The 57,671-nt window shown below is 42.4% G+C and carries 58 protein-coding genes (2 of these 58 running past the window's edge); 36 read left to right on the top strand and 22 right to left on the bottom strand.

Annotated elements, in window-relative coordinates:
* From H6G83_RS02105 to H6G83_RS02095, 3 genes are all read right to left on the bottom strand, one after another.
* On the bottom strand, positions 1 to 112 hold the 5' portion of the coding sequence (locus H6G83_RS02105; RefSeq protein WP_190466223.1) for a CO2 hydration protein. Its footprint begins 1,019 nt before the window's first position; 112 of the gene's 1,131 nt are visible here — the first part of the coding sequence; it begins with the start codon at positions 110 to 112; its stop codon lies beyond the left edge, outside the window.
* Positions 113 to 231: 119 nt separating this feature from the next.
* The gene (locus H6G83_RS02100) at positions 232 to 1,734 is read right to left on the bottom strand and encodes an NADH-quinone oxidoreductase subunit M (RefSeq protein WP_190466220.1); all 1,503 of its coding nucleotides are present in this window, start codon (positions 1,732 to 1,734) and stop codon (positions 232 to 234) included.
* A gap of 95 nt (positions 1,735 to 1,829) precedes the next feature.
* Positions 1,830 to 3,686, bottom strand: coding sequence for an NAD(P)H-quinone oxidoreductase subunit F (locus H6G83_RS02095; protein ID WP_190466216.1), 1,857 nt, complete (start codon positions 3,684 to 3,686; stop codon positions 1,830 to 1,832).
* A gap of 656 nt (positions 3,687 to 4,342) precedes the next feature.
* Between H6G83_RS02095 and H6G83_RS02090 the strand changes: the two genes are divergently transcribed.
* From H6G83_RS02090 to H6G83_RS02050, 9 genes are all read left to right on the top strand, one after another.
* Positions 4,343 to 4,651, top strand: a complete 309-nt coding sequence (locus tag H6G83_RS02090; RefSeq protein WP_010995042.1) for a carbon dioxide-concentrating mechanism protein CcmK — start codon at positions 4,343 to 4,345, stop codon at positions 4,649 to 4,651.
* Between the two features lie 173 nt (positions 4,652 to 4,824).
* Entirely contained in the window at positions 4,825 to 5,169 is a 345-nt protein-coding gene (locus H6G83_RS02085; protein ID WP_190466214.1) for a carbon dioxide-concentrating mechanism protein CcmK, read from the top strand.
* A gap of 6 nt (positions 5,170 to 5,175) precedes the next feature.
* The gene (locus H6G83_RS02080) at positions 5,176 to 5,481 is read left to right on the top strand and encodes a EutN/CcmL family microcompartment protein (protein WP_190466210.1); all 306 of its coding nucleotides are present in this window, start codon (positions 5,176 to 5,178) and stop codon (positions 5,479 to 5,481) included.
* 89 nt (positions 5,482 to 5,570) lie between these two features.
* On the top strand, positions 5,571 to 7,232 hold the full coding sequence (locus H6G83_RS02075) for a ribulose bisphosphate carboxylase small subunit (protein ID WP_190466208.1): 1,662 nt from the start codon (positions 5,571 to 5,573) through the stop codon (positions 7,230 to 7,232).
* Positions 7,233 to 7,378: 146 nt separating this feature from the next.
* On the top strand, positions 7,379 to 8,110 hold the full coding sequence (locus H6G83_RS02070; RefSeq protein ID WP_190466205.1) for a transferase: 732 nt from the start codon (positions 7,379 to 7,381) through the stop codon (positions 8,108 to 8,110).
* 33 nt (positions 8,111 to 8,143) lie between these two features.
* The gene (locus H6G83_RS02065) at positions 8,144 to 8,926 is read left to right on the top strand and encodes a carbon dioxide-concentrating mechanism protein CcmK (protein ID WP_190466202.1); all 783 of its coding nucleotides are present in this window, start codon (positions 8,144 to 8,146) and stop codon (positions 8,924 to 8,926) included.
* Positions 8,927 to 9,356: 430 nt separating this feature from the next.
* A complete protein-coding gene (locus tag H6G83_RS02060; RefSeq protein ID WP_190466199.1) occupies positions 9,357 to 10,307 on the top strand; it encodes a LysR family transcriptional regulator in 951 nt (316 codons plus the stop codon).
* Complete coding sequence (locus tag H6G83_RS02055; protein WP_190466194.1) at positions 10,300 to 10,485, top strand: hypothetical protein; 186 nt, start codon at positions 10,300 to 10,302, stop codon at positions 10,483 to 10,485. The genes H6G83_RS02060 and H6G83_RS02055 overlap by 8 nt, the downstream gene beginning before the upstream one ends.
* A complete protein-coding gene (locus H6G83_RS02050; RefSeq protein WP_190466191.1) occupies positions 10,478 to 12,109 on the top strand; it encodes a mucoidy inhibitor MuiA family protein in 1,632 nt (543 codons plus the stop codon). Before H6G83_RS02055 ends, H6G83_RS02050 begins: the two co-directional genes overlap by 8 nt.
* Before the next feature lie 552 nt (positions 12,110 to 12,661).
* Here the strand turns inward: H6G83_RS02050 and H6G83_RS02045 are convergent.
* The gene (locus H6G83_RS02045) at positions 12,662 to 13,801 is read right to left on the bottom strand and encodes a response regulator (protein ID WP_190466188.1); all 1,140 of its coding nucleotides are present in this window, start codon (positions 13,799 to 13,801) and stop codon (positions 12,662 to 12,664) included.
* A gap of 1,074 nt (positions 13,802 to 14,875) precedes the next feature.
* Here H6G83_RS02045 and H6G83_RS02040 point away from each other — a divergent pair.
* The 14 genes from H6G83_RS02040 (at position 14,876) to H6G83_RS01975 (ending at position 26,131) form a co-directional block, all read left to right on the top strand.
* Positions 14,876 to 15,613 (top strand): Uma2 family endonuclease, encoded by a 738-nt coding sequence (locus tag H6G83_RS02040; RefSeq protein ID WP_190466477.1) that lies wholly within the window; start codon positions 14,876 to 14,878, stop codon positions 15,611 to 15,613.
* A gap of 82 nt (positions 15,614 to 15,695) precedes the next feature.
* Positions 15,696 to 16,634, top strand: coding sequence for an RluA family pseudouridine synthase (locus H6G83_RS02035; RefSeq protein ID WP_190466185.1), 939 nt, complete (start codon positions 15,696 to 15,698; stop codon positions 16,632 to 16,634).
* Positions 16,635 to 17,220: 586 nt separating this feature from the next.
* Positions 17,221 to 17,742: a phycocyanin subunit beta gene (locus tag H6G83_RS02030; protein ID WP_190466182.1), complete on the top strand. Its 522-nt coding sequence runs from the start codon at positions 17,221 to 17,223 to the stop codon at positions 17,740 to 17,742.
* A gap of 81 nt (positions 17,743 to 17,823) precedes the next feature.
* A complete protein-coding gene (gene cpcA, locus H6G83_RS02025) occupies positions 17,824 to 18,315 on the top strand; it encodes a phycocyanin subunit alpha (RefSeq protein ID WP_190466180.1) in 492 nt (163 codons plus the stop codon).
* Between the two features lie 137 nt (positions 18,316 to 18,452).
* Entirely contained in the window at positions 18,453 to 19,313 is an 861-nt protein-coding gene (locus H6G83_RS02020; RefSeq protein ID WP_190466178.1) for a phycobilisome linker polypeptide, read from the top strand.
* An 83-nt stretch (positions 19,314 to 19,396) separates the two neighbouring features.
* A complete protein-coding gene (locus H6G83_RS02015; protein ID WP_190466175.1) occupies positions 19,397 to 19,642 on the top strand; it encodes a phycobilisome linker polypeptide in 246 nt (81 codons plus the stop codon).
* Between the two features lie 10 nt (positions 19,643 to 19,652).
* Positions 19,653 to 20,480: a HEAT repeat domain-containing protein gene (locus H6G83_RS02010; protein ID WP_190466172.1), complete on the top strand. Its 828-nt coding sequence runs from the start codon at positions 19,653 to 19,655 to the stop codon at positions 20,478 to 20,480.
* Positions 20,481 to 20,567: 87 nt separating this feature from the next.
* The gene (locus H6G83_RS02005; RefSeq protein WP_190466170.1) at positions 20,568 to 21,170 is read left to right on the top strand and encodes a HEAT repeat domain-containing protein; all 603 of its coding nucleotides are present in this window, start codon (positions 20,568 to 20,570) and stop codon (positions 21,168 to 21,170) included.
* Between the two features lie 37 nt (positions 21,171 to 21,207).
* Complete coding sequence (locus H6G83_RS02000; RefSeq protein WP_190466167.1) at positions 21,208 to 22,047, top strand: phycobilisome rod-core linker polypeptide; 840 nt, start codon at positions 21,208 to 21,210, stop codon at positions 22,045 to 22,047.
* 62 nt (positions 22,048 to 22,109) lie between these two features.
* Complete coding sequence (locus H6G83_RS01995) at positions 22,110 to 22,853, top strand: phycobilisome rod-core linker polypeptide (protein ID WP_190466164.1); 744 nt, start codon at positions 22,110 to 22,112, stop codon at positions 22,851 to 22,853.
* Positions 22,854 to 22,891: 38 nt separating this feature from the next.
* Positions 22,892 to 23,602 (top strand): phycobilisome rod-core linker polypeptide, encoded by a 711-nt coding sequence (locus H6G83_RS01990; protein ID WP_190466162.1) that lies wholly within the window; start codon positions 22,892 to 22,894, stop codon positions 23,600 to 23,602.
* A gap of 114 nt (positions 23,603 to 23,716) precedes the next feature.
* Positions 23,717 to 24,478 carry a phycobilisome rod-core linker polypeptide gene (locus H6G83_RS01985; protein WP_190466159.1) on the top strand — a complete coding sequence of 254 codons (762 nt, stop codon included), beginning with the start codon at positions 23,717 to 23,719 and terminating at the stop codon, positions 24,476 to 24,478.
* Positions 24,479 to 24,736: 258 nt separating this feature from the next.
* Complete coding sequence (locus tag H6G83_RS01980; RefSeq protein ID WP_190466156.1) at positions 24,737 to 24,889, top strand: hypothetical protein; 153 nt, start codon at positions 24,737 to 24,739, stop codon at positions 24,887 to 24,889.
* A gap of 393 nt (positions 24,890 to 25,282) precedes the next feature.
* Positions 25,283 to 26,131: a DUF4394 domain-containing protein gene (locus H6G83_RS01975; RefSeq protein ID WP_190466154.1), complete on the top strand. Its 849-nt coding sequence runs from the start codon at positions 25,283 to 25,285 to the stop codon at positions 26,129 to 26,131.
* A 179-nt stretch (positions 26,132 to 26,310) separates the two neighbouring features.
* On the opposite strand, the gene H6G83_RS01970 is transcribed toward H6G83_RS01975, so the two are convergent.
* The 3 genes from H6G83_RS01970 to H6G83_RS01960 all read right to left on the bottom strand — a co-directional run bounded on the left by H6G83_RS01970 (position 26,311) and on the right by H6G83_RS01960 (position 28,441).
* Positions 26,311 to 27,123, bottom strand: a complete 813-nt coding sequence (locus tag H6G83_RS01970) for a class I SAM-dependent methyltransferase (protein ID WP_190466151.1) — start codon at positions 27,121 to 27,123, stop codon at positions 26,311 to 26,313.
* A gap of 49 nt (positions 27,124 to 27,172) precedes the next feature.
* Entirely contained in the window at positions 27,173 to 27,700 is a 528-nt protein-coding gene (locus H6G83_RS01965) for a hypothetical protein (RefSeq protein WP_190466148.1), read from the bottom strand.
* Positions 27,701 to 27,787: 87 nt separating this feature from the next.
* Complete coding sequence (locus H6G83_RS01960) at positions 27,788 to 28,441, bottom strand: HD domain-containing protein (RefSeq protein ID WP_190466145.1); 654 nt, start codon at positions 28,439 to 28,441, stop codon at positions 27,788 to 27,790.
* A 147-nt stretch (positions 28,442 to 28,588) separates the two neighbouring features.
* Here H6G83_RS01960 and H6G83_RS01955 point away from each other — a divergent pair, with 147 nt between their 5' ends.
* The 5 genes from H6G83_RS01955 (at position 28,589) to H6G83_RS01935 (ending at position 34,667) form a co-directional block, all read left to right on the top strand.
* Positions 28,589 to 29,182 carry a Uma2 family endonuclease gene (locus H6G83_RS01955; RefSeq protein ID WP_190466142.1) on the top strand — a complete coding sequence of 198 codons (594 nt, stop codon included), beginning with the start codon at positions 28,589 to 28,591 and terminating at the stop codon, positions 29,180 to 29,182.
* 401 nt (positions 29,183 to 29,583) lie between these two features.
* A complete protein-coding gene (gene pruA, locus H6G83_RS01950; protein WP_190466140.1) occupies positions 29,584 to 32,568 on the top strand; it encodes an L-glutamate gamma-semialdehyde dehydrogenase in 2,985 nt (994 codons plus the stop codon).
* A gap of 57 nt (positions 32,569 to 32,625) precedes the next feature.
* Positions 32,626 to 33,060 (top strand): GNAT family N-acetyltransferase, encoded by a 435-nt coding sequence (locus tag H6G83_RS01945; protein ID WP_190466137.1) that lies wholly within the window; start codon positions 32,626 to 32,628, stop codon positions 33,058 to 33,060.
* A 307-nt stretch (positions 33,061 to 33,367) separates the two neighbouring features.
* Positions 33,368 to 34,060, top strand: a complete 693-nt coding sequence (locus H6G83_RS01940; protein WP_190466473.1) for a hypothetical protein — start codon at positions 33,368 to 33,370, stop codon at positions 34,058 to 34,060.
* 175 nt (positions 34,061 to 34,235) lie between these two features.
* Complete coding sequence (locus H6G83_RS01935; protein WP_190466136.1) at positions 34,236 to 34,667, top strand: hypothetical protein; 432 nt, start codon at positions 34,236 to 34,238, stop codon at positions 34,665 to 34,667.
* Between the two features lie 7 nt (positions 34,668 to 34,674).
* Here the strand turns inward: H6G83_RS01935 and H6G83_RS01930 are convergent, their stop codons facing one another.
* Positions 34,675 to 35,109 carry a hypothetical protein gene (locus H6G83_RS01930; protein ID WP_190466133.1) on the bottom strand — a complete coding sequence of 145 codons (435 nt, stop codon included), beginning with the start codon at positions 35,107 to 35,109 and terminating at the stop codon, positions 34,675 to 34,677.
* 217 nt (positions 35,110 to 35,326) lie between these two features.
* Between H6G83_RS01930 and H6G83_RS01925 the strand changes: the two genes are divergently transcribed.
* Positions 35,327 to 36,121: an FHA domain-containing protein gene (locus tag H6G83_RS01925; RefSeq protein ID WP_190466130.1), complete on the top strand. Its 795-nt coding sequence runs from the start codon at positions 35,327 to 35,329 to the stop codon at positions 36,119 to 36,121.
* A complete protein-coding gene (locus H6G83_RS01920; RefSeq protein ID WP_190466128.1) occupies positions 36,118 to 36,264 on the top strand; it encodes a hypothetical protein in 147 nt (48 codons plus the stop codon). Before H6G83_RS01925 ends, H6G83_RS01920 begins: the two co-directional genes overlap by 4 nt.
* Here the strand turns inward: H6G83_RS01920 and H6G83_RS01915 are convergent.
* The 6 genes from H6G83_RS01915 to rpmH all read right to left on the bottom strand — a co-directional run bounded on the left by H6G83_RS01915 (position 36,257) and on the right by rpmH (position 39,816).
* Positions 36,257 to 36,766, bottom strand: coding sequence for a YceD family protein (locus H6G83_RS01915; protein ID WP_190466125.1), 510 nt, complete (start codon positions 36,764 to 36,766; stop codon positions 36,257 to 36,259). The two genes, H6G83_RS01920 and H6G83_RS01915, sit on opposite strands and share 8 nt — an antisense overlap.
* A 145-nt stretch (positions 36,767 to 36,911) precedes the next feature.
* A complete protein-coding gene (locus H6G83_RS01910) occupies positions 36,912 to 37,430 on the bottom strand; it encodes a Jag family protein (protein WP_190466122.1) in 519 nt (172 codons plus the stop codon).
* Between the two features lie 3 nt (positions 37,431 to 37,433).
* On the bottom strand, positions 37,434 to 38,576 hold the full coding sequence (gene yidC / locus H6G83_RS01905) for a membrane protein insertase YidC (RefSeq protein WP_190466119.1): 1,143 nt from the start codon (positions 38,574 to 38,576) through the stop codon (positions 37,434 to 37,436).
* 311 nt (positions 38,577 to 38,887) lie between these two features.
* Positions 38,888 to 39,271, bottom strand: coding sequence for a PH domain-containing protein (locus H6G83_RS01900; RefSeq protein WP_190466116.1), 384 nt, complete (start codon positions 39,269 to 39,271; stop codon positions 38,888 to 38,890).
* Positions 39,258 to 39,656, bottom strand: a complete 399-nt coding sequence (rnpA, locus tag H6G83_RS01895; protein ID WP_190466112.1) for a ribonuclease P protein component — start codon at positions 39,654 to 39,656, stop codon at positions 39,258 to 39,260. Before rnpA ends, H6G83_RS01900 begins: the two co-directional genes overlap by 14 nt.
* Before the next feature lie 25 nt (positions 39,657 to 39,681).
* A complete protein-coding gene (gene rpmH, locus H6G83_RS01890; RefSeq protein ID WP_082727323.1) occupies positions 39,682 to 39,816 on the bottom strand; it encodes a 50S ribosomal protein L34 in 135 nt (44 codons plus the stop codon).
* 265 nt (positions 39,817 to 40,081) lie between these two features.
* Here rpmH and H6G83_RS01885 point away from each other — a divergent pair, with 265 nt between their 5' ends.
* Entirely contained in the window at positions 40,082 to 40,687 is a 606-nt protein-coding gene (locus H6G83_RS01885) for a hypothetical protein (protein WP_190466109.1), read from the top strand.
* A gap of 101 nt (positions 40,688 to 40,788) precedes the next feature.
* Here the strand turns inward: H6G83_RS01885 and H6G83_RS01880 are convergent, their stop codons facing one another.
* Positions 40,789 to 41,301 (bottom strand): DUF2808 domain-containing protein, encoded by a 513-nt coding sequence (locus tag H6G83_RS01880; protein WP_190466106.1) that lies wholly within the window; start codon positions 41,299 to 41,301, stop codon positions 40,789 to 40,791.
* Between the two features lie 738 nt (positions 41,302 to 42,039).
* Between H6G83_RS01880 and H6G83_RS01875 the strand changes: the two genes are divergently transcribed.
* From H6G83_RS01875 to H6G83_RS01855, 5 genes are all read left to right on the top strand, one after another.
* Entirely contained in the window at positions 42,040 to 43,197 is a 1,158-nt protein-coding gene (locus H6G83_RS01875; RefSeq protein WP_190466103.1) for a Re/Si-specific NAD(P)(+) transhydrogenase subunit alpha, read from the top strand.
* A 208-nt stretch (positions 43,198 to 43,405) separates the two neighbouring features.
* Positions 43,406 to 43,699: an NAD(P) transhydrogenase subunit alpha gene (locus tag H6G83_RS01870; protein ID WP_067776201.1), complete on the top strand. Its 294-nt coding sequence runs from the start codon at positions 43,406 to 43,408 to the stop codon at positions 43,697 to 43,699.
* Positions 43,696 to 45,099 carry an NAD(P)(+) transhydrogenase (Re/Si-specific) subunit beta gene (locus H6G83_RS01865; RefSeq protein ID WP_190466098.1) on the top strand — a complete coding sequence of 468 codons (1,404 nt, stop codon included), beginning with the start codon at positions 43,696 to 43,698 and terminating at the stop codon, positions 45,097 to 45,099. Before H6G83_RS01870 ends, H6G83_RS01865 begins: the two co-directional genes overlap by 4 nt.
* A gap of 309 nt (positions 45,100 to 45,408) precedes the next feature.
* Positions 45,409 to 45,885 carry a hypothetical protein gene (locus H6G83_RS01860; RefSeq protein ID WP_190466470.1) on the top strand — a complete coding sequence of 159 codons (477 nt, stop codon included), beginning with the start codon at positions 45,409 to 45,411 and terminating at the stop codon, positions 45,883 to 45,885.
* A gap of 572 nt (positions 45,886 to 46,457) precedes the next feature.
* Positions 46,458 to 49,772, top strand: coding sequence for a HEAT repeat domain-containing protein (locus H6G83_RS01855; RefSeq protein ID WP_190466096.1), 3,315 nt, complete (start codon positions 46,458 to 46,460; stop codon positions 49,770 to 49,772).
* 410 nt (positions 49,773 to 50,182) lie between these two features.
* Here H6G83_RS01855 and H6G83_RS01850 read toward each other — a convergent pair whose 3' ends face one another.
* The 7 genes from H6G83_RS01850 to H6G83_RS01820 all read right to left on the bottom strand — a co-directional run.
* Positions 50,183 to 51,469, bottom strand: coding sequence for a glutamyl-tRNA reductase (locus H6G83_RS01850; protein ID WP_190466093.1), 1,287 nt, complete (start codon positions 51,467 to 51,469; stop codon positions 50,183 to 50,185).
* 226 nt (positions 51,470 to 51,695) lie between these two features.
* Positions 51,696 to 52,733, bottom strand: a complete 1,038-nt coding sequence (gene glpX / locus H6G83_RS01845; protein ID WP_190466090.1) for a class II fructose-bisphosphatase — start codon at positions 52,731 to 52,733, stop codon at positions 51,696 to 51,698.
* Positions 52,734 to 52,914: 181 nt separating this feature from the next.
* Positions 52,915 to 53,352 (bottom strand): secondary thiamine-phosphate synthase enzyme YjbQ, encoded by a 438-nt coding sequence (locus tag H6G83_RS01840; RefSeq protein WP_190466088.1) that lies wholly within the window; start codon positions 53,350 to 53,352, stop codon positions 52,915 to 52,917.
* Positions 53,353 to 53,500: 148 nt separating this feature from the next.
* On the bottom strand, positions 53,501 to 54,658 hold the full coding sequence (locus tag H6G83_RS01835) for a pyridoxal phosphate-dependent aminotransferase (RefSeq protein ID WP_190466086.1): 1,158 nt from the start codon (positions 54,656 to 54,658) through the stop codon (positions 53,501 to 53,503).
* A gap of 144 nt (positions 54,659 to 54,802) precedes the next feature.
* Complete coding sequence (locus H6G83_RS01830; RefSeq protein WP_190466082.1) at positions 54,803 to 55,141, bottom strand: carbon dioxide-concentrating mechanism protein CcmK; 339 nt, start codon at positions 55,139 to 55,141, stop codon at positions 54,803 to 54,805.
* 234 nt (positions 55,142 to 55,375) lie between these two features.
* Positions 55,376 to 56,791: a cytochrome P450 gene (locus H6G83_RS01825; RefSeq protein ID WP_390821111.1), complete on the bottom strand. Its 1,416-nt coding sequence runs from the start codon at positions 56,789 to 56,791 to the stop codon at positions 55,376 to 55,378.
* Positions 56,792 to 57,353: 562 nt separating this feature from the next.
* A protein-coding gene (locus tag H6G83_RS01820) for a 3'-5' exonuclease (protein ID WP_190466081.1) crosses the window boundary here: on the bottom strand, positions 57,354 to 57,671 show its 3' portion. 264 nt of this gene lie beyond the right edge of the window; the window shows 318 of its 582 coding nt (coding positions 265-582); its start codon lies off the right edge, out of view; its stop codon occupies positions 57,354 to 57,356.

Genomic DNA, 57,671 nt, shown 5'->3' with positions numbered 1-57,671 from the left:
CTACTTCTAAAACATTTTGGGGAGTATCTACAAGTAATGCTTGTCCTTGTAGTAGGCGTTCAATATACTCACCTAATGGTTGATTTGTGGGTTTATTCTTCAGATTTACCATGCTAGTTTCTTCCTAAGAAAATATCATTTTTGTTTAAGGCTATATATTATTTTGTGAGTTTGGTAATAGGTAATTTTCAATCAAATGTAATTACCTATTATCACTCAAGCCAGTAACTATTAACTTTTGCCTTTGACTTTATCTAGAGAGACTGTAGCCACTGTATTTTCGACAGTAAACATTGCTGTAATAGTGGGTTCAGTCCAACGGGCTAGCCAAGAGGGTTGAATACCAAAAATGACAATTAAGGCTGCTAAGATGAAGGCGGGGGCGCGATCGCTCCAATAAATCCTGGGTAAATTCATTACCTGTGCCGACAACCGCCCAAAAAACGCTTTATTGACGAGAATTAAGAAGTAAACCGCAGTTAAACCTGTACCAATCATCGACAGCAGCGTCTGCACCGGAAAAACCGCAAAAGACCCCCGGAAAATAATAAATTCGGAAATAAACCCTACCATTCCTGGTGTACCTGCGCTAGCCATCACGCCAATAATCATCAAGCTACCAATCACAGGCATACCTCGTTCTGGGTTTAAAAGTCCCCGGATCAAGTTTAAATCGCGGCTACCTGCTTTCTTGTAAACAATACCCACCAGCAAAAACAACAGTGCAGAAATTAAACCGTGGCTAATCATCTGCATGACAGCACCTAAGCTACTTAAGGGTGTAGCAGCAGCAGCACCCAACAGTACATAGCCCATATGTCCAATAGAACTGTAGGCTACCATTTTTTTCATGTCTGTTTGAGCGATCGCACATGATGAACCATACAGCACACTTACCACTGCCCAAACTGCTAACCAAGGCGCTATATAAGCCCAAGCTTCGGGTAACAAGTTCATCCCAAACCGCAATAAGCCGTAAGTTCCCAACTTCAACAGTACACCAGCCAGCAACATAGAAATCGGCGTAGAGGCTTCAACGTGGGCATCTGGCAACCATGTATGAAAGGGAACCAAAGGCATTTTGATGCCAAAACCTACTAAAAGTCCTGCCAAGAGTAGCAATTGAGTAGCTAAAGGTAGAGACTTGGCATTTAAGGTGGATATAGCAAAAGTACCTGATCCACTCAACCATACCAAACCAAGGAAACTGGCGAGAATCAAAATCCCAGAAACAGCCGTGTAAATCAAAAATTTTGTCGCTGCATAACCCCGTTTTGCACCACCCCAAATGGCAATTAACAGGTATAGGGGAATCAATTCCAGCTCGTAAAACAGGAAGAATAGCAGTAAATCTTGTGCCAGAAACGCTCCTGTTACCCCAACACTCAACACTAATATGAGAGAGTAATAAAACTTAGGACGTGGCAAAGATTCATCGCTGCTGAAAATTGCTATGGCTGTTAATAAGCCATTCAACACCAGCAACGGCAAGGATAGACCATCCACACCTAGATTATAACCCAATCCCAAGGAGTCAATCCAAGGGATGAACTCGCTAAACTGTTGAGTGACTTGTCCTGGTTGAAACTGGCTTGCCAGTACCACCGACCACAAGAAAGTCAAACCCGCAAAAATCAATGCCACATTACGGGAAGTCCTGCCATTAATACCGGAGGGAAGTAGACCAATTAAAAGCGCACCCAGCAATGGGGCAAAAATTAAGGCACTTAGCATAGGAGATGAGGGAGATGAGGGAGTGGGGGGAGATGGGGGAGAAAAACTAATGACTATGGACTATGGACTATGGACTATTGACTAATGACTAATGACTAAAATGGCAACTTATCCAGTAAGCCCAATGACCAACTGATGAAAAAGCCCAAGGCGCTGACTACTGCCAGAATGGTCAACATATATGCTTGGGATTGACCGGAGATGCTGTATTTCAAGCCCTGTCCGCCGATAATGGTGGCAAAGCCAACTAAGTTAACTAACCCATCAACTACATAGCGATCGCTCCAAGCCGAAATCCTCGACAATAAAGCTACTGCACTCACTACTGTCAGTCGATAAATGCGGTCAATGTAAAAGTCATAACCTAGTAAATCTTGTACAAATCTCCAAGCCAGGACTGTGGAACGAGACCAAGCTTTGTGCAAATGAATAGTTGACCCCATAACTACACCAGCTACGGTAGAAGATACCAATAATAAAACCACGTACCAATCAATACTTTCCCAAGCTGGCAACAAGTACCATTGCTGTAGCATGACGGGCAGTAATAAAGTCAAGATTGTCAGTGTCACCATTGGGAACGCCATTGTCCAGCCAACTTCCGGTGCGCGGCGGGTTTTCTGTTGCGGTTTACCCCAAAATACCAGCCTAAATACTCTTGTCAAGTTGAGGGCTGTCAAACCGTTGACTAATACCAACACGCCAATTACCCAAGGGCTAACTCTTACTAAACCATCAGCCCAAGCAAGCATTGCCCAAAAGCTCCCCAGTGGCAGTATTGTTACCATACCGGCGGAACCAACTACAAAGGCGGTAGTAGTTGCTGGCATCCTCGACCACAGACCACCCATTTCTGTCAAGTCTTGACTGTGGGTGGTAAATATGATAGAACCGGAACTCATAAATAGTAGAGCTTTGGCGATCGCATGAGTTAACAGCAGCATCAAAGCTACACCACCTTGCTCTAATCCTACTGCCAAAAACACCAGCCCCATGTATGCGCTAGTGGAATGGGATAATGACCGTTTAATATCAGTCTGAGCGATAGAAACCAAAGTAGCGCCTATTGCTGTCACCGAACCGATGATAATTAAGGCATTTAACGCCACTGGAGACAAAACTAAGATTGGTTGCAGTTTGTACAGTAGATAAGCACCACCAGCAACTACTAGGGAGTTCCGCATCACAGAAGCTGGGTTGGGGCCTTCCATCGCCTCATCCAACCACAGGTGTAGAGGGAACTGAGCGCATTTACCAGCCGGCCCTGCAATTAAAGCCAGTCCCAACAATGCTGAGGTAACAGGATCTAAATTTGCTGTTTGTACCCACTCCGATAAATGAGAGAAGTTCAAACTACCCGCTAAGTTGGAAAGCGTGACTACAGCCATCAACAGCAACAAGTCCCCGACTCGCTTTGTCCAGAAGGCATCCCTTGCTGCTGTTACCACTAATGGTTGAGCATACCAAAACCCTACCAATAGATAAGTAGAAAGGGTTAATAGTTCCAGCAGCGCATAGCTGAGAAATAAGGAGTCGCTGATAGCTAAACCACTCAGTGCTGCCTCGAAAAAGCCCAGTAGACCGAAAAATCTTGCCAGTGACCAGTCTTTTTCCATGTAGCCCAAGGCATAAATCTGAGCCAATAGACTCAAACCTGTAATTAAAACTGTTGCACCGATACTGACTGGCGAAAGTTCCAAAGCAAAGGATAAGTTTAAGTCTACCGCTTGAAACCAAGTAATTACCAGGCTTTCTGGCTCTCTGCTCCAGATATCCTTAAATACTAATAGGCTATGAACAAAGCCAACAACGGTAGTCAACAAGTTAATATATGCCGCAGGTCTTGGCCCCGTGCGTCGAACTATTCCTATTCCCCAAGGTAATGTCAAAAGTGCGCCTATTAAGCTGTAAAATGGCACACACCAACTTGTTGCAAATAGAAACTGATTCATTTAGATTTCCCTTGAAGACTCAGTCTTAACTTTTTTAATAACTCTTAAAACAATCATTTACTAAAAAAAATAAACTTTTGCAAAAGCTCTGCTTTTTTTAACTTTTTTTCACGAAACTTAAATGACTATTTTGTCTTTATTCTCTCCGACTAATTTGTAATTGCAAGTAGGTTTGTTGAGGAAAAAACTAGCTTTTATTACATTTTTGTTTTTTTAACCCAGTCAATGTTTCTGGTTTAAGAATTTTACTTTATATGATATATAAATATTAATTATGTGTTTTTTAGACAATTTTGAAAGTCACCAGAAAACCGAGGAAACACAGAAACTGCAAAATGTCCAGCCTCTGCATACTCATCACCAGATAGAGTTCGTCTCGGCTATCAATGTCTGTTTATGATTGTCATAAAAAAATTATAAAGCATAAGCGGTTGCTCTAGGGATCAATGAACTTTGATTACAGACAACCCTGGTATAAATTTTTATTAAGTTTTTTTAAACTTTTTTATCATAAACTATTATACTAATTTATATTGCCAGAAGCGCCAAGCTTTTCTATGCTTAATTTGGAAGTGTTTTGATAGCTCAAGATGAGCTTCCCCGTCCAAAATTTCAAACCACAGTACTGATTGGATTAATTTTTTAGGAGTTCTGCGATGCCAATTGCAGTTGGAATGATTGAGACTAAAGGCTTTCCCGCAGTAGTAGAAGCTGCTGACGCGATGGTGAAAGCTGCCCGCGTAACTTTGGTAGGATATGAAAAAATTGGTAGTGCAAGAGTCACCGTAATTGTGCGGGGGGATGTCTCTGAGGTACAGGCATCTGTAGCTGCTGGCATTGAAGCCGCAAGAAGAGTAAATGGTGGTGAAGTGGTATCTACTCACATCATTGCTCGTCCCCACGAAAACCTAGAATATGTACTGCCGATTCGTTATACAGAAGCGGTAGAACAATTCCGCACCTAGTAAGTGCGTAGAGCAGAAAGCTGACTTAATAAGCTTTTTATCCATCTTGAAGGGTAGTTTTATTTACGCTGCGCTGTACCAAAAGCTGAGTAAACAAAACACCTCAACGGGGTCGCCATCTTGAGTATCGCTGGAGTTCGGGCTAGAAACTTTAATTTGGGAATCAAAAAGAAATGTCTATTGCAGTCGGAATGGTAGAAACGCTAGGCTTTCCAGCAGTTGTTGAAGCAGCAGACGCGATGGTGAAAGCTGCTCGTGTTACCTTAGTAGGTTACGAGAAAATTGGTAGCGGTCGGGTAACAGTAATCGTCAGGGGGGATGTGTCTGAGGTACAAGCATCTGTATCCGCAGGCGTTGAGTCAGTTAAGCGTGTCAACGGCGGACAGGTATTGTCTACCCACATCATCGCTCGTCCTCACGAGAACTTAGAATATGTGCTGCCAATTCGTTATACAGAAGATGTAGAGCAGTTCCGGGAAAACGTCAACGCAATCCGTCCTTTCGGTAGAAGACCGTAATTAGTAATGCAAATTGCCAAAGTTCGTGGCACAGTAGTTAGCACCCAAAAAGACCCAAGTCTTAGAGGTGTCAAACTACTTTTGTTGCAATTAGTAGATGAAGAAGGAAACCTCCTGCCAAAATACGAGGTAGCAGCAGATAATAGCGTAGGTGCAGGAGTGGATGAGTGGGTATTGATCAGCCGTGGTAGTGCGGCGCGTCAAGTACTAGGTAACGAACAGCGGCCTTTAGATGCCGCAGTGGTGGCGATAATTGATACTATTCACGTTGAAGATCGTCTCATTTACAGTAAAAAAGACCAGTATAGATAGCTAGTCATTAGTCATTAGTCAACAGATCAGAACTATGGACTATGGACTATGGACTATTGACAACTGACAAATTTAGGAGGAATCTCGCAATGGCAGTCCGCAGCACGGCGGCCCCCCCAACCCCGTGGTCGAGGAGCTTGGCTGAAGCCCAAATCCATGAAACCGCTTTTGTCCATCCGTTTTCTAACATTATTGGGGATGTGCGGATAGGTGCAAATGTCATCATTGCTCCAGGGACTTCAATTAGAGCCGATGAAGGTACACCCTTTTATATCGGTGAAAATACCAATATTCAAGATGGTGTAGTAATTCACGGCTTGGAGCGAGGTCGAGTAGTTGGCGACGATAACGAAGAATACTCGGTTTGGGTAGGTAATAATTCGTCCTTGACCCACATGGCGCTGATTCATGGCCCTGCTTACGTTGGGGAGAATTCGTTTATTGGTTTTCGCTCTACAGTATTTAACGCCAAGGTAGGCGCAGGCTGTATCGTCATGATGCACGCCTTAGTTAAAGATGTAGAAGTTCCCCCTGGCAAGTATGTTCCTTCAGGAGCGATCATTACTACCCAAAAGCAGGCCGATCGCTTGCCTGATGTGCAACCCCAAGATAAGGATTTTGCCCATCACGTCATCGGTATTAATCAAGCGTTGCGTACCGGGTATCTTTGTGCTGCGGATAACAAGTGTATTGCGCCTCTTCGCAATGAACAAGTTAATTCTTATACAAGTAATCAAATTAATGGGTTAGAAAGGAGTAGTGAAGTGGCAAGCAACAGCCTTGGTGCAGAAACCATAGAGCAATTACGCTATTTATTAGAGCAGGGCTATAAGATTGGTACAGAACACGTAGACCAAAGAAGATTCCGTACAGGTTCTTGGACTAGCTGCCAGCCAATTGAAGCGAGATCATTAGGTGATGCTGTAGCAGCCCTGGAAACTTGTTTAGCCGACCACAGTGGCGAGTACGTGCGTCTGTTTGGCATTGACCCCAAAGGTAAGCGCCGGGTTTTGGAAACAATTATTCAACGTCCCGATGGTGTAGTTGCAGGTGGTTCTAGCAACTTTAAAGCTCCTGCGGCTAGCTCAAATGGTAGCTACAGCAGCAATGGCAACGGTTACAGCAACGGTGCAGGCAATGGCAGAATCAGCGCGGAAACCCTAGACCAAATTCGCCAGTTGTTAGCCAATGGTTACAAGATTGGTACAGAACACGTCGATGAGCGTCGCTTCCGTACAGGTTCTTGGAATAGCTGTAAACCCATTGACGCAACTTCCGCCAATGAAGTGGTTTCTGCTCTGGAAGAATGTATAGATAACCACCAAGGCGAATACGTGCGTTTAATTGGGATTGACCCCAAAGCTAAACGCCGTGTACTAGAAAGCATTATTCAACGTCCCAACGGTCAAGTAGCTCCGGCAACTGGGAGCAGCCAAAAAACTGTAGCCAGTGCGCCTGCGCCATCAAGAAGCGCAACTGCCACCGCTACCCGCTTGAGTGCTGAGGTAGTAGACCAAATTAGGCAAATCATCAGTGGTGGGTATAAACTCAGCATTGAACACGTAGACCAAAGAAGATTCCGTACAGGTTCTTGGAGTAGCACTGGGCCAATTGCTGCCACTTCCGACAGAGAAGCGATCGCCGCAGTAGAAGCCGCATTATCTGAATTTGCAGGAGAATACATCCGCATCATTGGAATTGACCCCAAAGCCAAGCGCCGCGTATTGGAATCAATTATTCAGCGTCCATAGTAGTAGGGACTGGGGACTGGGCAAAAGTAAGGGAGCAAAGGCACAGGGGAACAGGAAAATCATCAATAATGTTCATCCAATACCCAATCCCCAATACCCAATCCTCAGTACCCAAATAATATTCGGCTTCCGAGGTGAAAATTTCCATGTCTGTGCCGCCACTGCGCCTGCACAATAACTTTGAGTCCTACATTAGTGGCGAGGTGACAATTCATCCAAGTGCAGTAATTGCTCCAGGGGTGATACTCCAAGCGGCCGCAAACAGCAAAATCATCATCGGGGCGGGAGTCTGTATTGGCATGGGGTCGATTCTACAAGTAGATGAGGGAACGATAGAAGTAGAAGCGGGCGCTAGCTTGGGAGCAGGCTTTTTGATGGTTGGTAAAGGCAAAATCGGCATGAATGCCTGCATTGGTGCAGCCACAACATTATTTAACAGTTCTGTGGCTCCGGCGTTGGTAGTGCCACCAGGCTCAATTTTGGGTGATACTACTCGGCAGGTTGCAGCTGAAACACCAGAACCAGCCACGAATCAAGTTGATAGTCCGAATCCCCAAAAGCCTAAAGCGACTGAAAATAAAGTATTTACTTCAACTAGCTTCTCGGCCTCGGCTTCTGTGCAGTTCAAACAAGATTCTGTTGCTGTTAACGAACCCCCAGCATCACCTGAGAATCAGCCTGCTACTGGAGAAAATAACCATAATAGTCAGGCTGACCCTAATGTGACAGAAAATGCCCAATCAGACCAGTCTACCGCATCCCCCAATAGCTTCGGAACTCAAATTTATGGACAAGGGAGTATTCAAAGGCTTTTAGGGACATTGTTTCCCCATAGACAAGCTTTAAATAACCCTTTGCCTGACGATAGCTCTGAGTAAGTGTTAAGTTGTGAGTATCTCGGAGAATACACGATGTATAATCAGCGCTCTACTAGCACAAATCAGACCAATCGTCGTCAAGACGATCTTAGGGATACAGCCTTGGGTTTAGTCTCAACTCTTAGTTTTCCGGCAATTGTGGGGACGGCTGACATGATGCTGAAGTCGGCTGGAGTTCACCTAGTCGGTTATGAGAAAATTGGTAGTGGTCACTGTACAGCGATCGTCCGGGGTGGGATTGCTGATGTCCGTTTAGCTGTGGAATCTGGTGTACAAACTGCTGAACAGTTTGGGCAGTTGGTTTCTAGTTTGGTGATTCCCAGACCTTTTCCTAACCTTGATGTAGTTCTGCCCATTACTAACCGTTTAAGTCAGGTAATGCAGGAAGGTCAATACAGCCGTTTGAGTAACCAAGCAATTGGTTTAGTAGAAACAAGAGGCTTTCCAGCAATGGTAGGTGCTTGTGATGCGATGCTCAAAGCGGCTGATGTCCAGCTAGCATCTTACGAAAAAATCGGTGCAGGTTTGTGTACAGCTATTATTCGCGGCTCTGTAGCTAATGTTGCAGTTGCTGTAGAAGCGGGAATGTATGAGGCCGAACGAATTGGGGAATTGAATGCGGTGATGGTAATTCCAAGACCATTGGATGAGTTGGAGCAAACCCTCCCAATAGCTAGTTGTTGGATCGAAGAGCATCAGCCGTTAAGGCTACCAGTGAATATCAGGGAGCAAGTTGCAGAGAGGGAAGTGTTACAATTGCCAGATTTAGCCACTATACCTGTGAAAATTACTGAAGAAGTTTGGCATGATGAATGATGAATGGTGAATTACTAACTAGAGAATAATGAATTGGGAGTCATCCGCATTCAACATTACAGAATTTAGTATTCAACATTCATCTTGCAGCTGGAAGGCATCTTACGCTTTGCTTGTTTTTCTGATGATAGCTTCTCCTCTCCATAAGTAAAAGAATTTTATTTTAATAGAAAGGATAAGTATTTATCTATATAAAGATGACTTTTCTAGACTACTAAGTAAACAATTATTCTCATATTGAAGGTGGGATTTTATATATGATGAGAATAGATTTCCTTATCTATAAGGAAATTAGTCTCTTTTAATAGCGAAGATAGATTTTTATCTATAATAATTGCATAACTTTTGTATGGGTGAAGCTATATCAAGTGTGAGTGTTCAGTGATACTAGTTTTATATCTAAAAAAATCGCTATTAGAGGAGAATCACCTTGAACCAAGCAACATTACACCAGTTGAAGGTGTTCGAGGCCGCGGCACGGCATGGTAGCTTTACTCGTGCTGCTGAGGAGTTATTTCTCACCCAACCTACTGTCTCGATGCAAATCAAGCAGTTGACCAAATCGGTAGGTTTACCACTGTTTGAGCAAGTAGGCAAGCGTCTATATTTGACTGAAGCAGGCAGAGAATTATTCGCTACTTGTCGGCAAATATTTGAGACTATAGCTCAGTTTGAGATGAAGGTGGCTGATCTAAAGGGGCTAAAACAGGGGCAATTACGTTTGGCAGTTATTACCACGGCTAAATACTTTATTCCCCGCTTACTAGGGCCTTTTTGCCAACTTTATCCGGGCATTGAAATTTCGCTGCAAGTCACCAACCACGAACGCATCCTAGAGCGGATGAACAATAATATGGACGACTTGTACATCATGAGTCAAGTTCCAGAGCATTTGGATGTGAATTGTCATCCGTTTTTAGATAACCCGTTAGTTGTATTAGCCGCAGCAAATCACCCACTAGCAAAAGAGACAAATATACCTATACATCGTTTATCCAGTGAACCGTTCATTATGCGGGAACCAGGTTCGGGAACACGTCGTGCGGTACAGAATCTGTTCGAGGAACATGGTGTTCCCGTAAAAGTTAAGCTGGAATTAGGATCTAATGAGGCAATTAAACAAGCGATCGCTGGTGGTTTAGGAATTTCTGTACTATCTCGGCATACACTATTGTCTGATGCCGCAGAGTTCAGCATTCTGGACGTGCAGAACTTCCCCATCAAGCGGACTTGGTACATGGTTTACCCCACTGGTAAACAGTTATCTATCGTCGCTCGTACTTACTATGAGTATCTGCTAGATGCAGCCAAAAAGTTTGTCGAGCAAACAGAACAAATAAATGCTTCTGTTTCTGTGCCTGAGTATAGTTTGGTTGAGTGAAGCCAGGGTTAATCAATTCAAAATTCAAAAGGTTTTGGAGATTGAAGTTAAGAAATTGGCAGCAAAACTCAACACTTATCACTTACAATTCTTGGCAAATTGCTTGACGGTTTGTCAGGAAAAACTCAAAATTAACCAGCAGCATCATTTAACATGGGGAAAAACTGGCAGTGGTTAACCCGGAAACACCATCTTGGCGAAAGACAGTACAGTGTCAGATTGTCGCTGTGACAATATACAGTGACAAAGCCTTAGTTACACGTAAGGGTAAAGTTTATCTATCAGGAACAGAACGAGAATTAGTGATTACTTCGCTGCCAGTAACTCTAGAAACTGAGTCTGTTCGGGTTGGTGGTACAGGGAAGGTAGGGGTGCGCTTGTTGGGTGTAAACTGCGATCGCATCTATACCACTGAACCTATTACCGAACGTGTTGCCCAGTTAACTCGGCAAATTCAGCAGTTAGAAACTGAAAAACGTCATCTGCAAGCCCAGGTAGATGCTTTATCTTTACAAGCTAAGTTTATTGAAGGTTTACGCGAAAAGACAGAAGAACCTTTTGCCCAAAGCTTATCACGGAAAAATCTCAGCCCTAGTGAAACTCTAGACTTTCTTAATTTCTTGGGTAGTCAGTACAGCGAATATGCGATCGCATCTGGGGAGTGTAAAAGTCAGCAGCAGGAACTAGACAAGCAACTACAAGCACTCCGCCACTCGTTACAAATTCTCCAAACACCCAATCCTCATGAAAGCGTCATTTTAATTGCACTAATTGAAGCCGCAGGAGAGGGTGAGTTTGAATTAGAGGTTGCTTACATGGTAAGCCATGCCAGTTGGACTCCTCTATATGACTTGCGGTTGAACAGTACAGATCAGACAGTCAATTTAAGCTACCTTGCCGAAGTTACCCAGAATACAGGGGAGGATTGGCAAGATGTGGCGCTTACCCTTTCCACGGCTAAACCAGGACTAGGTACTATTCCCCCTAAACTGCAACCCTGGTATATTGACGCACCAACACCTCAAGTATGGCGATCGCAAAGAAAACTAGCGCCTAGTCCTTCCTTACCTGCTATATCACCGACAGTTGTTTCCGCAGGGGCGGGAATTCCCGCAGACGAGGTAGAGGTGGCTGAGGATGATTTGATTCCGGCGGAAAATATCACGGCGGAAGTATCTAAAGAAGGAAGTATTGTTACTTTTAAACTAAATGGTAGTGGTAACATTCCTAGTGATGGCACACCGTATAAAATTACAGTTTTTCATAATAATTACCCCTGTAATTTTAATTATGTAGCGATGCCACGTTTGGTTAGCTTTGCCTACCTGGAAGCTAATATTAAAAATAGCTCTGGTGGTGTGACTTTATTACCTGGGAAAGCACATATTTTTCGTGATGATGTATTTGTTGGGACAACTCAATTAGAACATATTGTTCCAGGGGAACAATTTAAACTCAATTTAGGTATTGACGAAGGTTTAAAAATTGAGCGTGACTTAGTTGAGCGTCAGGTAGATAAAAAGCTTATTGGTAATCAACGCCGAACTACTTATGCTTATCGATTATTAATTACTAACTTGCTTAATCAGGAAATTCAGTTGAAATTAACTGAACAATTACCCGTCAGCCGTGATGAGCAAATTAAAGTCCGCCTTAATCGTATTAATCCTCCAATTCAATTAGGTGAAATGGGAATTTTAGAATGGCTATTAACTATCCCACCCCAGGCAAAACAAGAAGTCTATTATCAGTTTACTGTTGAGCATCCACCAGAATTAACAGTTATTGGACTGAATATTTAATTTAGTTAATAGTCCATCGTCAATAGTTCATAGACATTGTATGAGAGAGGATTTATAGAGTAAACCTTAAATTGTAGTAGCGTGTCTAGACTAAAATCTGGCAATAGGTTTGGGGAAAATTGAACGCAGATGGACGCAGATGGACGCAGATGATTAAGATTTAGATTGTTAGCCAATGCACAAATTTAACGTGAGTTCGATGAACCTCTCCCTCCCAACCTCCCTCTCCTAAAAGGCGTTCGCGTAGCGTCTCCGTCAGGAGAGGGAGGAGAAACGAAAAAATCACCGTCTTAGAGCTGATTTGTAAAGAAAATCTTAAGAAGACTCAACTCTTTACTAGGTCTTGGTTTCACTAAATAAGTGCTTAATTGACTCAGATTCCTGAAACCCTTACAAGGTGAAGATTTTACTTTAGTTTACAAATTAGCTCTTACTCCCCTCTCTTCGTAGGAGAGGGGTTGGGGGTGAGGTCAAAACAACGCTTGTCGAACTCACGTAAATTTAGCCTAGACAGTCCACCACTTAATATTTACTTAGTCAAAAGTCAACAAATTACACAATATGCTTAAAGATTACTTTTAATAAATCTCCTTGATTAAACGGTTTTGTTAAATGACCTGATGCTCTGGCTATGGTAGCTTTGGCTCTATTTCTTAACCCAGCTCTTTCTGTCACCATAATCACAGGTGTATTTTTAAAATGTGAGTGTTTGCGTAATAAAGAACATAATTCATATCCATCTAAATCAGGCATATCAACACTAATTAAGATTATATCTGGCTTTGTATGCAGAATTTCCATTAAAGCTTTTAAGGAATCTGTAACGCCAATTACTGAGAATATTTGCTCATCCAAAAAGCTTTTAATAGTATTTACAACAGCAGGACTTTCATCAATACAAAATATTTTATAAATTTTTTTATCTGCTGATGGGGTGGATATTTGCTGATATCCATTATTTACATTATGAGGTGGAGATACATAACGTTTTGAATATTCTCCTGTTCTATTATTATTAAATTGTGGTAGGCGTGGCTCAGGTTTAGGCTGAGTTTGGGGATGGGATGTAATTTTGATATTATATTTGCTGTTAATTGGGAGTTCTTTATTCTCTGTAGCTGGAGATGTCTCTTGAGTAGATGCTTCCCTGCGGAATGCTTCGGGAACTCGTCCACGTTGTTGACATTGCTCTACTAGTAACCGAACATTTAAATAACAAAATTTAGGTAAATCATCTAAAAAGGTTTCGGGAACAAACTCGTAACTTCCTTCTTCTAACAAGAGAAATGATTCTAATACTTCCAATGCTACTTGTTCTATAAGGACGGCTGCTTGTGAAGCACTAATATACTTCTGATTGACTAACCAACAAATAGCTAAATAATCGGGATTAGGTATTGCTTGACTTTCAATTCCCGTTTCAAAGATGGCTCTTAACTGTTCGTTAATTTCTTTAGGTAGGGTGGAGATTTGTTGGCTTAAGTTCCCCAAATGTCTATAAAGTGGCTCAAACATTCTTTCGGAATAACAGGCATAAATTAGCTTACCCTCTTCTACATATATAGACCAAGTGCCTGAAGTACTAACTACTTGTAAGCAGCCAGTAATTGTCTTACCTGTAATTTTTTTTAATAAAGATAAAGGTTGTAGTTTCTGGAAGAATCTGTATCTAGTAATTGGAAGTGTTTTCATGGCGATCGCTTTGTTCTTAAATCAAAATTTAAAATAAAAATTAGTCAGAAAAATTGCAATTTTGTTAAATATGTTAGGACTTACGCAACTAGCACTTGGGGTAGGGTGCGTCAGATGTGGAAAATCCTCTAATTTGTACGAAATGATTGGGTCTGACGCACCCTACAGTTAGTTTGATTATGACACTTGCGTAAGTCCTATATATTTTTGAAAAACTCATTTAAATTTAACGATTTCCTTTTCAGTACTCATCCTAAACTTATACTCTTTATTTCCATACCAAAATCTCCCCTCAGAAGTATCACAACTAAAATGCAATCGTCTCTAAGTGGAATAGATTATGATGTGAATCAGAAACATCTCTCAACTGATTACTAGGAAACAATATTCCAAAAATCAGATTGATTTCTGTATCTTTCACTAACTTGACTAATCTAACAGTACCTTAAATACTCCAATTAGAGATATTGGCTCAAACCCATCAGTAGCAAAAGTATCTCTGTGTTTTTGCTGAATAGACTCAGAAGAAGATATATCAAGGTTTAATATTGCTACATAGCAAAAACACAGTGCTTTTACTTACTAAGTAAGCGATAAGTTATGAGCTACCTAAGTTTGATAATTTTCAGATGCCATTTGCTGGATTTTTCATAACCATTACTTGCAAAATGTCAATAGCAGATTTTCGTGATTAAGATTTCTGTTTTTTCTTGATGGTAGATAGGCAAGTAATGGCTTACTAAAAGCTAGGTTACTCTAATTTATTTAAGCAAATAAAAATAATATATAAACTTTATGACTAATGCTTAAAGGAAATGTGAACAAGGATTTAAGTCTCAATCTCATTGGCGACTTATTCAGTCCTTAGTTCTCCTGAAAGCTAAAAACTGTACAGTAGAAACTAATTTTTCACCTATGACACTTTTAAATTGCATAGTTACTTATGAGGTTTGTTGACAGTTGACTGTTAACTGTTAACGGTAAATAAGAAAAGATGGTAATGGTTAACTGGCTTGCAGCATGACTCAATTCGTTAAAATTAACAATGCCACTTGTGAAACGGGAATTACCGCAATGGTTACACAATTACCATCTTCCACCCCAACAGGCATCATCTACCCAGAAAGCGACGGACAGCTAATGGCGGACAATACCAAGCAGTTTGAGTTGATTGTATTAATTAAAAAAAATCTAGATTTATTATTTGCCAATGACCCCAACGTATTCGTTGCAGGCGACTTACTATGGTATCCCGTTGAAGGTGATAACGTTACCAGCCGTGCGCCTGATGTAATGGTGGTGTTTGGTAGACCAAAAGGCGATAGAGGTTCTTATCTTCAATGGCGAGAAGATAACATTCCGCCGCAAGTAGTGTTTGAAATTCTTTCCCCTAGCAATAGTGTGAAAGAGATGATTACAAAATACAAGTTTTACGAACACTATGGGGTGGAAGAATATTATTTATACGACCCAGAGAAGTTAGAGTTAGGTGGTTGGTTACGTTCTCATGATGAATTAGCAGAAATTCCGCAAATGACTGGTTGGATCAGCCCTCGTCTTGGTATCCGCTTTGAATTATCAGATCGTGAACTGCAAATTTATCGTCCAGATGGTCAAAAATTCTTGACATATTTAGAACTGGCGCAACAAAAAGAAGAAGCACAAACTCAAGCTGAACAAGAACGCCAACGTGCTGAACAAGAACGCCAACGTGCTGAACAAGAACGCCAACGTGCTGAACAAGCCGAAAACCAATTAGAAGCACTTCGTGCTTTACTACAAGCGAAGGGAATTAACCCAGACGAATTATAAAAGCTGAGTGGGGAGTAAAAAGTGCTGAGTAAGAATTTCTTCCTCTGCTCCCCAGTCCTCAATACCCAATCCCCAGTACCTAATGTTAAACGAATTTTATTTACAAGTGGAAGAAGACAGCGCACGTATTGACCGCTACCTTGCAGAAGAATTACCAGATTTATCCCGTTCTCGAATTCAGCAGTTAATCGAACAGGGTAAAGTCCAAGTTAACGGTAAAATTTGTACTTCTAAAAAGATAAATCTGAAAGTTGGCGATCGCATCACTTTAGAAATTCCCGAAGCGCAACCTCTAGAATTAACACCACAGGATATCCCCCTAGATATTCTCTACGAGGATGACCAGTTACTGATACTTAACAAGCCGGCTGGTTTAGTGGTTCACCCAGCACCCGGACACCCTAATGGGACTTTGGTAAATGCTTTGTTAGCACATTGTCCTAACCTCCCAGGTATTGGTGGTGTGCAAAGACCTGGAATTGTCCATCGTTTAGACAAAGATACAACGGGGGCGATCGCGATCGCTAAAACTGACATCGCCTATCAACACCTCCAAGCACAACTCCAAGCTAAAACTGCAAGGCGAGAATACTTAGGTGTGGTTTATGGTGCGCCAAAAACTGAAAGTGGAACGATAGATTTACCTATTGGTCGTCATCCTCAAGATCGGAAAAAAATGGCTATTGTCCCTGTTGACAAGGGGGGAAGGTCGGCTATCACTCATTGGCTTGTCAAAGAGCGTTTAGGAAATTACACCTTAATCCACTTTCAACTAGAGACAGGACGCACTCATCAAATTCGTGTGCATAGCGCCAAAATTGGTCATCCGATTATCGGCGATCCCGTTTATGGTTCTGGTCGTTCTGTGGGGGTAAATTTACCTGGACAAGCCTTACACGCCTGGAAATTAAAGGTGCAGCATCCTATTTCTGGAGATGCGATTGAAGTCACAGCACAATTACCGCAAACATTCAATACTCTTTTAGATATACTTCGCAAGAGAGGGGCAATTTCTTATTAAAACTTAATTTTTGCCTCAGTTTTGCCTAGTTTTTTCCTCGGCAAACAGGCAATTTGGAAATATGTAGAAAAATTAAGTTTATATTTATTTATAAAATATCTAGTCAAAAAAAAACCATAATAAAACTTGTAAGGTCTATCAGCTATGACTTTCTTGGAATCTTAAAAAATTATAAAATCAGATTTTTTTCCTTATACGTTACAACTTTACAAAGTTTTGTAAAGAAAATGAGCTAGAAATAAGGGTTGCAGCCCTTGTATGTAAAGGATTTGAGGTGGTTCTTATAGCTGCAACTTATTTATTCACAATTTGTAACAAAAATCGGATCTATAGCATTGTATAAACATAAGCTGAAGGGGTTAGAGAACAGACGAAAGTTAAACAAGGTAATCAATTCATAAAGTTTGCCAACTTCTCATAATTCACCCCAGCTTCTCATTTTTCTGCTGCTGGAAATGGCAGAGAATTTTGAGACTACATGAGAAGTAGTTTGATCCCTAGTCTGTTGACAACCTGTTCCCAGAATAAAACATAGCCAATTTTAAACCAGACATCTCTCAACTAAGTAATTAGGAGATATAAGTCCATGACATTAGACGTATTTACCAAGGTGGTTTCTCAAGCTGACTCCAGAGGCGAGTTTCTGAGCAACGAACAAATTGACGCTTTGGCAAATGTTGTGAAAGAAGGTAACAAACGCTTGGACGTTGTTAACCGCATCACCAGCAACGCTAATGCGATCGTTACCAACGCTGCTCGTGCGTTGTTTGAAGAACAACCCCAGTTGATCGCTCCTGGTGGTAACGCTTACACCAACCGTCGCATGGCTGCTTGTCTCCGCGACATGGAAATCATCTTGCGTTACGTCACCTACGCTATCCTCGCTGGTGATGCAAGCGTTTTAGATGATCGCTGCCTAAACGGCTTGCGCGAAACATACCAAGCTTTGGGAACTCCTGGTTCTTCCGTAGCTGTTGGCGTTCAAAAAATGAAAGATGCTGCTATCGGCATTGCTAATGACCCCAACGGTATCACCAAAGGCGATTGCAGCCAATTGATCTCTGAAGTAGCTAGCTACTTTGATCGCGCTGCTGCTGCTGTTGCTTAATTGCAACTGAAACAGCCCCCTATACCTAATTTTAGGTAAACAGGTACAAGACTACGAAGTTTCCAAGGAGAATTTTACATCATGGTTAAGACCCCCATTACCGAAGCTATTGCTGCTGCTGATACCCAAGGCCGTTTCTTAGGCAACACCGAATTACAAGCTGTTAACGGTCGTTATCAGCGTGCTGCTGCTAGCTTAGAAGCTGCTCGTGGTTTAACCTCCAACGCTCAACGCTTGATTGACGGTGCAACCCAAGCTGTTTACCAAAAATTCCCTTACACCACCCAAACCCCCGGACCTCAGTTTGCTTCTGATAGCCGTGGTAAATCCAAGTGCGCTCGTGACGTTGGTCACTACCTACGGATCATCACCTACAGCTTAGTAGCTGGTGGTACTGGCCCATTGGATGAATACCTAATTGCAGGTTTGGCTGAAATCAACAGCTCCTTTGACTTGTCTCCTAGCTGGTATGTTGAAGCTCTCAAGCATATCAAAGCTAACCACGGTTTGAGCGGTCAAGCAGCTAACGAAGCTAACACCTACATCGATTACGCTATCAACGCTCTCAGCTAGATAGCTTTCTGCCCGGAAAGGGGTGCAAGTGCTGGATGTAGTTTTCACCTAGCAGTTGAATCTCGTTCCGGGCATAGTTTTATCTAGAGGTTAGAGGCTAGAACTTAGCACTCGGCAAAAAATAGGGGAAACTTAAAATGGCAATTACAGCAGCAGCATCTAGGCTGGGAACAGAGCCTTTTAGCGACGCACCTAGAGTGGAATTACGCCCCAAGGCTAGCAGAGAGGAAGTAGAATTAGTAATTCGCGCTGTTTATCGGCACGTTTTGGGCAATGACTACATACTGGCATCAGAACGCCTCGTCAGTGCAGAGTCTCTATTAAGAGATGGAAATCTGACTGTACGGGAGTTTGTGCGTAGCGTTGCTAAATCAGAACTCTACAAAAAGAAATTTTTCTACAATAGCTTCCAAACTCGGCTAATCGAACTCAACTATAAACATTTGTTGGGTCGCGCTCCTTACGATGAGTCTGAGGTGATTTACCACTTAGACCTGTATCAAGAGAAAGGTTACGATGCCGAAATAGACTCCTATATCGATTCTCTGGAGTATCAAAATAATTTCGGTGATAATATCGTTCCTTACTATCGTGGTTTTGAGACGCAACCTGGACAAAAAACTGTAGGTTTTAACCGGTTATTCCGTTTATACCGTGGTTATGCTAACAGCGATCGCGCTCAAGTAGAAGGTACTAGGTCTCGGTTAGCCCAGGAATTGGCTAGCAACAAAGCTTCTACAATTGTCGGCCCATCTGGAAGTAATGATAGTTGGGGTTTCCGGGCTTCAGCAGATGTCGCGCCTAAAAAAGCTTTAGGTAATGCCGTTGGGGAAGGCGATCGCGTCTATCGGCTGGAAGTGACCGGAATCCGTGGCCCTGGCTACCCAAGTATTCGCCGGAGTAGCACGGTATTCATAGTACCTTACGAGCGGCTCTCTGACAAGATCCAGCAAATTCACAAGCAAGGTGGCAAAATCGTGAGCGTCACCTCGGCGTGAGGGGATTTTTGTCAGTTGTAAATGGTTAGCGGTTAACTTTTAACCGTTAACTGTCAACTAACAACAACAGGAGATAAGAAGTAATGTTCGGTCAAACCACTCTTGGGTCTGGAAGCGTTTCTTCGTCTGCTAGTCGAGTATTTCGTTACGAAGTCGTAGGCTTGCGTCAGAGTTCAGAAACCGACAAAAACAAATACAACATCCGTAATAGTGGTAGCGTGTTTCTCACAGTGCCATACAGCCGGATGAATGAAGAATACCAACGCATTACCCGCTTGGGCGGCAAAATCGTGAAAATTGAGCCATTAACCTCCTCAGAGGCAGAATAACGCCTGGGCAATGATAGAACCGAGTGAGGCAGAATTTGCGCCAGAGAACGCGCCACAGCTAACGCCAGAACTAGCCATAGCTAATCTGCAATCATCAGATTTAAGTCTCCGCTATTATGCTGCTTGGTGGTTAGGTAAGTATCGGGTAAAAGACATTGCTGCTGTTGAAGGCTTAATTGCAGCGTTAGAAGATGAAGCCGACAGAACCGAACTTGGTGGTTATCCTCTGCGACGCAACGCAGCCAGAGCTTTGGGAAAATTAGGCGATCGCCAAGCTGTACCAAGTTTAATTAAGTGCCTGGAATGTGAAGATTTTTACGTTCGTGAAGCTGCTGCCCAATCTCTAGAAATGCTCAGAGATCAAACAGCCGCACCAGCACTAATTAAATTATTAGATGGAGGAGTCGCCCAGGCCGTGCAAGAACCAGGACGACCACATCTAGTCCAGCCTTACGAAGCAGTGTTAGAAGCTTTAGGGGCTATTGGTGCTACCGAAGCTATCCCTCTGATTCAGCCATTTCTAGAACATCCAGTCCCACGAGTGCAATGCGCCGCAGCTAGGGCAATGTACCAACTCACACAAGAACCAGTATATGGAGAGCTACTGGTGAAAGTGTTGGATGGTAACGACCTGAACCTACGCCGTGTTGCCTTGGGGGATTTAGGTGCGATTGGATACTTGGCAGCAGCAGAAGCGATCGCCAAAGCCAAAGCCGAAAACAGCTTTAAACTCATTGCCCTCAAAGGATTGCTAGAGTATCAGATACCAGAACCCAACGCCCTCTCAATATCTGACTCAGCCATCCGGGTTATGAACCTCATGGATTCACTACTGTAGTCAGTAGTCCATAGTCCATAGTCCATAGTCCATAGTAATTGACTGTTGACTGTTGACTAATGACTAATGACTAATGACTAATGACTAATGACAAATCAACTAATTCTTGGCGTTACTCTGGCAGATACACCAGAGAAACTGGTAACAGCAGTAAAAAATTTGGCAACAGCCAAAGATGAGGCGGCGATTTCTACCTTAATTGCTGTGTTCGGTTATAACAACCCAACAGCAGCAGCGATCGCTTCTACTGCTTTAGTAGAAATGGGAGAAGTAGCAGTTCCGCAGTTACTCACGCAAATAGATGATTACAACTATGGCGCACGGGCTTATTCGATTCGCACTCTCGCGGCGATCGCTGACCCCCGTGCTTTAGATGTATTAATCGATGCTGCTGCAATAGACTTTGCTCCCAGCGTCCGCAGGGCAGCAGCTAAAGGATTGGGAAACTTACACTGGCATAAGTTAGAGTTTGCTGAGCATCAAATAGCACTTAAAAGGGCGTGGGAAACACTGGTGTTTGTTTCTCAAGACCCAGAATGGTCGATTCGTTATGCGGCGATCGTTGGTCTGCAAGGTTTAGCTAAAATACCAGATTTACAACAGCCCATCCATAACAGATTCCAAGAAATGCTGGACAGTGAGCCGGAAAGGTCAGTCCGCGCCCGCATACTATTGGCTCAAAGTCAATAGCGGGAATTGAATTTCATAAGAAAAGGTAAAAGTAAAAATGTCAATACCTCTGCTGGAATATACGCCATCTTCACAAAACCAACGTGTAGAAGGCTACGAAGTTCCTAACGAAGATACCCCAACTATTTATCGCCTATCGACTGCTATTGATGATGCTGATGTTGATGCCATTATTTGGGCTGGATATCGGCAAATTTTCAGCGAACACCTGATTATCAAAAGCAATCGTCAACGCTTTTTGGAATCCCAACTGCGGAACCGGGCAATTAGCGTCCGCGACTTTATTCGGGGATTGGGCAAATCAGAAGTTTTCCGCACTCAGGTAGCTGATCTGAACTCCAACTACCGTTTAGTTGACCTCATCTTAAAACGGTTCTTGGGACGCGCGGCTTATAACCGAGACGAAGAAATCGCTTGGTCTATTGTCATTGGTACTAAAGGATTACATGGTTTTATCGATGCCTTATTAGACAGCGATGAATATCAAGAAAACTTTGGCGATGACATCGTACCCTATCAACGCCGTCGGTTTAAAGATAGACCATTTAATTTAGTTAACCCACGGTATAACGCATATTGGCGCGATCGCCAAACCCTCAACGCCTTGGGTGGACGTTCCTTCTACAACGTCCGCACCTCTGGTACTCTCACCAAAGAAGATATCCGCCGCGCTATCCCCGCCAACTTCATGGCATTAGCAGGCTCAATCATCACCCCAGAACGGAACTATCAGCGCACCATCGCTTCCGTCACTTCCCAAATCAAAGATATAAAAATTCCCGACACCAGTCGCGAAGTTACCACCCCCGAAGTCACAGTTAAACCCGTAGCTGTGTCCCTGCCATATCGTTACATTCCTGGTAACAAGACCACTTGAGGCGATGACAGTTAACTGTCAACTGTCAACTGTCAACTGTCAACTAATAAATAACCAAGCTTATGGCAATACCCTTACTAGAATATAAACCTAGTTCTCAAAATCAGCGTGTTCCTGGGTACGAAGTTCCTAACGAAGATACCCCCAGAATCTACCGCATCGAAGATGCTGCTTACGATAGCGAACTCAAAGAATTAATTTGGGCTGCTTATCGGCAAGTATTTAGCGAACACGTCATTTTACAATTCTTCCGCCAGACCAATTTAGAATCCCAACTGAAAAACCGGGCTATCAGCGTCCGCGATTTCATCCGGGGTATAGCTAAGTCAGACGCTTTTAAGACATTAGTCATCAAGAGTAACTCTAACTACCGCCTTGTGGAAATAGCACTGAAACGCCTTTTGGGTCGTGCGCCTTATAATAAGGATGAAGAAATTGCTTGGTCAATCAAGATAGCGACCCTTGGCTGGGATGGCTTTGTAGATGTTCTGTTAGATTCTGAAGAATATCAGAGCAACTTTGGTGAGAACATAGTCCCCTACCAACGCCGACGCTATAAAGATAGACCCTTCAATCTAGTCACCCCACGCTACGGCAACTACTGGCGCGATAAATTGGAAGATGAGCGCTACAAACCAGGGGCTGTCAAGAATTTCTTGGAATTAGCTAAATCTATAGAAATTAAAACAGTCACCTTTACACCAGTCAGCACTGCCAATATCCAAATTCCCGACACCACTCGGAATGACACACCCCAAGGGATTCCCCTTTCCGTAAGTCCTAGCGCTAATTTTCCCGTGCGGTAAGTTGCCGACCAACTTCTTTGTAACCGGAGATTTTCACAATGGCATTACCTTTATTGGAGTACAAACCCACAACTCAAAATCAACGAGTGCTGAGTTTTGGGACGGCTGATATTAATGAGGATACCCCTTACATCTACCGTCTGGAAAATGCCAATTCTCCCAGTGAAATGGAAGAAATGATTTGGGCTGCATATCGCCAAGTTTTCAACGAACAAGAAATTCTCAAGTTCAATAGACAAATTGGTTTAGAAACCCAACTCAAAAATCGGTCAATCACGGTTAAGGATTTTATACGCGGTTTAGCCAAATCAGAGCGCTTTTATCAGCTAGTTGTGACACCAAATAACAACTATCGCCTGGTAGAAATGTGTCTCAAGCGGCTATTGGGACGCTCTCCCTATAACGAAGACGAAAAAATTGCTTGGTCAATTGTTATTGCTAGCAAAGGTTGGGGAGGCTTTGTTGATGCTTTGCTTGACAGCGATGAATATCAGCAAGCCTTTGGTGATTACACCGTACCCTACCAACGCAAACGCTTGACCACAGACAGACCATTCAGCTTTACACCCCGTTATGGTGCTGATTACCGCGATCGCGCTGGTATCCTTAGACCAGGCGGTTATGCTACCAACTGGTACAGAAAGTCCAATCCTAATTATGATGGCATGGCAATATTAGCTGTATTGCTGGTCTTCAGCGCAGGATTAACTTTCCTATTTATCCTAAATTGGTTGGGATATCAGCTCTAGCGACTAACCTAATACGGGAAAATAAGTAAAGCATGAAGGAGGGTTTTGAGAAATCAAACCTCTTTCAATTGCAACAGCTAGCTGTTTAACTTGTTAATAAGGGGAATACTCAGCATGGCACTGCCATTACTTTCATATAAACCAAGCTCTCAAAATCACCGGGTAAAAAGCTTCGGTCTAGCTGACCAAAACGAAGATACACCATACATCTATCGCATCGAAGATGTCAGTTCCTTTACTGATATTCAAAACATCATTTGGGCAGCTTACCGCCAAGTTTTCAGCGAACATGAAATTCTCAAGTTCAACCGCCAAAAAACTTTAGAATCTCAGCTGAAAAACGGCTCTATTTCTGTACGCGACTTCATTCGCGGTTTAGCTAAATCTGAAGCCTTCTACCGCCTAGTTGTTTCCGTTAACAACAATTACCGTCTAGTTGACATCGCCCTCAAACGCCTGTTGGGTCGTTCTGCTTACAATAAAGAAGAAGAAATCGCTTGGTCTATTGTGATCGGAACTAAAGGTTTTAGCGGTTTTGTTGATGCACTCATCGACAGCGAAGAGTACACCCAAAGCTTTGGCGAAAACATCGTACCCTACCAACGCAAGCGCATGGAAGGTCGTCCCCACAACTTGGTAACTCCTCGCTACGGCGAAGACTTCCAAGAAAAAGCAGGTACAGTCCAAACCGACTGGCGCTTCACCTTGGACAAATTCTACAGCCGCAAATACCAAGAAAAACAACTCCGCGAAGGCGATCCTCGCAAGTTTGCAGACTTGGCTGCGTCAGTTAATACCCAAGGTAACTACGCACAAAAAATCTCTGCTTTTGATATCGATTATCTCAATGCAGTGCCATACCGTGGCAGACGTTAAGATTGAATATCTGACGGTCTGACTTTAATACTGGGTCTAGTTTTTGCGTTGATGTGACGAAAAGATGATAGTTTTTCTGTTATCTAGGCGTTACATTGGGTGAAAGCTAGACCCAGTAGCTTTTTAGGCTATTGCAGGGGACAAGGCTAAAAAGAAACTCATTGCATTAGGTGAACAGTTTAAGGACTTTAATGTGGTTCATTAAAGATTTAGGCGCTTACTATTAGAATTCAATAGACTTCTTGCATAAATCTTTTTTTGTCTCACGCAAAGGCGCAAAAACGCAAAGAAAAGAACGCTAAGAACGACTTTTGCAAGAGGTCTAATGGTGTTGGCGATCGCTCTACTTCAGGACATGGGTATTATCGAGAAGCAGGATCAGACTGGGGTGAAGTCAAAAGCCGTAAATAGTTTTTTAGATATAAATGAACTGATCAAAAAATTAGTCAATTTATGAAATATTTTTATTAGTTGTCTTAAATGTCTTAAATTTCCTTGCTTTTTTATCAAAAATCTGAAATATTAAGAAAGATTAAGTCTAGCTTTTAGACCTAATTAGTTTGTCTAATCAAAGAATATGTAAAGTAAAGTGAGCAATTTAACTATGTAGATAAATGCTTACCTTTTATCTAGCAAATATTATTGATATTTGCTCAAGCATTGATAACTTCTTATAGACCCTAAATTAAGCCTCCTTCAAACTTATCTTTCGCCATCAATAGGTTTTAAGGAATAACTCTGTTGCTAAAGAGTTATTTTTGGCTGAATCAAAATTGCAAAAACTAATTTTGGAGTACAGAGAGAATGAAAAGCCTGCTCGCTAAAATTTCCCTTACATTTACTATAGTTGCTGCAAGCCTGAGCCTAAGTAGCAATCAGAGTTTAGCTGGACTCATTACGACAATAACTGATATTCTTCAAATCAATGTTACAGGCAAATGGCCTGGTTTAAGATTCATTGGATTAACTTCAAAGAATACTCTTGTAAATATAGCTCCCAGTGGATATGCTCAAGTAATTTCAGTTAAAGGAATTGACGGTAACTTACAAGGCATTGATTTCCGCCCAGCTAACGGTCTACTCTACGGTGTTACAGATACTGACAATCTATACACAATTAACTATACAACTGGTCAGGCTACGTTTGTGAGCAAACTATCTAGCAGCTTCGATGGCGGGTTTCAATCAGGGTTTGACTTTAATCCTGTACCAGACCGCTTACGGATAGTAGGTAGCAATGACCAAAATTTCCGTACCAATGTAGACACTGGTGCAGTTACTGTCGATCAACCTTTAGCTTACGCCAGCGATGATATCAACGCTGGGGTTAACCCAAATATTAGCTCTGCCGCTTACATCAATTCGGTTGCTGGAGCGACTACAACTCAACTTTATAATATTGACTACGATCTTGATGTATTAGTATTGCAAAACCCACCAAATAATGGCGTTCTCAGAACAATTGGCAAGCTTGGTGTTAACTTTGCACCTACAAGCGGATTCGATATTTTCACAGATGCACAAGGTAACAATAGTGCCTATGCACTGTCTGGTTCAGTTCTTTACAGTATTAATCTATCTACTGGTGCTGCAACTGCCATTGCTAATGTACCTGAAGGTACGTTCATTGGTTTAGCTGTCACATCTCAGTAAACAGTTATCAGTTATCAGTTGTAGGGGCGGGTTCATTGAGTAATTCATGTTAAAAACACATATGTTCGTTAAACCCGCCCGTACTTAAATAGGTTGGTGAAACACCACAACAATTGGTGGAAGGCGTAGGGAGCGCTTCTTTATCCCCCACTATACGCTCTGGCTGACTGATAACTGATTTAATTTTTGCGACCAGTAACAAAAAAAATTAAATGTTCGTACCAAACGCCTTGTTCTGTCGCTTTCGCCTCAACTTCTCGACGATATTCTGCTTTTAATTTTTCTATCTGTGCTGATGACAGATTTAATAAGGGATTTTCTCTAGGGTGGAACCATCCGCCATTCCATGCTTTAGCTTGCTCAAGGCTGCGGTAGAAACCAAATTGTTGAGTTTTTACTTCAATATTTTCAAAACCAGCAGTTTTTATTAGCTTATGGCACTTTCCGATAGTACCAGTCGGCTCATTAATATTACTAAGTGAAATACCATTCTTGGCACAAGCGCTAATAACAGTTGGGGTATCACATGACTCTTCAGAACAGCAAGAAAACCCCACTATTCCACCTTGTTTGAGAAACCGATACCATTTACCTAAAGCAGCAGGAATATCTCGAAAATAAACTATAGCTGTAGAACAAAGAATAATATCAAAACTTTCATCTTCAAATTCAATATACTCGGCATCTGCTGCAATTAATTCGATGTTTTGCAGACCTAATGTATTAATCTTTTGCTGTGCTTGAGCAAGCATTCCTGAAGAAAAGTCTACAGCGATGACTTTGCCAGTAGAACCAACGATTTCAGCAGATGCGATCGCCATAATACCTGTACCAGTCGCCAAGTCCAATACTTGTTGTCCACTTTGTAGGGGAATTAGGTCTAATAAAGGCAGAGCGCGACTAATTGTATAATCATTGTCATAACTGGTTCTACTGTTGAAAAAGTTGATTACTTCTTGCTTATAAGTTTGCTCGTACTGTTGATTATCCATTAAATCATCCTACAAATAAGCAACCCATCATTTCTACTAGCCACTAATATTATTCAGCGTCATCCAGGCGAAAATTGTGAGAATTTTTTAGTATGAAATTACCGTTCTCTTTAATTAAGTCACCCGTGCAGTAAACTGGTAGGCGTTCTTGATAAGCCTTTAGTGCCAGAATATAGTCACGGTCAGCTAATTGGGTGTGGATGGGACGCAGTTTATTAACGACAATGCCCAGGAGAGTAATATTGCCACTGAGATGATCTACATTTGGTGTGGCAATGTGTGTAACGACTGCTTGAATGGTGATATTGGATATATTCGTAATTAAGTCACCCAGAATTTCTAATTGGGATCTGGTTTCTGCTAACGCAAGAGTTTCAATAACTTCCGTCATGCGACGAGAAAAGTCAATAATTTCTGGTTTGAGGGGCAGTAAAATTTCAAAACCATCTAAAGTCCAAATGGAGGCTTTATCACCTTGACACTGCTGTTGCTGCCAACCATGCCCGACTAAATAGGCTTCTACTTCTTTTGGGTCGATATATAAAAATTTTACTACATCTGGAAAGATAGCTGTCATAGGGTTTCTCCAACGGCAATGCGCGTCATGATGGTTTTGAGTGCGTCCGGGCTAAATATATTTTGGCGATGTAGGTAGTTCACGTATCTAATATCTGATGAACATGATTAATTGTTCAATTTCAGCTTGCATATTGTCTCTGGCTGCTTGTTCTGACTTCTCATACATTAGCGGCGTGAAATATATACGCTGTCTCTGCAAAAAATTTTCTAGAACTTTTGTCCGTCCCTTAATATAATCACTTTCTGATACCCAAGCATATTCTTTACGGATAGCATGGGCATATTCTTGATAATCAACAGCGTTAGCAGCTAAAATCGCCAAATCTGCATCTAGTAATACCTGACTATCAATATTATCTGCTAAGTGGTGTTTGGTATTGAGGATGAGACGCTGCACATTGGTTATACAACTGGTAGGAATACCCAAACTATAAAGTACCTCACCAGCATAGTCAGCACTTTTTTCTTCATTATCTTGAGCTTGAGTGTTATACACTACATCATGAAACCAAGCTGCAAGTTTTACCGCAGCTAAATTTTGAGTATATGTTTGCAAGAGTTGAACTGTATTCAGGACATAATCAATATGTTGGATTGTATGGTAGTGGCGACCAAAAGCAGAGTATGCTTCAACTAATTTGACAAAGGTTGCCTCAAGCTTTGAAGGGTTAATTTCAAAGGGTTGGAGTGTGTTTTGCCAACGATTAAATAAGAGATATGTAATTTTGTTTGTCAGCATATTGCTTAAGTTTACATCTTGCGGACGCATACAGGGGCTGGGAAGAGTTTAATATAATTCACGTTAATATGATAATTAGTACAAGCAAGACTGGAAAGTTCTTAAACAGTTAACTCTTTTGCAGCAAAATTATAGGTAGTATCTGTTATGCAAGTAGCAACCCAAAAGCGCTTATATACCCCTGAAGAATATTTAGAACTAGAAAAAAAAGCTGAGTTTAAAAGTGAATATCGTGATGGAGAAATTATCCCTATGACTGGTGGTACTACTAATCATAATAAGATTGCTTTTAATTTTGCCTTTGCTTTAAAATCTGCCTTGCGTGGTCAAAAATATGAAATATATATTGCTGATGTGCGTTTATGGATACCCCGTTATCGACAGTACACTTATCCTGATGTGATGTTAATTCAGGGTGAGCCAGCTTATACGGAAACGAATACGACTACTGTGATGAACCCATCGTTAATAGTGGAAGTTTTATCGAAATCAACAAATAATTATGACCAAGGAGATAAGTTTCTTTACTATCGCTCAATCCCAGAATTTCAAGAATATATTTTAATTGACCAATATGAATATCGGGTGATGCAATATGTGAAAACTGCAACTGGTCAATGGTTATTTACGGAATTAGAAGGTGAGTCTGCTAATTTATCAGTTCAGACGGTTAGTTTACAAGTTTCATTACTTGAGCTTTATGAGCAAGTTAGTTTTAACGAAAGTGGTGATGAGGAATAATGATTTTTGATTTTATAATTATGAAATATTAAAAGCTGTTGCACTCGACCTAGATAAATGAAGAGATGCGATCGCTCCTCAGTAATGAAAAGTAAACTTGCGCCTCAGTCTCACTCGGTAGAGGCTCTGATACCAATATATTTAGTTATATTTACGCATAAATAGGCATTGCTCAAAGAATCTCCCCTATAAAGGCGCAAAACTATCAGTCCAATAAGCCTATGTTGGCAATTTAATCTCGGTTTTTATCACAAATTGTAATGCGGATATAGGCTGATGTTATTAAGCTGATACATTTGGAAATGTTTTGAATTATTTATGTATGGTGACAATAAAATTGACGAGTCACAATAGAAAGCACGGACTGTATAAGTCTGAAGTTGACTCAGGAGTTCCTATCAGTGGTATTACAAGTACAAACAAGCACCTACGAAGCGAAAACTCAAGAAATCGCTAGACAATTATTAGCAGCAACTCAAGAAAATCGTTCATTTCTTGCTTCTTTGCGCGATCAGATGCGCTGGGATGATAAATTGCTAGCTTGGGCGATGAGTAACCCCGGTTTACGAGTGCAATTATTCAGGTTTATCGATACTCTGCCGGCATTACATAGTAAAGCGGAAATTGCTTCACATTTACAAGAATATTTGGGCGATGAATCTGTTGAACTTCCCGCCGCTTTGAAGGGGATGCTGAATTTTGCTAACCCTGATTCTATGCCGGGACAGGTGGCTGCAACTACCGTATCTACAGCAGTTGAGACTTTAGCACATAAATATATTGCTGGGGAAAATATTCAACAAGTTATTAAGACGGTTGAAAGACTGCGAAAGGAAAAAATGGCTTTCACCATTGACTTACTTGGTGAGGCGGTAATTACAGAAACTGAGGCGCAATCTTATCTAGAACGCTATCAAGAATTAATTACTCAGTTAACAGAAGCTTCTAAGCGTTGGGGTAATATTGGGGCTATTGATGAAGCAGACGGCGAACAGTTAGCAAAAGTCCAGGTTTCTGTTAAGTTAACGGCGTTTTATTCCCAATTTGACCCTTTAGATGCTCAGGGTAGTGAACAGAGAGTTAGCGATCGCATCCGCATTTTATTACGTCATGCTAAAAACTTGGGCGCAGCTATCCATTTTGATATGGAACAGTATGCTTATAAAGACTTAACTCTAAATATTTTGCAAAAAATCTTATTAGAAGATGAGTTTCGTCAACGTACAGATATTGGCATTACTATCCAAGCATACTTACGTGATAGTGAAAATGATGCTAGAAATGCGATCGCTTGGTTGAAACAGCGTGGTTATCCTTTAACAATTCGCTTGGTAAAAGGCGCATATTGGGATCAGGAAACTATTAAAGCAGCACAAAAACACTGGGCGCAGCCTGTATTTAATGATAAAGCGGCAACTGATGCTAATTTTGAAGCAATAACTCAGTTATTGTTGGAAAATCATCAGTATGTTTATTCTGCCATTGGTAGCCATAATGTGCGATCGCAAGCTTTGGCGATCGCTATTGCCGAAACTTTGAATGTCCCCCGGCGGCGGTTTGAAATGCAGGTGCTGTACGGGATGGGGGATAAGTTGGCGAAGGCTTTGGTTGATCGCGGGTATCGGGTGAGGGTTTACTGTCCTTATGGTGAATTATTGCCGGGGATGGCTTATCTGATTCGGCGGTTGTTGGAAAATACGGCGAATAGTTCTTTTTTACGGCAGAATTTGGAGGATAAGCCAGTAGAGGAATTGCTTGCGCCACCGGATATTAATTTAGCTCACGCAAAGGCGCTAAGACACAAAGAGGAAGAGGAAGGTTTTGTCGGGGTGGCGGATACTGATTTTGCGGAGGAGGAAGAGAGGAAGGAGGCGGTGCAGGCTTTTACAAAGGTGCGTGGGGAGTTGGGAAGGACTTACTTACCTTTGATTAATGGGGAGTATGTACAGACTGCTGAGGTGATTGATTCTGTTAATCCTTCTAATTTTAGTCAGGTGGTAGGTAAGGTTGGGTTAATTACGGTGGAACAGGCGGAAGCGGCGATGCAGGCGGCTAAGGCGGCGTTTCCTGGTTGGCGACGGACTCCGGTGAAGCAACGGGCGGATATTTTGCGTCGGGCGGCTGATTTGATGGAACAGCGCCGGGCGGAATTGTCGGCTTGGATAGTTTTGGAGGTGGGTAAGCCTGTTAAGGAAGCTGATGCTGAGGTTTCGGAGGCGATAGATTTTTGTCGCTACTACGCCGAGGAGATGGAACGGTTATATGAAGGTATAAATTATGATGTACCTGGGGAAACAAATCGTTATATCTACCAGCCACGTGGCATTGCGGTGGTGATTTCTCCTTGGAATTTCCCTCTAGCGATCGCCTGTGGTATGACTGTTGCCGCCTTAGTTACAGGCAATTGTACTCTGCTTAAGCCTGCGGAAACTTCTTCTGTCATCACCGCTAAACTCACGGAAATTTTGGTAGAGGCTGGCATTCCTCAAGGTGTATTTCAATACGTACCCGGTAAGGGTTCGCAAGTTGGCGCTTACTTAGTCAGTCATCCTGACACTCATCTAATTGCTTTTACTGGTTCTCAGGAAGTTGGTTGTCGTATTTATGCGGAAGCAGCTACCCTCAAGCCTTTACAAAAGCACATGAAGCGAGTAATTGCGGAGATGGGCGGGAAAAATGCCATTATTGTAGATGAAAGTGCTGATTTAGACCAAGCGGTTGTCGGGGTGGTGCAGTCAGCCTTTGGTTACAGTGGGCAAAAATGTTCCGCTTGTTCGCGAGTGGTGGTAGTGGAAGCCATCTATGATGCTTTTGTGCGGCGACTGGTGGAAGCGACAAAATCCTTGAATATTGGTGAGGCGGAGTTACCAAGTACCCAAGTCGGCCCGGTAATTGATGCTAATGCCCGCGATCGCATCCGCGAGTATATTGAAAAGGGTAAGGCAGAATCTCAGGTGGCGTTAGAGTTAAGCGCACCTGAACATGGTTATTTTATCGGCCCTGTCATCTTTAGCGAAGTTCCACCCAATGGGACAATAGCCCAACAAGAGATTTTTGGCCCTGTGTTGGCGGTAATTAAAGCCAAGGATTTTACCCAAGCTTTAGCAATTGCTAATGGTACTGACTACGCCTTGACTGGGGGAATATATTCCCGTACACCTTCCCACATTCAACAGGCACAAGAAGAGTTTGAAGTCGGCAACTTATATATTAACCGTAACATTACGGGAGCGATCGTTGGTAGACAGCCCTTTGGTGGCTTCAAACTTTCTGGTGTCGGTTCCAAAGCTGGCGGCCCAGATTATCTGTTACAGTTCCTAGAACCAAGGACAATTACAGAAAACATCCAACGCCAAGGTTTTGCACCAATTGAAGGTGTAGATTAAGCTAGATAAATAGCTGGGGCAAATGCCTCAGCTATTTATAAATCATGAGAAATTCTGATGTCAGATGTCATCATTAGAGTTGCTAAAATACCAGAAGAATTTCCGGCGATCGCCGCAATTAGAAAAACTGTATTTCAAGAAGAACAAGGAGTGGATATTGCTTTAGAATTTGACGGTAAAGATGATATCTGCCAGCATTTAATCGCTTACTTAGATGGACAAGCTGTAGGTACTGCCAGAATTAGATATTTGGATGAGCAGACCGTCAAAATAGAAAGATTGGCTGTTTTATCCCTAGCTAGAGGGCAAGGTATAGGTCAAAAAATTATGGAACAAGCTTTAGAACTTATAGCTAAGAAAAATATTACTGAAGTAATAGTTCATGCCCAAGTATACATTAAATCTTTGTACGATAAATTAGGTTTTATTCAAGTAAGTGACATATTTGCAGAAGCTGGCATTCCTCATATAGAAATGCAAAAGAAAATCTAACTTTAAATACTAAAAAAACTACCAAGAATTTTCATCATTTTCTATCGGCAGGTCTTATTAATAAAAATGAAAAGGATTTTTAACCTGTCCCCTGTCCCCTATCACCTCTCACCTATGCCTACACATTTGTTAAAAAACCTACTAGTGAGTTAAATTAAGTATAGCAGTCGCCACATAGGGCGCGGACATTGATGAATCATCAAATCTTTACTGCAAGAGCTTTCTCTTGCCTGTCCCCTGTCCCCTATCACCTGTCCCCTGCTATATAAACTGGAAAAAGCGTAAGTTCTTGAAAGTAAGCCACCGTTTGCAAGCAACAGAAATTAAAGACAAACTCAATTCCCTGATAGAGCAGGCATCATCCATAGATCCTAACCTAGCCAGGAGATTGAGTGAAATTAATCGCTGGGTTAAAAACATTAAGCCTGGTTCGCTGACAGCGAAACCATATGTCTTAGCATTTCTTTTAGAGGTAATTACTGACTCTACCATTTGGCTGATAATTCAATCTTTACCTTCACCAGAAGAAAAACAAGCCAAATTCGAGCAAATGACAGCTAACGAGCGATATTGGTATGGTTATCTGTTTCCCAAATGGATTAATGCTAGTGACTCCAAATTCTACATTTGGAAACAAAAATTGATGGCGGGAAACTTTAATCAAGTCGATGATGATATCATTAAAGCTATAGCGCAAGATATCGCTAATCGAGACGGGAGTTTTTGGCAGCGCTATATTGCAGACCTTTCTATGGCCACGGATTTAATTGTTAGTAATCATAACCAACAACCCTTGTGTATTCAAGTGACTAGTGTTAGTAAAGAATTGCACCAGCAGAAATGCCAAGCTTGGGAGAACACATTGCGATCGTGGGAAATCAAAAGAGGATTGTTTTTAAGTTACAACCCTCAAGATGCCAATTTTGTTCATCAGTTAGTCAACATAGCACTGTATAACAGTGACTATCTTGCAGGTGGCAAATATTTAAATTTTTCTTAATTTTACAGCCTTTCCTAATCTGTCGAGGTACAAATCTATCTGCGTTCATCTGCGTTCATCTGCGTTTAATTATTCTTACCTGTACCTCACTGGATCAAGAAAAGCTATATTAAAAAATCTGCTATTCCAAATTTCCGTTTTCACCTATTAATTTATCTGCTAATCACAGCTTGATATGGCTAACCACAAAGAAACCAACAGCTACAATAGTCAGGTGGACGAATTTACACAAGCATTAGCAACAGCCAGAGAAATGCAGCAAGACTGGCTAAAATATGGGATTAACTATATACATGTTTACATTGAAGATGCTGATAGTGACTGGTTAGAAGCGTGGAGAGAGGAAGAAATATTTACTAGTTTTATATTAGATAAAATCAAAGAATTTTTAGTCAGTGATGATGCTGTAGCGCAGAGATTAAGGCAGCATTTAGGAGAGCGATCGCTATTTGAAATAGCAGTTAACCTAGAGGAATCTTGGCAAATTCCTTCAAAAGATGAGAGGTTAACTGCTGTGAAACATCTGTTAGCAGATTCTCAGACATCAGAGATAGAAATATCTGATTTAGCAGATAGTCTGCTGCAAAGGTTATCAGAGATTTTGTAGCTAATAATTAGCGGATAGGAACAGCTTGTAACTGCTGGACATGGTTTTTAAATATATACCATGTTTGATTTGTCCGATTACAAGGTAATGGTCTATCAAAAGTCACTGTATAGTAATCTCTAAGTCTTTCAACCCGATTCCCTTCACGGTACTCGGCATTATTATTTCTATTATCGTTAATAGTAGCGACAAAAAACTTGTCCCCTGTTCTAACTCCACATTTTTTGTTATTGTCTGTAATTTCGGTTGACTGGCGAAACCAATTTTCTTGCAACTTAAAAGTTGTACCTCCAGCAACCGTTACCCTTAAAATTCTGATAACAGGGGTACTCGTAGTCTGGGTATAAGCGGCGTTAGGAATCATTACGCCTAATGATGTTGCTACAATACCTAAGCAAGAAATTAATTTTTTGGGATGCAGCCTGGCTTTATTAGTAGACATTGAGACTAACCTAAATCTTACGTATTGCGGATATTGTCTATTGCATGATTTTACACTAGCATTGATCATACTTAGATAGAGCAAATGCTGTGATATATAAAAAATCATATTTGTCGTTATAAAACTACAAAAAATTTATACATCTTTCCGGAGTTTCCCTATTGGACTTTTTCGGTATTGTATAAGAACTTGGAAGCAGCGATTTAAGCAAAATCCCATGCAAAGTTCATCCCCAGCAGCAGAAATCTCTAAGGAGTTGGTTCATCTTCAAACCAGCACAGTTTTTGCTCTATTACCGAACCTATCCCTAATTTCTATTGGTAAACCCAATGAACAAAAGCCCCCAGATATTGATGTTTCTGGTTTACCAGATGCTGATGTAGTTTCCCGCATTCACGCGCAAATCTGGATAAGTGGGGGTGAATATTACATAACAGATTTAGGTAGCTCTAATGGTACTTATGTTAACGGGGTGAGATTGCAAGCTAAAGTTTTTTGTACCTTAAACCCTGGAGATACAATTGCACTTGGGCAAGGAGATAAGGTAACTTTTTTGTTTAGAGTTAAGCAAAGTAGCACATCTGCTACAGGTAACGCTGCACCAAACTCTGCACCAACTAAGATTACATCACCTACAACTAGCCCAAATGGGGAAGGTGAAGTGGCCTTAGTCAGTAAGTTGATTGGTATAGGGTTGATAATAGCAGGCGTGGCATTTTTTAGCACAAGCCTTTATGTGAACATATATTTCCTTAGTACACCGGGAATTTTACTGGGTACATCTGGTGTAATAGCGCTCAATTGGGGCGGACGTGATAATCGGATACTAGGCTGGGTGTTGATCGGGATAGGAATTGCTTTGTTTATTGGTAGTGGTGTAGTTGTTAGTTCAGTTTCACTTATTCCCATGCTGATTTCATTCGCTGCTATCACCTGCGGTATTCAATTGTTGAGGACAGGTAAAGTGTTTAATTTTGATCCGCTTACATTTCAGCAAGGAATTAAAAAGTGAAAAATGTTGTGCTTAAGCAGATGGTGATTTTGGCGATCGCATTGGCAATTATCATCACAAAATATTCTTGGTTAAAAACATTTAAGGTGGGCATTGCCCACCCTACAGCTATATTTTCAGTAAATAAACACAATACTAACTAGGTAATTGCTTTTTCAGCGCATTTAACCCCGCCCAGCGTTTATCAACTACTTGGTCTGAACTTTCAGCATTATCTTTAGCTAAAATACCTGGACAATTATTATCACACAATTGACGTTGGGGTATTGCTAAACACATTTGTTCATACAACCATTCACTGGGATAAAAATAACCATTGGGGGATAAGGTTTCTACTAAATCCTCCATAGCTACTTCCCGTTCTAAAGGAAGGTCTTGCTCTTGCTCAACAGCATCATCCAACCAGATAACCTCTTGAGTATCCACCGCCAAGCGATGATTATATTGCTGTAAGCAGCGATTGCAGGTACAAGTAACAATTGTTTCTGCCTGAGCCGACACTTGTAGGTAATTACCATGATGCTGTACGCGGACGCGACCACGAACTGGTGTCAAAGTCTCTAGTCCCGGCAAAAACTCTTTCACTTGAACTTCCTCTGTCCGCTCCGGGGCTTTAGTTAGCTGCGGAATAAAAATTGCGTCCATAGGATCTGTAAAACATCATTACAAAAATTTATGCTGGACATCAGCAAAACTGCTGATAACCCACTTTAAGTTTAGCTTTTACAAACAATGAATATAAATAGGGGTTGGTGATTGGGGACTGGGTAAATTTTTCATCTCTAACCCCTCATAATTCACCCACAAACGGACGAACAACTAAATGACGATGAGGTTCCTTACCACGGCTAAAGGTTTCTAAATCATCAAAGTCTTTTAAGAAGGTATGCACTAAACGCCTTTCCGCAGAACTGAGGGATTTAATTTCCACTTCTTGACCTGTAGAACGGACTTGTTCGGCGGCTGTTTCGGCTATTTCTTTAATTTCCGCTTGTCTTTTGACTCGATAACCGTTCAACTCTACCGTGTAGGAAGCTTGTCCTTCATGGGGTTGATTGATGTTAAGAGTAGAATTAGCCAAATATTGAATTGCGTCCAATACAGAGCCATCAGCACCGATTAAAGTACGAATTTGCTCTGGGTTCAAGTTGGTTTCGTCAATTGTCAACCAGTAACCGTCTGTTTCTTGGGAATCTTCATCATGAGATTGAGGAGTTTCTAAACTACCGTGAATCTCAGCTGATATCCCAGTGAGTTCCAGCAGTGATTTTAGCCACTGCTGACCTCGCTGCATGGGATTGTTGCTCATCTATTAACCTGTGGTCTTTTTCTTGGAACTTTTTGGCTCAAAAGGTAATGTCTTTTGTTCAGCCACCGCTTGTTTTTCTTGAGTTTCTACGATTTTTTGTAGTTCCTCTGGTAAAGGTTCGCGGGAGAGAATGTAGGTTTGTAAGGTCTGGAAGACGTTACCAATTACCATGTACATAAGTACACCAGCCGGCAAGGGGAAGAACAAAAACATCCCAGAAAAGATGACGGGGGTGATTTTATTGACTGTATCCTGTTGTGGATTGCCACCACTGGAGTTCTGCCCGGAAAGCACTTGGCTCACGTAAAGGCTGATACCAAAGAAGACAATCATCGCTACAATATCCCAGTGGACTGTGCCATCAGGGTCAACTGCGCCGACTCTACCTAAAGCATCAATGAACAAGAAGCCTTTATCGGCTGCTAATCCAGGTATTGTACCTTGAATGGTGACATCGCCCGGCTGTAAGGCTTCTATATTGCCCTCAGCGTCGATTTTAATTCTGTCTTCACCCTTGGTAATTTTCCAGTCGGGATAAAGTTTTGTGTCTGGGTGTTCTGCTAACAGGACGGAAAATGGTTTGCCTTCCAGAGTCTGATACTGAATCTTTGTTTTTTCGCCTACAGCTAACTTATTCCCACCGGGGAGGATGGCTGTAACTTTGGTATGTTCTCCATCAGCAATATAAATATTTTGCGGAGCAGTGGCGAAAGCTTGGGGTTGAATACGCTCGATTTGTTCGGCGGGGAAGATTTGCAGGTTAACAGAGTAGTTAACGCCAGCAAAAGGTGAACCGCGTAAGGTGGCAAACAACGCCAACAGAACTGGCATTTGCAGCAATAATGGTAAACATCCGGCTAAGGGGTTGCCAAACTCCTTTTGGACGTTGAGCATTTCTTCTTGCTGCTTCTGCGGATCGTCCTTATAGCGCTCTTTGATTTCTGCCATCCGCTTCTGCATGAGAGGTTGCACAATTCGCATTTTCCGCATATTGCGAATTTGACCAGCACTCAGGGGATAGAGCGCGAAGCGGATTATCAATGTTAAAGCAACGATCGCCAATCCATAGCTCGGTACTACGCTATAGAAAAAGTCTATGATCGGCAACATTACGTTGTTCGAGAGAAACCCGATACCAAAATCCATTATTCTGACTTCAAAGAGAGCTACTGTAAACTGAACTGAATCTAATTTATCTAAATAGTGATGACTGTGGGACTATCTTCTGCTACGGATAGCCGCACAGATAAATCGGGAGATGGGGAAGTGGGGGGAGTAGGGGGAGTGGGGACTGGGGATTGGGGACTGGGGATTGGGGGCTGGGAATTATTTAATTCTCCCCTGCTCCGTTCCCCTCCTGGGAGGGGCTAGGGGTGGGTTGCTCCTCTGCTCCCCTGCTCCCCTGCTCCTCTGCTCCCCTGCTCCCCTGCTCCTCTGCTCCCCTGCTCCTCTGCTCCCTATTTAGCAGTATATTGAGGATTTCTGGCTGCTACTTTTTCGTTAATGTAGTCATAAACTTGGCGGAATTTGGGAACAGCCCGCAATTCTAAACGACTACCATTTCTTAAAGTAATTACCATGTCGCCCCAGATACCGATACCACGAGGAACTATCACTACTTTGGTAATTTCTGAATAAATTATGTCTGAGCGATCGCGTCCCATCCAACCACCCATCACAGATATTCGGCGATCGGTGATGCGATAGCGTAACCATAATGCTCTAATAATCGCCCCAACCGTTAAGGGAATACCCACTACAGTTAGTCCAATTAGTATACTCAAAATCAAATCCCCAACGTGGGGGCCGCCTTCATAATAAACTTCTTCACGAATGCCCATTGAGTACCTCAGTTTGTGCCAACAACTGCTCTAATTCTTGCAGAAATTGTTGGCTTACGCACTTAGTTTCTGCGGCTGCTGGCTTGACAATTACCACTAATTTCCATCCTGGTGCTAATTTCGGCAATATTTGTCCAATTGCCGCCGTTATTTGCCTTTTTAAGCGATTACGCACCACTGCTTTTTTACTTACTTTGGTACTGATCGAAACACCAATAAGTGTACTCAGTTGTGTTTTGCTGGCAGTATCCAAAGAAGAACTGTTAGCAGAGGACGGTTTTAATGCTCGCAATGTGAAATTGGCACTATGTCGTCTCAGCCCTTCTCGGAAAACTGCCTGAAAATCTTGCCGGGATTTTAATCGGTTTGCTTTAGGCAATGCCACAGCTAGTCTTTACGCCTAAAATACCCTACACACTCAAACGATAACGTCCTCTCTTTCTTCTGGCTCTGATGACGTTTCTGCCATCTGGAGTCCGCATTCTGGCACGAAACCCAGAAGTCCTTTTTCTCTTACGGTTAGTTCCTCCAAGGGTTCTCTGCATAGTCTTGTCCTCTTAAGCGATTTCTATAAAAAGTCACAATCTATAATTTTATCACCAAATAATAGCATTGGAAATCTATCTGGCAACTTACGACTAATGAAGTATTGACCAAAATATTTGCTCAAGTTAACTTCAAGTCATAAATATGTTAGGTAATTATTAACACCAGAAGAAATTGATGGCGCAAAGATCGGCTGTCTAAGCTTGGATAATTTCTGGGTTTTAATTAGGTTTTTTAACGCAAAAATTCTGCTTTATTACACAAATGTCTTTTATAACTCAGTTCAGAAATATTTTTCACGCTGTTGTAACTAGTACAGCAACTGCAATACTAGTTGCTAGTACATCCAGTACTGCTCAAGCAGCTATTTTTACTTACAGGTACACTGGTGTTGTGACACAACTGTATGGAGGTGGTCAGTTGCTACCACCTGACGCAGACCTTAACGGTACTAAAGTAGGAGATCAAGTCAGTGGTAGCTATAGCTATGACGATAGTTTAGCAGCACCTGGTTATGAGGGTTTTGCTCTTTTGACAGAGTTTACATACATACGGCAACAAAGTAACGGTGAGGTCGATGTTCGAACTTTGGACAATCTGCTTGGGCAGAGGACAAATGGCATTATTAATTTAGAAACTGGGGAATTTTTTGTTGGAGTTATTCTCCGAGAGGGTGATCCATTTATTCGAGGAGGAGTGTCACTGCAACAAGGTGTTTTGTATTCCAGTGTGCAGAATACTGCTGTTGCTTCTACTTTCGAGCCACTGCTTGCTTCGGCTCCTGAAAATGTACCAGAGTATTCTTCTACGTTGGCATTACTAGCTCTAAGTATAGGGGCAATATTTTTACGGTCTCGCCCTGTATATTAAGGTATAGGGGCAGGCTCAAGAACTCGCTATTTACAATTATTGATAATATTCAATAGTCAAAAGTTCACATCAAATCTGAACTTTTGACTATTGATTAGGAACTAATTGATACTTAAAATCCAGGTTCCTAAGTAGCGCAGTAAAGGCACATCTCCGGGTGCGAGAATTTGGCAGTTGAAATAATATGTGCCACCAAATGCTGGATTACGTACATTGGAAAGGATTAATTCTACTCCACTACCTGCTGGTATTGGCTCTTCCGGGAAGATTTCTAGTAGCCTAGCTTCTCGATCCCATTTTACTTCAGATACAGGAACTTTTTTGCCTTTAACTTGGATTTCGATATCTTTAGTATCAAAAGTGCCTTTGTAATACTCTGGGTAAGTAATAGCAAATTGTGCTGCTGCTAATTTCATTTTTTGAGCAGGAATCCTCAATCTGTACCTATCCCAGCTATTACTTTGTCCACCGAAATCTAAGCGAAAGGGTAGCTGATTTTCGCTTTTTACACCACTAAAGAGTGTAAATCCTGGTAAACTCTGTGCCAAGGAGACAGTTGGCACAGCAGCTATTACACAACCAGTAACTGCTAAAGCTGAAAGTAAACGTCTCATAGTTAGGCTCCTCCACCAAATAATGTTTTTGTTATACATATCACAGGACTTACAGACAAAAGCGCTCAATCAAGGTTTTAAGTAAGGGTGCAGTTAGCTTTGGCTTGTGTGATACACATTAGACGTTCAGTGGAGACAAAAAGTGCCTTCGATTCTAGAATCACAACTGCTGGTAGAAACACTGGGGTCTAAAGTCAATAGAAACACTGTTAATAGATGATTTTGTTTCTAAATATGTACAAGTGTATCTTAATTTAGGTAGTTTGTTATAAAAATTGAGCTATCAAAATAGCGATCGCCTGTTAAATTGAGATAGATTGGTGAAAGTCAGCTGGAATTACATCAATAATCATTCTAAAAATAGCAGGACATTTGTTAGAAAAATATTAGTAAACAAAATTCATAAATTAGCTGATGATTGCGGTATATAAGAGAAAAGAAATGTAAAAATTTGGCAATCCCGAAAATAAGCTAAAGACTAAAAAGAAAAATTGGGCTATCAAAATAGAATTTACAATATGTAAGCGATTGGCAGCTATCAGCAAGTGGGACATTTGCCAGATGCTCAGTTAAGCTCTTTCTCCGGCATCGCCCGTCAGCATCAAGGGTAAAGCTCAAGTTTCATTACAAGGGAAATCAATTTTGCATAGTTTTTAGTAAGAGCTATGAATTAATGATATTTCCATCAGAAAAGTTGCAGTTTGTGCAGAGATTAGGTATTTATCTTCAGGAGATTTCATGAGAATAGCAGTAGCTAAAGAAATTGAAGTGTGTGAACGGCGTGTAGCCTTAAATCCTGACACCGTGGCTCGATTAGTTAAACAGGGTTTGGAGGTTTGGGTAGAAACAGGTGCGGGAGAGCGCTCATTTTTTGATGATGCGGCATACACAGCAGCAGGAGCGACAATTATTCATGATCCCGGCAAATTATGGGGTGAAACAGAGGTTTTATTAAAAGTTAGCCCACCGCAAGAACGGGAAGATGGACGTTCGGAAATTGATTTATTGCGGGAAGGTGCGGTATTAATTAGCTTTCTTAATCCTTTGGGAAATCCTGGGGTGGCGCAACAATTAGCACATCGTCAAATTACAGCCTTGAGTATGGAACTGATCCCCAGAACCACCAGGGCGCAGTCTATGGATGCGTTATCTTCTCAAGCATCCTTGGCGGGTTACAAAGCGGTATTAATTGCAGCAGCAGCATTACCGAAATATTTCCCCATGTTGACAACCGCAGCCGGGACGATCGCCCCAGCGAAAGTATTTATTATGGGGGCTGGTGTAGCAGGATTGCAAGCGATCGCCACCGCCAGACGTTTGGGTGCAGTTGTGGAAGCCTTCGATATTCGCCCAGCAGTGAAAGAAGAAGTGCAGAGTTTAGGGGCGAAATTCGTCGAAGTCAAACTCGAAGAAGAAACCACCGCCCAAGGCGGCTATGCAAAGGAGATTTCCGAAGCCAGCAAACAACGCACCCAAGAAGTGGTTGCGGAACACGTCAAGAATTCTGATGTAGTAATTACAACTGCCCAAGTACCAGGGAAAAAAGCACCATTGTTAGTCACAGCAGAAATGGTTGCACATATGAAACCCGGTTCAGTCATTGTAGACTTAGCCGCCGAACAAGGTGGTAACTGTGCTTGCACCGATCCCGGTAAAGATATCGTCTGGAATGGCGTGACAATTATCGGCCCAATTAATCTCCCTTCATCAATGCCAGTCCACGCCAGCCAATTATATTCCAAAAACCTCAGTTCCTTGCTGCAATTGTTAGTTAAAGACAAAGCGCTACAAGTAGATTTTACAGACGACATCATCGATGCCGCTTGCATCACCCACGCCGGAGAAATTCGTAATCAACGGGTGAAGGATGCGTTAGAAACTGTGGGAGTTAGGTAATGGGTAATGGGTAATGGGTAATGGGTAATGGGTAATGGGTAATGGGTAATGGGTAATAGGAAAGATAAATAGCTAATACGCAATCACCAATTACCAATCACCAATCACCAATTACCAATCACCAATTACCAATCACCAATCACCAATCACCAATTACCAATTACCAATCACCAATCACCAATCACCAATTACCAAAAGGAATTTCATAATGACAGAGGCATTACTTGCAGCTTTGTTTGTGTTTGTTTTAGCATCTTTCATCGGCTTTGAAGTTATCAACAAAATACCGCCTACTCTCCATACACCCTTAATGTCAGGTTCCAATGCAATTTCTGGCATTGCGGTAATTGGGGCGATACTCGCAGCAGGTGAAAGAAACACCAATTTATCTGTAATTCTCGGTTTAATTGCCGTTGTATTGGCAACTGTTAACGTTGTTGGCGGCTTCCTCGTCACTGACAGAATGCTGCAAATGTTTAAGAAAAAAGAGGTGAAAGCATGAGCGACTTTTTACCAACTGGAATACAGCTGACGTACTTAGTCGCTGCATCCTTATTTATATTGGGTTTAAAAAAATTAGGTTCTCCGGCGACGGCGCGTAATGGGAATGTAGTTGCGGCTGTGGGGATGTTGTTGGCAATTGTAGCCACAATGTTGGATCAGCAAGTCCTCAATTATGAAATGATTTTGTTAGGCTTGGCAATTGGTTCAGCACTGGGTGCGATCGCAGCTTACAAAGTGCAGATGACAGAAATGCCCCAAATGGTGGGTTTACTTAACGGTTTGGGTGGTGCGGCTTCGGCGTTAGTTGCTGTGGCTGAGTTCTGGCGGTTATTAGATGCTGGCGTACCTGTACCCCTAGATGTCAACATTTCCATGTTATTGGATGTGTTAATTGGTGGTGTCACCTTCACAGGTAGCTTTCTCGCCTTCGCCAAATTGCAAGGATTAATTAGTGGTTCCCCAATTACCTTTCCTTTACAGCAACCATTTAACCTGTTGCTTCTGGGTGCTTATGTAGCTGGAAGTGCTTATTTAATTATCCACCCCCATAGCTTACCCGTCTTCTTAGCAGTCGTTGCCGTCTCCTTAGTCTTGGGTGTGATGTTTGTCATCCCCATTGGTGGGGGAGATATGCCCGTGGTAATTTCGCTGTTAAACTCCTTATCGGGGATAGCGGCGGCGGCGGCTGGTTTCGTGGTGATGAACAATATGTTAATCATCGCTGGTGCATTGGTAGGGGCTTCCGGTATCATCCTCACCGAAATCATGTGTAAAGCCATGAACCGTTCCCTCCTCAGCGTATTGTTTAGCGCCTTTGGTTCAGGCGGGACTGCGGCTGGTGGCGGCGCTGCTGGTGCAACAGATCAAACAGTCCACAGCATTGATCCCGAAGAAGGGGCGATGATGTTGGGGTATGCTCGTTCTGTGGTAATTGTTCCTGGCTACGGGATGGCGGTAGCCCAGGCGCAGCATAGTGTGCGGGAATTGGCAGATCAATTAGAACGGATGGGTGTTGATGTTAAGTATGCCATTCACCCGGTTGCGGGGAGAATGCCCGGACATATGAATGTGTTGCTGGCTGAGGCGAATGTACCATACACCCAGTTGTATGACATGGAAGATATTAATCCCCAATTTGAGCAAGCAGATGTAGCTTTAGTCATAGGGGCTAATGATGTAGTTAACCCTGCCGCACGTAGCGATCGCAATAGTCCGATTTACGGAATGCCGATTTTGGAAGTAGATAGAGCAAAGCATACCATTGTGATTAAGCGGGGGATGAGTACAGGGTTTGCTGGTGTAGATAATGATTTGTTCTACAAAGATAAAACCACCATGCTTTTTGGTAGTGCTAAAGATATGGTGGCGAAGTTAGTTTCTGAGGTGAAGCAGCTTTAGGGTAATAAGAATAATTGAAATTGTTTGCTTGTCTTGGGGGTTTGTTGCTTCTGAGGCAAGTTTTTTATTCGTTATGTGGAAAAATCTACGCTTGACCTAACCCCCTAACCCCCTTCCCTACGAGGGAAGGGGGAAAATTCAAAGCCTCTCCCCGCGTCGGGGAGAGGTTTGGAGAGGGGTTTTCCAGACTAGGGGAAAGCGAAAGATTTTGAAAACACGCCCTAATTGTTTCACGCCGGAAAAAACAATAGTGCAATATCGCATTTACCAGTGGGAATCATAACAGAAATTCCCGACGGTAAAAATCCGATGACTTACCAAAACATCACCGCGTCCCTTTCTGCTGAAGATATCAAAGAAATTAAAGCAGCAATGGCGACAATTCAAGCCAAGTTACCCTTCCTCATTACTTTGAGTGTAGAGGAACGCCGCAAATTATTTAAGATGGGCGATAAAAGCCTAGCTTTTGTCAACAATAGCCTGACTGCTGCCCAGTCGAACCGAGACATTTTACCAGCCAGTTTTGATGTAGAAGAATTTGTGCGGGATTATCAACTAGCTGTCACACTTACCGAACTGTTGATGGGACTGCAACAACTCACAGAACAGGTAGATGATACCTTATTGGCAGTTGGTAGCGAAGCAATGGGTAGCAGTTTAACTGTGTATGATTACGTCAAGACTGCGGCAAAGAAAACTCCAGGGTTAAAAACTCTCGCGGAACAGTTAGGGGAAAGGTTTAAGGCGATGAAAAGCAAACCTGCAAAAGCCGCTTCTAGTTCATAGCTAATAGATATTACACAGATAAAGTTTTCACTCCCCTCTCCTCGTAGGAGAGGGGCTGGGGGAGAGGTCAAAACCATACTCCTCAAACTCACATTCTTTTAAGCCAAAAAACATCTAATTGGCACATTAAAATTACATCCAACCCTTGTGGGGTGGGCATCTTGCCCGCCCTTTTTATGCAGGTAAAATGAAAAACAACTTACCTTTGAGTTGTTTTTAGTGATCAACGAGTCTTTGATACTCGTTAATGAGTCTTGAATACTCGCTCACGAGTTTCTGATACTCACGCGAGAGTCTTGAATACTCGCTGACGAGTCTTTGATACTCGCCTATGAGTCTTTAACACTCGCTGACGAGTCTTGAATACTCGCTCACGAGTTTTTGATACTCGCTCACGAGTCTTTGATACTCGCCCATGAGTCTTTAACACTCGCTCACGAGACTTTAATACTCGCGCAACTATTTCTTTTTCCCCAGTCCCCAGTCCCCAGTCCCCACTTACCCCTAAATAATTCTGTGCCAGTTGATATGATTACTTATAAGCGCGTGTAATTTGCCACCTTGCACTTAACATGATCACAATTGTCCGTCAAAATACCAAGCCTTCTCGCTACATCCTTTATTCTTTAGTCTTCATCCTTTCTTTCCTCCTCTGTCTACCTTGGGTGAGTGCCAAAGAACAGCCCAAACCCCAGCCGCAAGCGTGGCAGATTAACGGTATACTAGCCGCCCTTGATGATGGACATGACACAGTTAAGGGATATGCACTCAGTAAATTAGTTGAATATGACCTGGAAAATTTAAAATCTGTCAGCCAAAAGCTGGAAGATATTGCTAAGAAAGCTGTGCAAATCCTCAAGGATAAATCTGTTGACAATAATATTCGTTACGGTGCAGTAGACGCATTGGGAAATCTGGGCGATGCAGCCAAACCCTACGTCAAAGACATCGCTGATCTCCTCAAGGATAAATCCGTTCACAATAATATTCGTTACCGTGCAGCATGGGCATTGGCAAGTCTAGGGGATACTGCCAAACCCTACATCAAAGACATCGCTGATCTCCTCAAGGATAAATCTGATAACAGTTATGTTCGTTCCCGTGCAGTAGAAGCATTCGGAAATCTGGGGGATGCTGCCAAACCCTACGTCAAAGACATCGCTGATCTCCTCAAGGATAAATCCGTTGACAGTAATGTTCGTTCCGGTGCAGCAGAGGCATTGGGAAATCTGGGCGATGCTGCCAAACCCTACGTCAAAGACATCGCTGATATCCTCAAGGATAAATCCGTTGACAGTTATGTTCGTTCCCGTGCAGCAGAGGCATTGGGAAATCTAGGCGATGCAGCCAAACCCTACGTCAAAGATATCGCTGATATCCTCAAGGATAAATCCGTTGACAGTTATGTTCGCTACGCAGCAGCATGGGCATTGGGAAATCTAGGCGATGCAGCCAAACCCTACGTCAAAGACATCCTCGACTTCCTCAAGGATGAATCCGTTGACAGTTATGGTCGTTCCCGTGCAGCAGAGGCATTGGGAAAACTGGGCGATGCAGCCAAACCCTACGTCAAAGACATCCTCGACTTCCTCAAGGATGAATCCGTTGACAGTTATTATAGTTCCTTTGCAGCAGAGGCATTGGGAAATCTAGGCGATGCCGCCAAACCCTACGTCAAAGATATCGCTGATATCCTCAAGGATAAATCCGTTGACAGTTATGTTCGCTACGCAGCAGCATGGGCATTGGGAAAACTGGGCGATGCCGCCAAACCCTACGTCAAAGACATCCTCGACTTCCTCAAGGATGAATCCGTTGACAATTTCGCTCGTTACAATGCAGCATTGGCATTGGGAAATCTGGGCGATGCCGCCAAACCCTACGTCAAAGACATCCTCGACTTCCTCAAGGATGAATCCGTTGACAATCGTGTTCGTTACTTTGCAGCAATAGCATTGGGAAAACTGGGCGATGCTGCCAAACCCTACATCAAAGACATTGCCCTAATCCTCAAGGATAAATCCGTTGACAATCGTGTTCGTTACGGTGTAGCAGAGGCATTGGGAAAGATAGAACAACTCAACCTGAATAATATTGTTGTAATTTTGGATAGCGTTTATTACGCAGATCAATCAAAATTTGCCCAGTACCGATTTTTAACCTATTTTCTTGGTGGCGGCACTGAAGAAGTGAAAACTCTGCTTACATGGCTGGGTTTCCCTGAAACAATTCCTGCCTCATTAAGCCACGATGAAGCTAAGAAAACACTGGAGGTTTTTCTCAAAGCTTGGGAAGCTAGTAAGGGGCTAGAGAGATTAAGAGAAGATTTAGCACATAACATTTCGATAGTTGCCGACAGTAGAAAAGTTCCTTGGAAATGGCAAGATATCACTTTGTTACAGTCCCACTACAACAATCTCAAAACTTCCTACCCTTATAAAGCTTATGCAGTACAGTCACAGATCAATAACCTTGAGAACTGGCAATGGTTTTTTACAGTTAGCAGCACAATCCTCACTCACATTACCTTCTGGCTTGCCTTGATCTTCGCCTACCCCAAATTCCCCCAAATCCAAGCCATCTTCTTCTGGAACCCTTGGGTACGCCGCATCTTAGGCGTGGGTTACGTCGGCTTTCTCCTCACCTGGTTTCCCCCCTTCCGCCGCAAATTATTTGCACCCTTCAAACCCTCCCTCCTCGCCGATGCCGGCTTAGATAACTTTCAGGACAAAGCCTACTTCCCCCAGTCGATGGTAAAAGTTCCCGGTACAGGCGAAATCCTCCCTGTCACCGCCGCCCTCCCCAGCATCACAGGGCAAATTATCTTAGAAGGTGATTCTGGCTTAGGCAAGTCGATGTTTCTGCGCCATCTCCTGCAAAACTCCCAGCGCATTGTCGTATATCTCCCCGCCCAAAAATGTCATAAAGGCGTAATTGAAGCCATCCAAGACAAGCTACACGGGCAAGCCCAAGATGCCGACTTCCTCAAAAACCTGATTTACAGTGGTGCAATAGACATCTGCATCGATGGACTCAACGAAGTCACCGCCGAAACCCGCGCGAAAATCTGCCAGTTTGTGGAAAGTTATTTCCGGGGCAACATTATCATGACTACCCAGCCCCTAGAGTGGACACCCCCCTCAACCGCCAAAACCTACCACCTACAACCCCTAGAACAAACCCAAATTCAAGAGTTCTTGCTGTCTCGCCAGCCCCGCCTCCCCCAAGATGCCCCAATTCAAGGTGCTGATTACGAAACAGCCTGCACCAACTACTTAACACAAGCCCTCACCACCCAGCAACCAAAGGAAGAATTAGCAGCAGCCCGCCGCATTCTCTCCAACCCAATGGATTTAACCGTCGTGGCGTTGATGTTAGCACAAGGTCAACAGCCCGACTTGTTCCGCCTCCAACAACAGCAATATAATCTCATGGCGGCAGAATACGAGAAAGAATGGAAATACGAATTTCCCTTAAAGAAATTCTCCGCCGCCGTCTACGAAATGCGAATGCAGGACAAACAAGCCTTACCCGCCGAGGAATTTTATCAAGCCGTCACCTCTTTGGAAGATGAAAAATACAAAATGGTTGTCAGCCGTCAATGGAAAAACGATAAAGGCGAAGACAAGAAAGAATGGTACTTCCGCCACGATAAAATTATGGACTTTTTCCTAGTGCAGAATTTTTTGGGTGATAGTGATGAGGCGGAAGGATTACTAGTAGATAGAATGGGTGATCCGCGTTTTCGTGGCGTTTACTTCTTGTTAGCAACCTTACTCCCATTAGATGCAGCTAAGGAATTGCGGGAAAAGTTGATTCAATATGCTGCGGATACTAAGGATAATACAGTGAGTAATACTTTTGTCCAGTTATTGAGGACTAGGTGAAGCTAAGGGGATGTTGGAAAAGTATTATTGCTGGCATCAAAATTTTAAAGACCTAACCCCCCTGCCCCCCTTCCCTACAAGGGAATGGGGGTTTTAAAGCCTCTCCCCGCGTCGGGGAGCCAGTTGCGTGGGCGGGTCTCCCGACTTGAGCAAACTGGCGTGAGAGGTTTGGAGAGGGGTCATTACTATACTTTTCGACTTTCCAAACAACCTTTAAGGGAATGCTAAAAAATTAGTCTAATAAATATTTTTTTAAACGCAGAGGGGCGCGGAGGGACGCGGAGGCTTTTTAAGGTGAATAAGGTTCTTATCTCTCTGTGTTCTCTGTGCCTCTGTGGTTCAAACATGATTGAACTATAAAGCCACACAGCTAACAGAGAGATAAGTAAATATTCTGCCCTCAGCCCTAACTAACTAAATTGTTCACCTACATCTAGGTTGAACAGCATTTGCAGGGTTTGCATACAGCGTCTTCTGGCTTCTACATCCTGCTGCGCTCGTAACTGTACCATTGGATCGTGTAAAATTTTGTTAACGATACCCCTTGTTAAGGCTTCGATCACTTCTTGGTGTTTGTCGCCAAATTCGGAACCGAGTCTTGACAAGGCTTTTTCTAGTTCTTGTTCGCGGATGGTTTCGATTTTGCTGCGGAGGCTGCTAATTGTGGAAACGGTTTCTAAACTGCGCCACCATACATCAAAGGCTGCGATTTCTTCCTCTAACAGGCGTTCGGCTTCTTGAGCCATTTTCCTGCGGCTTTCGTAGTTTTGCGCTACTACAGCCTTTAAATCATCCACGTTAAAGGCTTTGACATTTACCAGTTCGTTAACATCCGTATGGACATTGCGGGGGACGGAAATATCAAACAGCATGAGAGGCTGGTTTGGCGCTAAAACCATTTCTAATTTGGCCCGGTCAAGGATTGGTTCTGTTGCAGATGTGCTGGTGAATACAATATCTGCTTCGGCAATTACTGTCATCATCTCAGCCATCAAATGTGTGCGGATGGGATGTTCGGCAAACTGCTGTGCCAATTCTTGGGCGCGATCGCGTGAACGATTGACTATACTGATTTGTGTAGCACCTTTAGAAACCAAGTGCTGTACCAACAGCCGGGACATTTTACCAGCGCCAAGGATGGCGACTCGACAAGCTGCTAAATTTTGGGCTTTTATCTGCGCTAACTCAACGGCTGCGGAGCTTATCGAAACAGCACCAGTACCAATGCTAGTTTCGGTACGCACTCGCTTACCTGCTGTAATTGCTTGTTTAAATAATCGATTCAAAATTGTTTTTATACCGTTATATTGCTGCCCCAGTTTGTGAGTATTTTTCACCTGAGCCAGAATTTGTCCCTCACCAAGTACGAGGCTATCTAATCCAGCCGCTACTCGCATCACGTGCATGACTGCATCTTCATGTAACAACACAAACAAGTGTTGACGCAAGGATGGCATGGGTAATTTACTATGTTCGGCAAGAAATTGAGTTACTTCCCGAATACCGTGATCTGTTTCTTCAGCGACGATATAAATTTCTAGACGGTTACAAGTGCTGAGAATGGCGACTTCATCAATATGGGGATAGCTGGTGAGTTGTGCGATCGCACTTTCTGTTTGTGGTTCTGGAATACTCAGCTTTTCCCGAATTTCAACTGGGGCTGTTTTATGGCTTAACCCCACCACTGCAATATTCATTTCTTATCGGTAATTTAGTAATGGGTTATTTAATGATTGGGGAAAGGGGAAAGGGGAAAGGGGGAAAGGGAAAGGGGGAAAGGGGAAAGGGAAAAGGGGAAAGGGAAAGGGGAAAGGGGAAATACTGCTCCTCTGCTCCTCTGCTCCTCTGCTCCTCTGCTCCTCTGCTCCTCTGCTCCCCTACACCCCTACACCCTTACACCCTTACACCCTTACACCCTAACTCTTAGTGCAATTGCACAGTCTTGGGCTGTCCAGCCATGTGAATGGTGTCCACAAAGCGAGCAGTTTGGGACTGGCTGGAAATAACCAAACTTTGAGTTCTAGCGCCGCCTTGGAAGAAGCGTACACCTTGCATGAGATTACCAGAGGTAATACCGCAAGCTGCAAATAGAACAGTTTCGCCTGATGCGAGTTCATGAGCATCGTAAACCTTATCGGGGTCATTGATACCCATAGACTTTAATCGGTCAATGTTTGCTTGTTTGCTTTCCCCAATCAAGCCTGTCTTGACTATTTCTGGATCGTAGATCAATTGACCTTGGAAGTGTCCGCCTAAAGCCCGCATAGCGGCTGCGGAAATTACACCTTCGGGTGCTGCACCAATACCCATGAGCGCATGAATGTTAGTACCCTCAAAACCACAAGATATTGCTGCGCCTACGTCACCGTCGGAAATCAACTGTACTCTTGCGCCAGCCTCACGGATTTCTTTGATTAAGTCGTTATGGCGATCGCGCTTCATGACTACTACTACTAGTTCCTCAATTGCACGGTCTAGACACTCGGCCAGAATTTTGAGGTTTTCCGTTGCTGATTTGTTGATGTCTACTTTACCTTTGGCGGCTGGTGGTGCTGCTAATTTCTTCATGTAGAAGTCGGGCGCAGCAAATAATCCACCTTTTTCGGAAATAGCCAGAACAGCCATTGAACCAGGTTGACCGTAAGCCACTAGGTTTGTACCTTCGCAGGGGTCAACAGCGATGTCAATTTCGACTAATTCATCGGGGTTACAGAAGTCTTTAGCATCTGGTTGGGTACAGATACCAACTTCTTCTCCGATATACAGCATGGGCGCGTCGTCGCGTTCCCCTTCACCGATGACAATGCGACCGCGCATATAAATTTTGTTCATGCGCTCCCGCATTGCTTCTACTGCTACTTGGTCAGCAGTATTCTTCTCGCCTTTCCCCATCCACTTCGCAGATGCGATCGCGGCTTGCTCAACTACCTCAATAATCTCTAATCCAAGTGTATTTTCCACAGAGTCGCCCTCTCAACTGCTTGACTTTGCGTCATTTTTTCTAGCCATTTCAGTTTTCAAGTCTACCAAAGGGCGGATACCTGTGGAAAATAGTATTCACTCGCATCTGTGTTAAGTTTTGCTGCTAAAGGATATGAATCAGCACAAAATAGTTCTTATGTACTACTTAAGTAACCATCATTTATTCCCCAGTAACTTGTAGAAAGACTGTCCTTTTACGCGGCCCATCCAAATCAAAAAATAATACAGATTGCCAAGTTCCTAAACCTAATTGCCCCTCTACTACAGGAATAATTTCACTAGTAGTTAGCATCATTGCCATCAAGTGAGAATGAGCATTCATTGGTTCATCTTCTGGCACGACTCTTAAATGTAAATCATTATGTAAATAGCTGTCTGTTTCAGGCGCTACTTTTCGTAAAAAGACCTTGATATCTTCTAATAATCTTGCTTCATCTTCGTTAATTACTAAAGCTGTTGTGGTGTGTCGGGAAAATACTAAAACCTGACCATTTTTAATTTGTGTAGAAGCTAAAAAATCTTTGATTTGCGGTGTGATGTTGTAAATATTGATTCCCGTTTCTGTTGGAATTTCGATTACTTTGTTGATAATGGGCATAGAAAATTTTAAATTTACCTACCTAAATTATTCTCTCATTTTTAAGTCATTAGAGCAGTTAAAATATGGTGTAGCACATAAACGCTCACCAAATCTTCTGCTATCAACTTGTCAAGCCTGTAACCAGTCACCTGTCCCCTGTCCCCTCCTAGACAATTGCTTTCAATCCCTGTACTAACCTGTCAATACCTGCTGTCACCGTATCTTTTTGCAACGCACCATAAGCAACCCGCAAATAACAACCATGTTCCATACCAAAAGTTGTTCCGGGAATAACTGCTACTTTATACTCTTGAATCAGGCGTTTAACTAATTCAAAAGCATCTAGATTTGTATGTACCTTTAAGAAGAAATAAAAAGCACCATTGGCTGGTGTAATGGTACATAAACCTTGGAGTTGATTGAGGTAGTCGATAACTATTTGTCTTACCCCAGCGACCGCCCCAATATTTTCTTGTAAATATTCTGGTTTGGCTTGCAATGCACCCAAAGCTGCATACTGAGAAACCACGGGTGGACAAATTAAAATAGTGTCCTGAACTTTTTTCAGCGCCACAAGCAGATGTTTGGGAATCACCATGTAACCAATTCGCCAACTCGCAAACCCATAGGCTTTAGAAAGGCTGTAGAGGGAAATTGTGTAATCACTATTGCCAGCGAAGGATGCTGGAGAAACGTGTTTTACTCCATCATAAGTAAAGTATTCGTAGGCTTCATCACTAATGTGATAGATGCCAGAATCCGCGCAAATTTGGTTTACATGGCGTAACAAATCTTCAGAATAAACAACGCCTGTAGGATTATTTGGGGAGATTGTGACTACAGCCCTGGTTTTGGGAGTGATAGCTTGGGCGATCGCATCTGGACGCAGTTGATAATTTTCATCGGTTTCCACCAACACCGCACGACAACCAGCCATAGCGATCGCCATTTCATGATTGAAGTAATAAGGCGTATTCAAAATAATTTCATCGCCTGGAGAAGTAATTGCCAGAATAGCGTTCATAAACGCCATATTACTTCCCGCCGTCACCACAATACAGTTATTGTCGTTAATGTCAATACCATTGAAAATTGACAATTTTTCCGTCAAAGCATCCAACAGAGGCGGAATACCTTCAACAGCTTTATATAAATTATTAGCAGGATCAGCAAGAAACTTAGGTAAAAGCTCAATAGCTGACGGTGGTGGACTATAAGAAACCACACCCTGTCCCAAAGAAATAGTTCCAGGTGAATTTCTAATCAATTCCCCCACCACAGGAATTATTGGCGACTGTACCGCCAGCATACGTGAATTAGTCATTAGTCAATAGTCATTAGTCATTAGTCAATAGTCATTAGTCAATAGTCATTAGTCAATAGTCAACAGTCCATAGTTATGGTTACTCTCCCTCATCTCCCTCATCTCCCTCATCTCCCTCATCTCCCTCATCTCCCCAGTCCCTAATCAAGCCGACAAAGGCGGAGGAAAGCGAATATCCGCACTAAAGTTATTAACATTAGCGCTGTGGTGAATTGGTAAAGCATATTCTAAGTTTTCGTGAGGGCGAGGAATGATGTGATGAGAAAGTAACTCACCGCCATTAACTCGCAGCACAGATGCTAGTCCAGCTGTGACGGCTACATTTACCTCACCTACTTCGCCGCGAATTAATACAGTAATTCTTCCCAAATCAGTATTTTCATAGCCTACCAGAGTGACACGGGCAGCTTTACACATCGCATCCCCTACTTCTATGGCTGTGGGAATGCCATAAACTTCTATCATGCCTAATGCCAGTGTCATAAAAAAAGGACTTGGACTTGATTAATACAATCCAAATCCTACCATTATGAAACACAGGTGACTCTTGACAGGTGACAGGTGATAGAAAGAAAAAGAAGGGAATAGTTGTGTTTCTTCCCCTACACCAGTGTGTTCCTTGATAGTAAAGGATGTTGGAAAATTATTATTGCTCACAATCAAAATCTTCTCAACCTAACCCCTATTCCCTCTCCCCTGTCCCCTGTCCCCTATTCCCTATTCCCTGTAGCTTTGCATATTCGCCATGATTCGGGATTCTTTACTGGAGCGTTTCCCTGTAATCATCATCCTGACACCACGAGCTGGTGCGAAGATTACTCCCCGACGACAAGGCATTTCTGGTTTATTATCGGCTAATTCTAACTGATAGTTTAACAAGATAGTTGCTAAAACTAGCTTCATTTCAAACACAGCTAAGGCTTCACCCAAACAGCGCCGAACACCACCCCCAAAAGGCATAAATTCATAAGGCGAATATTGGCGTTCTAAAAAGCGTTCCGGCTGAAATTGCTTCGCTTGGGGATATAAATCTTCGCGTTGATGGAGTGAATACACACAACCAGATAGGATTGTACCTGGTTCTAAGCTATGTCCCAGAACTTTCACAGGTTGTTGAACCACGCGCGGAAGTGTTATTAAGGTAACAGGACGCAACCGTAGGGATTCATTACAAACCGCCGTCAGATAAGGTAAGCGGAAAATACTCATCGGATCTGGTGATTCACCTAGAGTATCTAATTCTGCAAGTAGTTTTTCTAGAACTTGGGGATGTTGATGAATTAGATATAATGCCCAAGTCATTGCTATTGCAGTGGTTTCATATCCAGCAAACAACAGTGTTATTAATTCATCGTGCAACTCTTGATCTGTCATAGAATGACCAGCTTCATCCTGAGATGACATCAGCATGGAGAAAATATCAATGCGATCTGGGTTATTTGCGGCGCGACGTTCAGCAATCTCTTCGTATACTAATTCATCAAGTTGCTGGCGATCGCGTAAAAATTTCCCCCAAGGACTCCAAGAACCTAAATCTTTTTGTAGAAAAGTGAAGAACAGGAAACTAGAAGTATAAGGTGAAGTAAACAGCTCCGCCATTAGAGCTAGTCTTTTGTTCAGTTCTTGGCTTCTTTCTCCCTCATGTACTCCAAAAACAGTTTGTAAAATGACTTGTAAGGAGATGTCCTGCATAATATTTTGTGCAGTAAATACTTGATTTGTCGGTAACTGACTCCAAGCTTTTTCTGTAATATTACGGATTAATTCACCATAACTTCGCATCCGATCTCCGTGAAAAGATGGCATAACTAATTGTCGGCGTTTTCTGTGGCGATCGCCATCCAGCATTAATACTGAATAGTTTCCCGTGATGGGTTGAAAAATTTTGTTATGTTCACCAAGAGCAGCAAATTTTTTGCGATCGTTAGTTAAAATCTCTTGTATCGCTTGCGGATGGTTAACAAACACAAGGGTATCGCCAAAACCAATAATCTCAGCCGTAAAAATATCAGGATGTTGTTGTGCTGCACTCTCTAAATATCCCACAGGGTTAATTACCCATTCGAGTTTTTGGATAAAAGATGGTTTATTAAGCTGATTAGGTAGTATTTGCATTGGGTATTTTAATTTCATAATCTAGTTATGCTATACTTAATACAGATTGTAGCTTTTTATCCTTGCAAATCTATTTTCATTTTTATAAAGTAATTTTTATCGTAATTCGGAGGGTTAAAGACCCCTACGTCTGTACGTAGCAAATTTTCAGTTGGGGTTTAAATCCCCAACTGAAAATGTCTTTAATGCGCGAATGCGTGAATTTTGAATTGTTAATTGGATGAGATAGATATTCCTCTATGAGTTGTTTTCCATGTCATATTTCCCTAATTCTTCAAAGGTAAAATAAATTCCAACTTCCGCCTTTTTTAGGGTAATTCCAATTTCAAAAAAGCGATTATAGGGGCGTACATCTGTACGTCCTTACAGATAATTCATATGTTAAAAATATTCTTTGAATTGGTTAGGACTTACGCAGGTGTCATAATCAAACTAACTGTAGGGTGCGTCAGACCCAATAATTTCGTACAAATGAAGGGATTTTCCACATCTGACGCACCCTACCCCAAGTGCCAGTTGCGTAAGTCCTGTTGGTATAGTTAGGGCAATGTTCAAATTTTTAACGCCGGAGAAAGTAGTCTTAAAAATTCTTGAGCTTATTTAGTTTCTGGGTTTTCATATATTTATAGATAATTGCGATATTACGAGCGTCATCTATGCCACGATGGTGTGTACCTATCAATTCCATTCCCAGATGATTAAGTGCTTGTGCCATCCCAAATTTTTTAGAGACACCTAGATATTCTGAAAATTCTTGTTTGATGTTTATGTGTTGTGAGCTAAACGGGTAGGGAACATTATGAAACTGACAATCTTGCATAAATTGATTTTTGTCATAATTTCCCCAAGAGCAAAATATATGATTATTAAATAACGGATATATCCAATCTTGAAAACG

Source organism: Anabaena azotica FACHB-119, from assembly GCF_014697625.1.
GTDB classification, from domain to species: Bacteria; Cyanobacteriota; Cyanobacteriia; order Cyanobacteriales; family Nostocaceae; genus Trichormus; species Trichormus azoticus_A.
The sequence above is the reverse complement of the archived record's forward strand: the minus strand, read 5'-3'. Positions and strand labels throughout refer to the sequence as shown.

Bases quoted from the DNA above. Each gene is read 5' to 3' on its own strand.
- H6G83_RS02045 (WP_190466188.1), bottom strand. From the start codon at position 13,801: ATGAAAACACTTCCAATTACTAGATACAGATTCTTCCAGAAACTACAA.
- H6G83_RS01880 (WP_190466106.1), bottom strand. From the start codon at position 41,301: ATGAGACGTTTACTTTCAGCTTTAGCAGTTACTGGTTGTGTAATAGCT.
- H6G83_RS01990 (WP_190466162.1), top strand. From the start codon at position 22,892: ATGGCATTACCTTTATTGGAGTACAAACCCACAACTCAAAATCAACGA.
- H6G83_RS02100 (WP_190466220.1), bottom strand. From the start codon at position 1,734: ATGCTAAGTGCCTTAATTTTTGCCCCATTGCTGGGTGCGCTTTTAATT.
- H6G83_RS01870 (WP_067776201.1), top strand. From the start codon at position 43,406: ATGACAGAGGCATTACTTGCAGCTTTGTTTGTGTTTGTTTTAGCATCT.
- H6G83_RS02075 (WP_190466208.1), top strand. From the start codon at position 5,571: ATGGCAGTCCGCAGCACGGCGGCCCCCCCAACCCCGTGGTCGAGGAGC.
- H6G83_RS01900 (WP_190466116.1), bottom strand. From the start codon at position 39,271: ATGGGCATTCGTGAAGAAGTTTATTATGAAGGCGGCCCCCACGTTGGG.
- yidC (WP_190466119.1), bottom strand. From the start codon at position 38,576: ATGGATTTTGGTATCGGGTTTCTCTCGAACAACGTAATGTTGCCGATC.
- H6G83_RS01945 (WP_190466137.1), top strand. From the start codon at position 32,626: ATGTCAGATGTCATCATTAGAGTTGCTAAAATACCAGAAGAATTTCCG.
- H6G83_RS01995 (WP_190466164.1), top strand. From the start codon at position 22,110: ATGGCAATACCCTTACTAGAATATAAACCTAGTTCTCAAAATCAGCGT.
- H6G83_RS02090 (WP_010995042.1), top strand. From the start codon at position 4,343: ATGCCAATTGCAGTTGGAATGATTGAGACTAAAGGCTTTCCCGCAGTA.
- H6G83_RS01935 (WP_190466136.1), top strand. From the start codon at position 34,236: ATGGCTAACCACAAAGAAACCAACAGCTACAATAGTCAGGTGGACGAA.
- H6G83_RS01965 (WP_190466148.1), bottom strand. From the start codon at position 27,700: ATGACAGCTATCTTTCCAGATGTAGTAAAATTTTTATATATCGACCCA.
- H6G83_RS01835 (WP_190466086.1), bottom strand. From the start codon at position 54,658: ATGACTAATTCACGTATGCTGGCGGTACAGTCGCCAATAATTCCTGTG.
- H6G83_RS02040 (WP_190466477.1), top strand. From the start codon at position 14,876: ATGGTTACACAATTACCATCTTCCACCCCAACAGGCATCATCTACCCA.
- H6G83_RS01875 (WP_190466103.1), top strand. From the start codon at position 42,040: ATGAGAATAGCAGTAGCTAAAGAAATTGAAGTGTGTGAACGGCGTGTA.
- H6G83_RS02095 (WP_190466216.1), bottom strand. From the start codon at position 3,686: ATGAATCAGTTTCTATTTGCAACAAGTTGGTGTGTGCCATTTTACAGC.
- H6G83_RS01985 (WP_190466159.1), top strand. From the start codon at position 23,717: ATGGCACTGCCATTACTTTCATATAAACCAAGCTCTCAAAATCACCGG.
- H6G83_RS01850 (WP_190466093.1), bottom strand. From the start codon at position 51,469: ATGAATATTGCAGTGGTGGGGTTAAGCCATAAAACAGCCCCAGTTGAA.
- H6G83_RS02070 (WP_190466205.1), top strand. From the start codon at position 7,379: ATGTCTGTGCCGCCACTGCGCCTGCACAATAACTTTGAGTCCTACATT.
- H6G83_RS02000 (WP_190466167.1), top strand. From the start codon at position 21,208: ATGTCAATACCTCTGCTGGAATATACGCCATCTTCACAAAACCAACGT.
- cpcA (WP_190466180.1), top strand. From the start codon at position 17,824: ATGGTTAAGACCCCCATTACCGAAGCTATTGCTGCTGCTGATACCCAA.
- H6G83_RS02010 (WP_190466172.1), top strand. From the start codon at position 19,653: ATGATAGAACCGAGTGAGGCAGAATTTGCGCCAGAGAACGCGCCACAG.
- H6G83_RS02030 (WP_190466182.1), top strand. From the start codon at position 17,221: ATGACATTAGACGTATTTACCAAGGTGGTTTCTCAAGCTGACTCCAGA.
- H6G83_RS01865 (WP_190466098.1), top strand. From the start codon at position 43,696: ATGAGCGACTTTTTACCAACTGGAATACAGCTGACGTACTTAGTCGCT.
- H6G83_RS01970 (WP_190466151.1), bottom strand. From the start codon at position 27,123: ATGGATAATCAACAGTACGAGCAAACTTATAAGCAAGAAGTAATCAAC.
- H6G83_RS01925 (WP_190466130.1), top strand. From the start codon at position 35,327: ATGCAAAGTTCATCCCCAGCAGCAGAAATCTCTAAGGAGTTGGTTCAT.
- H6G83_RS01955 (WP_190466142.1), top strand. From the start codon at position 28,589: ATGCAAGTAGCAACCCAAAAGCGCTTATATACCCCTGAAGAATATTTA.
- H6G83_RS01855 (WP_190466096.1), top strand. From the start codon at position 46,458: ATGATCACAATTGTCCGTCAAAATACCAAGCCTTCTCGCTACATCCTT.
- H6G83_RS01915 (WP_190466125.1), bottom strand. From the start codon at position 36,766: ATGGACGCAATTTTTATTCCGCAGCTAACTAAAGCCCCGGAGCGGACA.
- H6G83_RS01860 (WP_190466470.1), top strand. From the start codon at position 45,409: ATGACTTACCAAAACATCACCGCGTCCCTTTCTGCTGAAGATATCAAA.
- rpmH (WP_082727323.1), bottom strand. From the start codon at position 39,816: ATGCAGAGAACCCTTGGAGGAACTAACCGTAAGAGAAAAAGGACTTCT.
- H6G83_RS02005 (WP_190466170.1), top strand. From the start codon at position 20,568: ATGACAAATCAACTAATTCTTGGCGTTACTCTGGCAGATACACCAGAG.
- H6G83_RS02035 (WP_190466185.1), top strand. From the start codon at position 15,696: ATGTTAAACGAATTTTATTTACAAGTGGAAGAAGACAGCGCACGTATT.
- H6G83_RS01910 (WP_190466122.1), bottom strand. From the start codon at position 37,430: ATGAGCAACAATCCCATGCAGCGAGGTCAGCAGTGGCTAAAATCACTG.
- H6G83_RS01975 (WP_190466154.1), top strand. From the start codon at position 25,283: ATGAAAAGCCTGCTCGCTAAAATTTCCCTTACATTTACTATAGTTGCT.
- H6G83_RS01960 (WP_190466145.1), bottom strand. From the start codon at position 28,441: ATGCTGACAAACAAAATTACATATCTCTTATTTAATCGTTGGCAAAAC.
- H6G83_RS02080 (WP_190466210.1), top strand. From the start codon at position 5,176: ATGCAAATTGCCAAAGTTCGTGGCACAGTAGTTAGCACCCAAAAAGAC.
- H6G83_RS01830 (WP_190466082.1), bottom strand. From the start codon at position 55,141: ATGACACTGGCATTAGGCATGATAGAAGTTTATGGCATTCCCACAGCC.
- H6G83_RS01840 (WP_190466088.1), bottom strand. From the start codon at position 53,352: ATGCCCATTATCAACAAAGTAATCGAAATTCCAACAGAAACGGGAATC.
- H6G83_RS01825 (WP_390821111.1), bottom strand. From the start codon at position 56,791: ATGAAATTAAAATACCCAATGCAAATACTACCTAATCAGCTTAATAAA.
- H6G83_RS02085 (WP_190466214.1), top strand. From the start codon at position 4,825: ATGTCTATTGCAGTCGGAATGGTAGAAACGCTAGGCTTTCCAGCAGTT.
- H6G83_RS01930 (WP_190466133.1), bottom strand. From the start codon at position 35,109: ATGTCTACTAATAAAGCCAGGCTGCATCCCAAAAAATTAATTTCTTGC.
- H6G83_RS01885 (WP_190466109.1), top strand. From the start codon at position 40,082: ATGTCTTTTATAACTCAGTTCAGAAATATTTTTCACGCTGTTGTAACT.
- H6G83_RS02020 (WP_190466178.1), top strand. From the start codon at position 18,453: ATGGCAATTACAGCAGCAGCATCTAGGCTGGGAACAGAGCCTTTTAGC.
- H6G83_RS02015 (WP_190466175.1), top strand. From the start codon at position 19,397: ATGTTCGGTCAAACCACTCTTGGGTCTGGAAGCGTTTCTTCGTCTGCT.
- H6G83_RS02065 (WP_190466202.1), top strand. From the start codon at position 8,144: ATGTATAATCAGCGCTCTACTAGCACAAATCAGACCAATCGTCGTCAA.